This is a genomic window from Hymenobacter mellowenesis, assembly GCF_030581005.1.
Taxonomy (GTDB): domain Bacteria; phylum Bacteroidota; class Bacteroidia; order Cytophagales; family Hymenobacteraceae; genus Hymenobacter; species Hymenobacter mellowenesis.
This window is the reverse complement of record NZ_JAUQSX010000007.1, coordinates 1-57,671: the sequence shown is the minus strand read 5'-3', so window position 1 is coordinate 57,671 and position 57,671 is coordinate 1. Positions and strand designations below refer to the sequence as shown.

The window sequence follows — 57,671 nt, the reverse complement described above, 5'->3', positions numbered from 1 at the left end:
AAAACCGGCTATGGACAAAAGGGGAAAGCAGCGGCAACTTCCTGCAAGTTGTAAGCCACCACGTTGATTGCGACGCTGATACCGTATTAATTCGTGTCATTCCAGAGGGCCCTACGTGCCACCGGGGCACCGTTAGCTGCTTCGTGCAGGCCCAACAGAACTTTGCGCCAGCAGCGCCGGTTGGATTCCTGGCCAGTCTTGAACGCCTCATTAATGAACGCAAGCAATTTCCCGAGCGTGCGCCAACATCCTATACCGTTTCCCTTTTCAAAAAGGGGATGCCTAAAATTGCCCAAAAAGTAGGAGAGGAGGCCGTTGAAACAGTGATAGATGCGGTTGCTGGTCATCACGCAACCTTGCCGGGAGAAGTCGCCGATTTGTTGTACCACCTACTGGTGCTCTTGGCCGCTTCGGGACTATCGTTGTCGGAGGTTATCTCTGTGTTGCAAGAGCGTCATCGGTTGCCAAATACCCGCCATCTCAGCCAAGAGTAAATGAAATACTGGGCCAGAATTTCAATTGTTTTGGCCCAGTGTTTTCACAACCTTTCTATATTGATTTAGCTTTTAACTGTCTTCTTATTTTTTCAAGCAAAGCTTGAGCTATAACAATGTCCTCTTCTTCAAGTATCGTCAGCACTGAATTCAGTCCAGGGCCACTGATTTTTAGCTCGAACACGGATGTTTGATTTGCCGTAGCAGGCAGCTGCCTGTTTGTTAGTTCTAGTGGTATGTGTTCCGTTGTGTGGGCGCTAAGCATTTCGCTCTGGCTTTGTACAGGTTCAATGGATTCTAAAGTCTGACTAGCATTGTTATGTCTGTCTTCTACTTGCTCTTCTCTGAATAAACCAAAAAGATTAGCAACTGTATCGTTTTCAGGCCTTTTCCGTCCCGTCTGTGGGGTTGAGTAATTCATTGACTGAACCGGGCCCCCAGCTTGTGGTGAGACAACAGGCGTTTCATCAGTTTCTGATGCAACAGGTGTCGCCGCTGGTGTGGGCAGAGTCGGCGTAAAGGCGTTTTGAGCCAATACTGGAGCTGATAGCTCCCGCCGTGGCTGATGTGAGGATGACGCGTCAATGTCAGCCATCGTGTTGTGCTCGTCAAGGAGATTAACCATGCGGCATCCCTCCACAAAAGCCTTTGCAACACCCTGCGCATTGATTTCCTCAACCCCGAACTCTCGGATGAGCATTACGTCCAGCATCTGCACAGGAAGTTCTCTCAGCCTGAATTTCCGGCATATCTGCGTGAACAGAGGAGGGGTTAGAAATGCCTCTCTGTGGAACAGGAGTTCTTCCTTTTTGTCATAAGCGTGTTTTATCCGTTTGTAAAGTGTCGTGACACTTAGCAACTCCCTTTTGCTAGTCAATAAACCAAACTTGACCGCTGAGCCTATTATTGCTTTAAAGGACCCGCTGACCTTTCGATTGAGTTTCCGGGCTGCGGTTTCTATTTCGCATTTTCCTCCTGTGTCGTCAACCACTTCAGCTAATTCCCATGCTCCCGCGTATGTTGTTCTTGGGTAGTCTATAAGTTTCGGCATGTCTTTTCAAAATCTTTTTGAGTATAAAAAGGTACTCCGCGAGTGAAATTTTATTACTTTTATGTACTTATTTGTCCATAAGCTATGTGAAATAGTTTTTCATATGCATAATTGTGGGTCTTTTATCTAATACTTTGTGTTTATACCATGCTTACGTTGCCCAAGCCACTATAGTTACTTTTGTAGCACAAGTATAGGCGATATGATACTACATTGCTACATCAAGCATAAAAAAGTATATAATTTGTCCATTTTTTTAACTTTTTTATACTTATATTCACTAGGCTTGAATTAACATGCTTATTAGGAGTCTTAGTAAAAATACTTAAAGGGTAACCACATCAAGATTGAAGAGAAGCAAGTAGGGGAAATAAACGTGAACCCTTAACTCAACCGAGAAGTCATTGCCGAAACCTGCTACTCAACTCTCGGTTGAAGCGGCGAGCAATTAAAAATCCGCCTCTACGCATTGACTCCGGTCCGCTCGGCATAAGCAAAAATACCGTTAACATTAAGCAAGAAAATAGCGACCATTTCTTAATAGAGAAATCATCTACGAGCACCGAGCAACTAAAGCGTAGCAATGTCTTATAATTTATATTATGTTAAATTAAATCGAGATTTTCAGCGTGATTCCACGAAAAAGCCCACTCTCGCAGAAAGCAAGAATGGGCCCCTCCTGTTCATGAATGGTAGACTCTTATTTCTTCAACTGCTCCAGCCGAGCATTGAGACGCTCAGAGTCAGCGGTCCTCCCTAAACGGAAATATACTTTTTGCAACGAGGAAAGCGTGTTCTTGTCCTGAGGCTGCAACTCCAATGCTTTTTCGAAATAAGGAACTGACGCCTGGAAATACTTTTTCCCATCAGCCTCTAGTTTCTTTCCCGAAACATTGTACGTCTTGAGGTCCATTTTGCTGGCTTTGGTGTACGCCTCAGCAGCTTTGTTATAGTTATAGACACCCAGGTTGAACTGAGCATCAAAATTATTAGGGTCCAACTCAACCGATTTTTTGTAGTCGGCTAACGCAAGGTCATTTTTCTTCTGCTGGTCATACATAGACCCACGCACAGCATACAGGTTCGAATTGGAAGGGTCCGCCGCAATGGCTTTGGTAATCTTATCCAATGCATCACCGCCTTTACCAGTAGCCAAGGACAGGTTCAGGTCTTCAAGCATAAAGGCTTTGTTGTTGGGGTATGCAGCCAAAGCCTGTTGCAAAACCTTCGCAGCTTCAGCGTCATCCTTCTGCTGCTTTGCCATTTGGAAAAGCCGGGAATACAGCGTTGTTGACTTGTAGTTCATACCCAGCAGCTGGTTATAGCTGGCCTTAGCACCAGCGTAGTCCTGCTTGGCCTCGTAAGCATACGCCGAATAAAGCACCGCTGTCGTGTCCTGGGGCTTCAACTTTGACGCGAGCTTATAATTCTCGATAGCCTTGTCGTAGTCCTTGGCATTGTAGCTATTAACTGCGTCGTTGAAGGCGTGGCCATATAGGTTGTCCAGACGTGTTACGGCCTGCTTGCCAAACTCCCCGTCTTTGGTATCCAACTCAATGGTCTTCGCAAACGACTCGTATGCCTTCTGCAAACCTTCACCGGGTTGCAACTGCTTGCCGTAAATTGGGCTATCGAGCATGCCTTGGTAGATTTCACCCCGAGTGTACCAGGTTTTGGCTTTCCCACTGGTCTTCTCGTTGACAATGGCCTTGTCAATATCCGTGCGGGCTTTGTCCAGCAGGCCCGAGCGCTGGTTCAAAATGGCGTTCGTGACAGCGGAAGTCTGAGCTGAAACCGTCGCGGGCAGCCCCGCCACTAAGGCTACGCCTACGGCGGCCGTCAAAAAGGTCTTTTTCATAAAATCGGGAATGTGCCCTTTGTGGTCTTTAGGCAGGTTAACTGCTGCAAATGTGCCACCAAAAGCGAAAAGGTTGAACATTAAGGGTGAATGGTGTGCGCCCTCATCCGCGCCTCAAACCCCGAGGTTTCGCGTTGAGTTCGCCAAAAATAAACGGGGCAGCCCAAATGGACCGCCCCGCTCCTATTTCAGCAATTATGCCAGGTCTTCGTCGTCTTCAGTTTCCTGCTCGTCGTCAGCGTCATCGTCGTCCGCCTCTTCTTCCAGGTCATCGTCATCTTCCAGTAATTCGGCATCATCCGAAATACCTAACGCACTGATAACAACCTGACTCCCATCAGCTGCAACGGCACCATCGGCGGACTCCACTAAAGCCGAGGTGACGTTTTCGTCTTCTTTCTCTTCGGCTTCAACTTTTGCCACCGACGAAATTTCATCGTTGCCACTGATTTTAATCAGGCGAACCCCTTGCGTGGCGCGGCCAATGGTGCGCAGGTCGCTCATCCGCAGGCGGATGGTGATGCCGGACTTGTTGATAATCATCAGGTCGTCACCATCGTTCACGTCTTTAATAGCCACCAGATTGCCGGTTTTTTCGGTAATCTTCATGGCCCGCACGCCTTTACCACCACGCTTGGTCACGCGGTATTCTTCAAGCTGGCTGCGCTTGCCAAAACCGTTTTCGCTTACGACAAGTAACTCCTGTGTCGGGTCGGCCACGCAGACCATGCCCACCACACGGTTGCCGGGTACGTCTTCGAGGCGAATGCCCCGGACACCGACGGCGGCGCGGCCCATCGAGCGCGCCTGACTTTCGTTGAAGCGCACGGCGCGGCCGGTGCGGGAGGCCAGAATAACTTCCGCATTCGGCGCGAGCAGCTGTACGTCCAGAATCCGGTCGCCTTCATTGATGGTGATGGCGTTGATGCCGGCCGTACGGGGACGCGAGTAGGCTTCGAGCGGGGTTTTCTTCACCGTGCCCTGCTCGGTGCAGAACATCAGGAACGTGTTTTCGAGGTAGTCGGGGTCTTTCAGACCGCGCACGTTGAGCACGGAGCGCACCTTGTCTTCACGCGGAATCTCGATGAGGTTCTGGATGGGCAGACCTTTGATGGTCTTCCCTCCTTCCGGAACTTCGTACACTTTCAACCAGAATACCCGACCTAACTCGGTGAAGAACAGCAGGTATTCATGCGTGGTGGCTACGAACAGATGCTCCGTGAAGTCGTCCTTCTTGGACACGGCCCCGCGCGAACCTGCTCCTCCCCGACCCTGGGCCCGGTATTCGTCCAGATTCGTGCGCTTGATGTAACCTTCGCGGGAAATGGTAATAACCATGGCCTCGTCGGCAATCATGTCCTCGGTCGAGAAATCGCCGCCCTGGTAGTTGATTTCAGTGCGGCGGGCATCGCCGTAGCGATCCCGAATATCCTCCAGCTCGGTTTTGATGATACCGCGCTGCAGTACGTCCGATTCAAGCACCGACTTCAGGTAGTCGATGAGCTTCATCAGCTCGTTGTACTCAGCCACAATCTTGTCGCGCTCCAGGCCGGTGAGGCGCTGCAGACGCATGTCCAGAATGGCGCGGGCCTGCACCTCGCTCAACGCGAAGCGCTCGATGAGCTGGCCACGGGCCACCTCAGGGTCGCGCGAGCCGCGGATGAGGGCAATGACTTCATCCAAGTGGTCGAGCGCGATGAGCAGACCTTCCAGGATGTGGGCGCGCTTCTGGGCTTCGGCCAGCTCGTACTTGGTGCGGCGAATGATGATTTCGGCGCGGTGCTCGACAAAGTAGTGGATGAGCTGCTGCAGGTTGAGCGTCATCGGGCGGCCCTTTACTAGGCACACGTTGTTGACGCCAAACGAGCTCTGCAGCTGCGTGTACTTGTAGAGGTTGTTGAGCACCACGCTGGGCATGGCGTCACGCTTGAGGTCATAAACGATGCGCATACCGTCGCGGTCCGACTCGTCGCGCATGTCCGAAATGCCCTCAATCTTCTTGTCGTTGATGAGCGCGGCAGTTTTCTCAATCATCGACGCCTTGTTCACCATGTAGGGAATTTCGGTGACGACGATTTGCTCTTTGCCGGTTTTGGTGGTTTCAAAGGTGGCTTTAGCACGCATCACTACGCGGCCACGGCCAGTTTCAAATGCCTGCTTCACGCCCTCGTAGCCGTAGATGATGCCGCCGGTGGGGAAGTCAGGCGCCGTGACGTACTGCATGAGCTCGGCCACGGTGATATCGGGGTTGTCGAGGTAGGCAATGATGCCGTTCACGACTTCCGTCATGTTGTGCGGGGCCATGTTGGTGGCCATGCCCACGGCAATGCCCGACGTGCCATTTACCAGCAGGTTGGGGAATTTGGCAGGCATCACGCTGGGCTCTTCCAGCGAGTCGTCGAAGTTGGGCTGGAAGTCGACCGTGTCCTTGTCCAGGTCGCTCAGCATTTCATCCGAGAGGCGCTTGAGACGGGCTTCGGTGTAACGCATGGCGGCAGGCGAGTCGCCGTCGACGGAGCCGAAGTTGCCCTGGCCGTCTACCAGCGGGTAGCGCAGGCTCCAGTCCTGGGCCATGCGCACCATGGTATCGTACACCGAGCTGTCGCCGTGCGGGTGATACTTACCCAGAACCTCGCCCACGATACGGGCCGACTTTTTGTAGGATTTGTTGTAGCCCACGCCCAGCTCGCTCATGCCGTAGAGCACGCGCCGGTGCACGGGCTTCAGGCCGTCACGAACGTCGGGCAGGGCCCGGGAGATGATAACCGACATCGAGTAGTCGATGTAGGCGCCCCGCATCTCGTCTTCGATGTTAATCGGAATGATTTTTTCGCCTTCCGCCATTGAGGGGGTTAATAGGCAGCTTCGGAAATACCCCTAAAAGGGACGTAAAAGCCGCAGGGTGAATGGTTCTTTGTATGCGTGCGAAGATACGACAAAAAGGCCACAACGGCAAGCGCTGTGGCCTTTTTTGAGGGTTTGAGTAGGACTATTTCAACGTCTTGCTCTTGTCCAGCGGATTCTTCCCACCCTTGGGATTGTGGGTCTTGATTTTCTGGCCGATGGCGGGGTTTTGCATCTTCCAGAACGGCTGGCCATGGTACTTCTGTCCGCTGTGCATGTGCACCTTCCGGGTGTGGCACGACTCGATGGGGCAGGTGCGGCAGCTCACGGCCCCCAACAGCAGCAGGCAAATACTTAAGCGCAAAGACAGCTTCATGGGCACAAAGGTAAGACAGACGATATGGGGAAGCCGAACTTTGGGCCGCCCCTCCCCATCAGGCCCGGCCGTCCCACTCGGCCAAAAAGCGCGCCACAAATGCCTCCATGAAGGCGTGGCGCTCCTCGGCAACGGCGCGGGCGGCGGGCGTTTGCAGGCGGTCTTTGAGGTGGAAGAGCTTTTCGTAGAAATGGTTGATGGTAGGCGCGGTGCTTTTCTGGTAGCTGGCGAAGCTCTCGTGCCTGACGGGCGGCACAGCGGGGTCGTGCATGGGGCGGCCCTTGTGTTCGCCGTAGGCAAAGGCACGGGCAATGCCGATGGCTCCGATGGCATCGAGCCGGTCGGCATCCTGCACAAGGGCGGCTTCCAATGAAGTGACAGGGGTTTCGACGCCCTGCCCCTTGAAGGAGACTTCGCGGATGATGGCCTCAACACGGCCAATCAACTCCTCTGACGCGTGCTGGCTCTCGAGCCAAGCCCGCGCGGCCCGGGGGCCGGCTTCGTAGTCGCCGCCGTGGAATTTCCAGTCGGCAATGTCGTGGAGCAATGCCCCCAGCTCGGTAATTTCCACGTTGGCATCCGGCGAATTAGCCGCCAACTGGCGGGCCATGAGCCAGACCCGGCGGATGTGGGCCCAGTCGTGGCCACTGCCCTCATCGGCAAATTTTTGTTCTATGAACCGGGCAGTTGCGGTTGTTAAATCCATAACATCAGGGGGAGCTGAAACCAGAAAAAACCCGGAATCCGGCCGCAAGTTAGCACCGGCATTAGCCCCCGGATGCCCTGCGCAGGCCACCAAATGCTAACCGATTGGGCTGGTGGGTCGTTTCTTCGCAACTTATTGCTTATCCCTTTTCCGATGATGCTCCGCTCCATTCTATCCGTCTCCCTGCTCGCGCAACTAGCCTTATTGCCGCAGCTGGCAGCTGCTCAAACACCAACGACGGCCGATACCACACACAAGTACCAGAACCCGACGGGTGTGTCAGCAGCCGGCAAAAAGTCGTTTTTCAAAAGCAAGGGGTTTCGGGCTTCCATTGTGCCGGCGGTGCTGATTGGCTACGGCGCCAGCACCATTTACGGCAGCGGCCTCTACAGTTCATACGACGCCAAACGCGACATCCGTCGCACCTTCGGTACCTACCGCAACCACATCGACGACTACCTGCAATGGGCGCCGTACTTGGAGATTCCAGGGGTACTGCTGGCTGGCGTCGACTCGCGCAACGACCGCCTGAACCTCGCCCTGGTGGTGGCCAAGAGCGAGCTAATCATGCTGGGCTCGGTGTACATCGTCAAGACGCTTTCGCAAATTCAGCGTCCTGACTCTTCCAACCACCTCTCCTTCCCGTCGGGACACACGGCGCAGGCGTTTCTGGCGGCCAGCATCGTGCACGCTGAATTCCGCGACAAAAGCCAGTGGTACGGAGTGGGCGCTTACGCCCTGGCCACCAGCGTGGCGGCGTTTCGGATGATAAACAACAAGCACTGGGAATCGGACGTGGTGGCCGGGGCCGGGTTCGGCATCCTGTCGGCGCACGTGGCCTACCTCTCCCATCGTAACCGCTGGGGCCGCAAACCCGGCGGCCGCGGCATCGGCGATACCAGCTTCGTGCCCATGTGGAGCCCGGCGGGCGGCACGGGCCTGTGCTTCACCTGGCGGCCGAAGTAAAGCACAAGCCGCAGCAGGCTATTTTGACGCAAAAGCAAAGCCCCGGCTACTTGGTAGCCGGGGCTTTGCTTTTGCGTGGCGTTGACTTTCGCTATTCGACCGAAATGCGCCGCACCACGGTACCACCTTGCAGGTAGTGGACCTGCAGAAAATACACCCCGGCGGGCAGTTGAGCTACCGGCAGGCTTATGTCCTGTTCATTGGCGGCTACGGGCTGGGTGAGCACCGTCCGGCCCAACGCATCGCGCAGGTCAAGGCGGGCGGGGCGCGCGGCTCGGTCGAGGCGCAAGTGGAGCTGGTCGTGCGCGGGCACGGGCCAGGTTTCGGTACGGGCCAGCAGGCCGGCAGCCGGTACGGACAGCACATTGGCATCGAGCAAGCGCACCAATCCCAGGTGTTGCGCCCCGGACCCGACCGTGGTGAACTGCCCGCCTACCAGCAGGCCGCCGTTGGGTTGTACGGCCAGAGCCAGCACAGCTTGATTGGGGTTGAGAGTAATATCGAGGGAGGCGTCGGGGGAGCCGTCGGGCAGCAGGCGAACCAGGGTTTGAAGAGGATAACCGGACGTGGAAAAGGTACCGCCCACGAGCACGCGGCCATTGGGCTGCAGCTCTGCCGACTGCACGCTATAATTGGTACCGGGCAAAACCGCCACAAACGACGCATCAACGGCGCCGCTGCTGGAAAGGCGAGCCACCCCGACCGTAGGGACTCCTCCCAGGGCCGTGAACCGACCAAATGTCAGCAAGCGACAATCGGGGTACCGACGCAGTCCGCTAATGGAAAAATAGGACTGGCCCTGACCCGTTGGGCCGACGAAAACGGGGTCGGGCGCCCCGGAGGGCAACAAGCGCTGCAAAACCCCGCCGCTGCCCACCACGATGGCACCCGAAGGCTCTACCAGCATTGCCGCTGGCCACAGGGAAGCCGGTGGCTGGAAACCAGTATCTAACCCACCTCCGGGCAGCAACCGCAAGAACCGTATAAAGGGCGACCCACTTCCCAACTGCATGTTACCCGCCAGCAGAATCTTCCCATCGGCCTGTAGCTCAATGTTAGCTGGGGAATTGAGATTAAGGGCACTCGACGCGAAAAGTACCGGGGCAAAAGCCGGGTCAGGGGCACCCGTGCTCAACACCCGGCCCAGCGATGGCACCGACACGCCGCCCAGCGCATTGAAACTACCGATGACGAGTACTTTGCCGTCAGGCTGCAATTTCACTTTGGTCGGATAGCCCCCTGTGACGGCTGCAGCTGTCGTGAAAGCCACGTCTACCGCCCCGGTGGCCTGCAAGCGCGCCAGCCCTTGGGCAGCAGCGCCGTTGATTTCGGTGAAAGCGCCGGCCACCAGCACCTTGCCATCGGTCTGCAGCGCCAAATCGAACACCACGCCCGGGACCTGGAGGGTCGGCACCGGCATCGACGCATCGGCCGCACCGCTCGACGTGAGTTGACCCACGCCCGCGGGCACTGCAAGGGCGCCGCCCAAAGGCTGTGGCACCCCTCCAAATACTACCTGACCACCCGGCAGCAACTGCAACGAACCCACCGAGCGGCTAAGGCTGGGGCTGATGGGCACGTTCCAGGTAGCATCGGTAGCGCCAGTACTGGTGAGGCGGACAATATAGCCTGGGGGCACATACCCATCTTGAGACGCAAAAAGGATGCGGCCGTTAGGCTGCACCAGCAGCGTTGTAGCAGCATTGAATGAGGGTGCAACCCCCAGTGAAGGGCTGGTGAACGTGTTGTCATACGCTCCCGTAGCCATCAATCGAACCAGTTTTTGGGTTCCATTGGGTACCAGGGCGCCGCCGTTGAAATCACTCACCAAGATGCGCCCATCCGGCTGCACGGCCACGGCCCCTACCAATGCCGTTGGCGCGGTAGCGGGCACGAAGCCCGAGTCCAAACTGCCATCGTCATTGAAACGGGCCAGCCCATTCCGGGCCAGGCCCCCCGCCGTGTTAAACGTGCCTCCCACCAAAATTTTGCCATCGGCCTGCAAATTCAGGTTCGGCGGAAATGTTTGGGGGCCTAAGCCACCGCCGTTGTTAAACGTATAAGCAAAATCGTGCGTGCCGTCGGCGTTCAGGCGTAGCAAGCCGCCAACCGGTTGGGAATTATGCTCGGTAAAAAGCCCGGCTACTACCACCTTGCCATCGGCCTGAACCACCAACGAGGACACGTCTAACGAAGCGGGCTGCGCAGCAAAAGAGGCATCGACAGCCCCAGAAGGCAGCAGGCGCACCATGCCATTAAAAACCTGCCCATTCAAAGTGGAACTCCTTAAAAGCGTAACCAGGACCCGACCATTGCCCCCATCGGCCAAGCCACTCGGCGACCAGTTGTAGTGCGCCAACGCCCGCACAAAAGCAGTATCGAGCAAGCCCGTAGCTGAATATCGGACCAAAGGTTGCGACATGTCCACGCCATCGGCCCGCATAAGGCTAGAAGCCGACAATATAAGCCGTTGGCCATTGCCCAGCACAAGTACCTGCGAGACGCCAGCGGCGTTGTAGGCCCGCATAGGCCCAAATGCCGGGTCCACTTGCGTTTGCGCCCGCAAGGCCGGCGCCCACAGCATCAGGCACAGCAATGCCAGCGGCCATTTTCTGGTTAACAACAGATGTTTGCCCATACTGCAAATCCATAAAGTGAAAGGAGGATACTGTAAAGATGCATTTCAGCAGATGGAGGAACAGGCCCAAACGAATTCAAAAGCAAAAAAGGCCTCTTTCCAATGGAAAGAGGCCTTTTGATGAGCCGCCTGTCGGACTCGAACCAACGACCCTCTGATTACAAGTCAGAAGCTCTACCAACTGAGCTAAGGCGGCGGGTTGGTGTTGCAAAAGTAGCCTACCCAGGCGTTTTTGCCAACGCTGCGAGCCCTTTTATTAAAAAAAAGCGCCCCGATGAACTGCTCATCGGGGCGCTTTGCGTGTAAGCCAAGTGGTTACCGGGCTTAGCTGCGAATCATTTTCAACTGCTTCTTCAGCGCATCAATGCGTTTCTGGCCTTCGGCAATGCGGCCCTGATACTCCTCGCGCAGCTGGCTGGCATTCTTGGAGCGGGCGAAAAAGTCGAGGTTGGTTTGCAGGGTAGAAGCGTCGTTTTCCAGCTCGTTGATTTCCTTGCGGAGCGCCATTTCCTTACGGGCCAACTGCTGCTGGGCCTGCGGACGGGCCTTGAGGCGCGCCACTTCGGTCTGGAACAACAGGGCAGCGCGGTCGTCGTAGCTCAGGCCGGGCACCTGGTCGAGGTATTTGCCGAGGAGCTTGAGCAACTGCTCTTCGCTGGCGTCGCCGGTGCCACGGTTGGGCTGCTCATCGTTAGCATCAAAAGCTGTTGACCACTCGCCCAGAATGGCGCGGAAGCCTTCCAGCGTGCCGGGGTTATCGGCATTCAGGGCGCTCACCTGCTCGGTCACGGTTTCGAGGTGAGCGGTTTGCTCGGCCGAAGCCTGCTGCACTTTCTCCTCGCGCTGACGGAACTCCTGCTTGGGGCGCTCAAACACCGCGTCGCAGGCGGCGCGGAAACGGTGCCAGAGTTTGTCGGCCAGCTTGTCGGGCACGCGGCCCACATCTTTCCATTCCTTCTGCACCCGGATGATGACCTGGCGAGCGGCGTCGTGGTCGGGGTTGTTCTGGGCTTCCTCAGCCTGGTCGATGAGGGCCTGCTTGGCCTTCACGTTGGCCGATTTCTCGTTGTCGAGCGACTTGAAGAAATCGTTCTTGCGGTTGAAGAACGCCTTGTAGGCGGCCCAGTACTGCTTGTTCAGCGCATCGGCTTGGGCGCGGGGCACGAGGCCGGCAGCTTCCCATTCGGCCTTGATTTCCTGCAGCTCGTCGGTTTTCGAGCGCCACAGGTTCACGCGGTCCGTATCGAAGGTGGCGAAGGGCAGCACCCGCTCCAGCAGGGCCTGTTTCACCACGAGGTTGGCTTTCTCCACGGTGGAGCGCTGGTCAGAAAACTCCTTGCGGCGCTGGTGCAGCACGTCGGAAGCGGCGATGAAACGCTGCCACAAGGGCTCGCGCTGGTCGTTCGGCACAGGGCCGATATTTTTCCAGTCGTCGTGCAGCTTGGTCAGCTCATCCAAGGCTTTATTGATGCCGGGGGCATCGGCTAACGCCTCAGCGCGCTTGATGAGGCCTTCCTTGGCCTCCAGGTTACGCCGGCGGTCGAGGTCTTTCATTTGCAGAAACTGGCCCTGCTTGCTGTAGTAAATATCGAGCAGGCCGTGGTAGGTATCCCAAATCGACTGGCTGTCGGTTTGCGGCACAGCGCCGGTGGCTTTCCACTCGGCCTGCAGGGCTTTAAGCTTGGCCGAGCTGTCTTTGGTTTCGGCACCTTCCACGAGGCCGCGCAGCTGGTCGAGCAGGGCTCGCTTCTTGGTGAGGTTGTCGCCACGGCTGGCGTCCTCGGCTTTGGCGTCCTTGGCGCGGTTCTCGCGGAATTCCTGCAGGGCTTTGTTCAGCTCCTGCTGCCCTTCCGGCTGTTGGAATGCGAAGGCTTCGGCGCCCTCGCCGCCAGCGGCAAATTTGTCGCGGGCGGCCGTGCGGGCCAAGCCCACATTGGTTTCGTACTGGCGGGTCAGGTCCTGAATCTGCTTGCGGTTGCGACGCGCGTCGGGGCGGCGAATAAGCTCTACCAAATAGGAAGCCTGGGCCGGCAAGTCGAGGGCCGTGAAATCGGGGGCCGGCGTTTCGGATACGTAGGTTTCCTCGCTTTCCGAAGCTTCCGTTTTGCCGGTCGACTCCTCGCCGGCCTCAATGGCGGCTGCATCGGCCGGGGCAGCATTCAGCGGAGTTTCTTCCGACGTGCTCAGGTGGGCCACACCTTCGGGGGCATTTTCCAGGTCATCGGCCGAACCGACGGACACCGTGGGCACGGTCGGGGCGGCTTCTTCCACCGTGGTGGGCTCGCCTGTGCCGCTGAGGCTGGTTTCGGGGTCGGCGATGGGGGCCGGCGTGGCGCTGGCAATCTGTTCTTCGGCGGGCAGGGCTTCGGGCATGGGGGTTTCGACCACGCTGCTTGCCATATCGGCCCCGTAGTGCGCCACGGCCCGCGCCTGGGGCGCCGACATATCGCGGCCATCCACGGTTACCTCGTCGGGCACGTGCTGGGCGGTTTCTTCAGCCGCTTTGGCTTCGGGCGTGCCGGGCGCGGGGGCGCTGGCGGGGGCCGGAGCGGCGGGGGCTTCGGCCGGCGCCTCGGCGGTGCCGGCACCCTCGGGCTGATTGGCCGGGAGGGCGGGCGTGCCCTGGGCGGGCAGCTCCTGCTGTCCTTCGGCCGGAGCGGGAGCACCGGGGGCGGCAGCCCCGCCCGAACGGCTCTGAATTTCGGCCAGGCGGCGTTGCAAAATGGTCATCCGGTCTTCGGCAGACTCGTTGGCGCCGCCGGCTTGCGGGGCAGTGGGGTTTTCTTCAGCAGCCATAAATCTTCGTAAAAGCCAGCCCAGAGCAGGGCCAGAGGAGCGCGCAAAAAAAGTGGGAATAAAACAACAAAGAAGCCTCGCGGCGCAATCAATTCAAACGGGGGTCGACGGGATAGTTGGCCAATACCTTGAACCGGCCGCCTTTCTCCCGCAAAATGTCGCGCCAGAAAGCATCCGATGCCAAAGTAAACACTTTCCCGGCGCTTGCGGAGTGCCGTATCCAACTCTGGCCCTGCATTTCGCCGGCCAACTGGCCCGCCGACCAGCCCGAATAGCCGGCAAAGAGCCGCACATCATCGCCGGAAACGGCCCCGGTGCTGAGCAATCCAAGGAGCACATCAAAGTCGCCGCCCCAGTACACGTCCTGCCCCAAATCCTGCGCGCCGGGCAAATCGGGCCGGCGGTGCAGGTAGTGCAGGGTGTTGGGCTCGACGGGGCCGCCCACGTAAATGGGCAGCTCGCCGGCCGCGGCGGTGAGCTCCGGCGGCAGGTCGAGCACGTCGCCGAGGGTAAGGTTGGTGGCGCGGTTCAGTACCAAGCCGAAAGTTCCGTCTTCGGGCTCGTCGCGGCACAGCAGCACCACGCTGCGCTCGAAATTGGGGTCGCCCAGAAAGGGCTGGGAAATAAGCAGGGTTCCGGGACGCATGAGCAGATGAATAGCAGTTGAGAAATGGCAGACGCGGGCCGTAGCAGTGGCGGACCACCGCTCCGTGTGCCTTGGCCGGCGGTTGTAACTTGCGCCGCCGGGGCCACCCAGCAGCGGCCCGGCGGGATATAGTTAGACTGTGAGCCGGCCAAATTTGTTCCGCCTGGCCCCAACGACCGGGCGGTTTCCCGCCTTCAAAATTGCTTGATTCATGAACGACTCGCAACTCGCCGATTTACGCAAAACATACTCGCAGCGCACCCTATCGGAAGCCGATGTGCTGCCCGATGCCGTCCGGCAGTTCCGCCAGTGGCTCGACGAAGCGTTGGCCGCCAAGCTGGAGGAACCAACGGCCCTCACGCTCAGCACCGTGAACGAAGCCGGCCAGCCCTCCTCGCGGGTGGTGCTGCTGAAAGGCCTGCCCGACGACGCTGGCTTTTTGTTTTACACCAACTACGACTCGCGCAAGGGGCAGGAACTGGCCGGGCAGCCGCTGGCGGCAATGAACTTTTTCTGGTCCGGGCTGGAACGCCAGGTGCGCGTGGAAGGTCGGGTGGAAAAAGCCCCGGCCGGGATGTCGACCGAGTATTTCCAGAGCCGGCCGCGCGGCAGCCAGCTCGGGGCCTGGGCCTCGCCGCAAAGCCAGGTAATCGGGAGCCGCGAGGAACTGGAGGCCCGCGAACAGGAATTTGCCGAAAAGTTAGCAGCTCAAGACCCGTTGCCGCGGCCCGAAAACTGGGGCGGCTACATCCTGCGCCCGCACCGGGTCGAGTTCTGGCAGGGCCGCCCCAGCCGCCTGCACGACCGCATTGTGTACGAGCGGGATGGCGACAACTGGAAACGCAGCCGCCTGGCACCTTAAGTCATTTCATTTAACAATTAACATTTATCATTTAACAGCTCGACTAGCGGTATTTAGCCGAATTTAGAAGTTGAGGATTTGATATGTGTTAGCTGTTAGTGTGTTAAATGGTAATTGTTAATTGTTAAATGAAACGTTTTGGCTGAAATTCAACCCGTGCGCGGCTGGCGCTACAATCCGACGCTGAGCACTACTATTGATGCGTATGTATCGCCGCTGTTTGATGTAGTATCGGCCAAGCAACGGGAGGCGCTGTATCAGAATCCACTGAATTCGATTCACCTCACCGTGCCGCGCACCGATGCGCCGGCTGCGGCCGGGCTGCTGGCCGAATGGAAAACCACCGGCGTTCTCCGGCAGGATGCCTTGCCCGGCATTTATGCCTATTACCAGTATTTCCGGCTGCCCGGCAGCACGCGCGAGTACTGCCGCAAAGGCTTTATGTGCCACATCCGGGCCTACGACTGGGACGAAAACGTGGTGCTGCGCCATGAAAACACCCTGCCCGCCTCGGTAAATGACCGGGCTGAGCTGCTGGCCCGCACCCAGTTTCAGACCAGCGCCACCCACGGCCTGTACCGCGACGACGATTTTGAGCTGGAAACCTACCTGGACGAGGCCATGCTTTCGCCCCTCTACGAAACCGTGGAGGACTATCAGGGCGCGCGCGACGTGCTGGCCGTGATTCAGGACGCGGCTATTATCCAACGGTTTCAAGCAGTGCTGGCTGGGCGCGAGGTGATTCTGGCCGATGGCCACCACCGCTACGAGGGCTCGCTGGCCTACCGCCAGGCCCGCGAGCTCGCCGCCGACGGTACCGCCACCGGCCGCGAGCCCTGGAACTACCACCTCATGTACCTCACCAACGCCGCTGCCGACGACCTGCGAATTCTGCCCACTCATCGCCTGCTGCTGGAAATGCCCAACGGCGGTACCGTGGCTGATTTGGTGCGGGAGTTGGAACCCTATTTCGTGGTGCAGCCCAAGGAAGACGCCAACGACTTGCCCGACATCATTGCCGGCAAACAATGGGCCTTCGGGCTATACGCCGCTGGCCAGGCCTACAAGCTGCGGCTGCGCCCCGAAGCCCACGCGCTGCTTAACTGGCCCACCACGGATGAGGTGAAGGCGCTGGATTTGACGGTGCTGCATTTTTTTGTTTTCCAGCAGGTGTTGGGCGTGATGGGAGCCGATGCCCAACGGGCCTGGCTGGGCGTGGCCTACGTCCGCAGCCTGCTCGACTGCCTGCAGCGGGTGGACCGCGGCGAGGCGGTGGCCGCATTCATTGTGAACGAGGTGACCATGGCCGAAGTGGAAGCCGTGTGCCACTCCGGCGCCGTGATGCCACCGAAATCGACGTTTTTCTATCCCAAAACCATTGGCGGCTTTCTCTTCACGAGCATTGCCGACGACGAAACGGGCAACCCGTTTGTCGAATTTTTCCAAGCCCCTGCCCTATCCGCGTGAAACTTATTTTAGCTTCCAACTCGCCCCGCCGGCGCCAGCTGCTCACCGATTTGGGCCTGCACTACGAAACCCGTCTGGTGGAAGTGGACGAGGACTTCCCGCCTCACCTCCGCCGCGCCGAAGTAGCAGAATACCTGGCCGCCCACAAGGCCGCCGCCTACATCCCTACCCTCGCCCCTGACGAAGTGGTGCTCACCGCCGACACCATTGTGTGCCTCGACGATGACGTGCTGAACAAGCCCGCCGACGTGGACGAGGCCACCGCCATGCTCACCCGCCTGCAAGGCCGGGCGCACGAGGTATTCACGGGCGTGTGCCTGCGCTGCGGCGACGGGCGCGAAGTGGTGTTTTCGGACCAGACCACGGTGCATTTCCGGGCCCTGTCGGCAGCCGAAATCAGCCATTATATTGAAACCGCTAAGCCGTTTGACAAAGCCGGCGCCTATGGGGCGCAGGACTGGATTGGCATGGTGGGCGTGACGCGCCTGGAAGGCTCTTACTTCAACGTGATGGGCCTGCCGGTGCATCGGGTTTGGGCAGAGCTGGAAAAACTCATCGGCCCACCGTTTGCCTGGAACGGCGCGGCTGGCACCAGAGCCCGCCTGACTTGAGCGACGGAATGACACCTGTTCGGCTTCCTTTTTGGCTGCTGCTGGGGCTGGCGCTCCTGGCGGGCTGCGCCGGCCACGCGGCCCTAGTGCTCGGGACTGTTAGCTGGGCCGAGGCCCGGTCGCTGGACGCTATTTTTCCTTTTTATGGCTGGCGCACCCGGCCATTTTCGGAAGCCGACTTCAGCCACCTGCGCCAGGGATTGGCCCTGGCAGCCGGCCTTTGCGCGGTGGGCACCGCAGCAGTGGTAGCCACCAACCCGGCACGCCAGGAGCTGAGCAGGCTCCGCGCGGAAACCGGCGCGAGCTGGCGCCGGCTGCGGCAGGGCTTGCAAATGACCATTTCTGAGCGCAGATGGGCAATTGGGCTCTTCGCAGCTCTCACGCTGCTGCGGCTGTATTTCAGCCTGACTAATCCTGAATACGACGACGCCGTTTCCTACGAGGTGTTTGTTAACAAGGGCCTCTTTGCCACCAGTGCCTATTACCCGATTCCGAACAACCACGTTTTTTCTAATACTATCAGCTGGCTGTTTTACCAGGTAAGCCCCAATTTTTGGTGGTGCATGCGCCTGCCGGTGCTGCTCATCAGCACGGCGGCCACCGTGGGCTGGTTTGCGGCCCTGAAACCGCGGCTTGGGTTTCGGGCTGCCACCGTTGCCACGGCGGCCTTCGCCTGGCTGCAGCTCAGCCTGTACCACGCCGGCGTGGGCCGCGGGTACTGGCTGATTATTGGGTTGGCCGGGCTAGTTTTTTTCAGCACGCTCCGGCTGGTGGAGGCCACCACCCGGCCCCGTGCCGCCTGGCTGGCGCTGGCTGTGGCGGGCATCGTAGGCTGCTACACCGTGCCCACGTTTGCTTACGTGCTGGCCTCCGCTTTTTCGTGGCTGGCGGTTTGTTTTATCCGCACCGGCAGGTGGTCGCAACTGGTTTGCGCCGGGCTGGTTGGCAGCATAGTTGGCATGGGAGCAGCCTTGCTATATACTCCACTGCTGTTGGTTTCGGGGTTCGATAAGTTTGTTGGCAACGGTTACGTTGCGTCGTTGGCGACAGGCGTATTCTGGCGGGGATTTCCGGCTTACATCTGGCACAATGAGGGGTTTCTGGCGGGGCAGCGCACACTGGGCGCCCTGGTCACGCTTCCCGTGCTGGGGTTGGTTGGGCTGATGTTCTACCAAGTGCGAAGAGACCAATTGCCCGCCGAGCCAGCCAGCCGCCTGCGCCGGGTGGGCGTGCCGGCATTGTGGTTCATGGCCCTGCCTTATGCCGTCATCAGTTTTCAGCACGTTTTTCCGCCCGAACGGGTGATGCTATACAAAGCCTGCTTTTTCTTCATTCTACTCGGCATAGCCGTGGACTGGCTGCTACTGCGCTGGCCGGCTTCGCGGCCTTTGCGCCGGGTGCTGGCCGTGCTGGCCATCGGCTTCGTCGGCTACGAAACTTACTCCGTTATCCGGGTGAACCCTGCGGCGCGCCGCACCAACGGTACCTACTATGCCGCTCTGCGCTGGCTGACCACCCAACCGGCCAGCACTGTGCTCATTCCCGAGCCCACCCATAACCTGTTCTTTCGCTTCTACGCCCATTCGCAGGAGCGGCAGCGCCCGTGGCACTTCGACAATATCCAGCAGGCCAATACGCGCTACCGCTACGTGGTGGCCTTCCCGAATGACCGGGGATTCTTCAAGCCCCGCTTTCCGTTTGCGCCGGCTTATCACAACGATGAGGTCGACATCTACGTGGTTCCGCCCGATTTCCCTCTGCAGGCCAACGCCTGGCGGCACGACTAGCGCCTAGCCCCGCGCCACCAGCGCGATGCCGGCCACAATCAGCACCAGCCCGCCCAATTGCGCTAGCGTGAGCGTTTCGCGCAGCAGCCCCAGCCCCAGCAGAGCCGTGAGCAGCACCGAGCCGCCCACAATGACCGGCGTGCCCACCGACGAGTTCACACCCCGCTGAAACACCACAAACGTCAGAATCTCGGCCAGCCCGACACCCACCCCGGCCAGCGCCGCCAGGGCCAGCCCCCGCGAACTCAGCGGCAACGGCGCCCCCTGCAGCTTCAGGCGCACCAGCCACGCGGCGCCCAGCGCGGCGGCCATCAGCTGCAGCACTACTGCGCCCACCGCCGGCGGCAGGTGGTTGGATGCCAGCTTTATAAATAAGTTGTAAAGCGCCAGACAAAACGCCGTGAGCAGGGCAAGTGGGAGCCAGTTCATGCGCGGCAGGGCTAAACCAGTTGGTAGTTGCGGTACTCGCCCAGGCGGTAGCCGGTGGCTTGCTCCAACCAGTGCTTGAGCCGGTCTTTGAAGCGGTAGCGGTTACGGGCCATGTCGTGGTCGTACTGCCAGTTTTGCTGGCGGATGCGGGCCGTCATCACCGCCGGATGGGTGCCGGCGAAGCGTTGCAGTGAGTCAACCTGACTGTAGTCGAACTCGGCGGCGGGCACCACGTTCTGGGCCACCCAGTCGTCGGAATGCCAGAGCTTGTTGAAGGTTTCCTGCTTGCGCTGCATAGCCGCGGGTGCTTTCACCCAACCATAATGGTGCACGGTGGCGTCGAGGAGTTTCACGCGCAACTTCTGGTTGTCGGCCTTGCGGAAACCCTGCGCGTCGCGATATGAATACACCCCAATGCCGGGCCGCACAATGCGGATTTCGCGCCGGTACCAACGGTAGGAGTCGCCCACATAGTCGTAAGACCCATAGAAATGGCGGTAGTTCAACAGCAGGCCATCCACGGTTTTGTCATCTTTCCACCGCTCCATGCCGGCCTGGATGGCCGGGTAATCGGCCTCGTGCAGCACCTCATCGGCCTGCAGGTAGATGGCCCAGTCGGCATCGGCGGGCACGGCAGCCAGGGCTTTGTCGGTTTCCACGGCCAGCACCCGGCCGCCTTCGCGCAGCGAGTCGTCCCAGGTGGTTTCGATGATGCGGATTTTGGGGGAGTTCAGGCTTTGAACCAAGCCAAGCGTTTCGTCCTCGGAGTTGCCCACGGCCACAACTACTTCATCGCACAGCGGCAACAACGAATTGATGCTTTCAACCGCCGGGTAGTCGTATTTGACTGCGTTGCGGATGAAGGTGAAGCCAACGACTTTCATAATGGAATGTATGGTTAGGCACCAGTTTACTTAGCCGTGTCCCAGGAGTAATAGCGACGCGGGTAACCTTCCGTTTTGTAGCGCTTTTTAGCCAGGTACTGCAGGCCGTAGCCGTACACCAGAAACGTGAGAAGCAGAAAGAAACCCGGCAACAGCACCCGCCACCACGTATGCCCAACCAGCGCAGACCGCAGGCAGACAATGGCCAGAAACAACCACACAGCCAACGCGGCAAAGGCCATGGCCGGCCACAAACCGGTTATCAGACTAACGTAGGTTCCGAGTACCGCCAGCACCAAAGCCAGCGTCACCATTGCTCCGGCAAATAACTTTCTCACCGCAGCTTCTCCTTCAGAATCTCCAGCTCCACGGCCGGCGAAATCCGCTCATACAGAATATTAAAAGCAGCTTCTGTGATAGGCATATTCACTTTCAACTTCTTATTGAGCTCGTGAATGGACTTCACGGCGTAGTAGCCCTCGGCCACCATGTTCATTTCCAGCTGGGCCGATTTCACCGAGTAGCCGCGGCCCACCATGCTGCCGAAGGTTCGGTTGCGCGAGAACTGTGAGTAGGCCGTCACTAGCAAATCGCCGAGGTAGGCCGAGGCCGACAAGTCGCGCGGCTGCGGGTTGATGGCCTGCAGGAAGCGGCGGATTTCCTGCACCGCGTTGCTCACCAGCACGGCCAGAAAGTTGTCGCCGTAGCCCAGGCCGTGGGCGATGCCGCCAGTAAGGGCAATGATGTTTTTCATCACCGCGCAGTACTCAATGCCGTCGAGGTCGGCGGCCGGGTGGGCGCTCACGAAGCGGTTGCGCAGCAGCTCGCAAAACTCCAGTGCCAGCCCCGCATCGGGCGAGCCGATGGTGAGGTAGCTCTGCTTTTCCAGAGCCACCTCCTCGGCGTGGCACGGCCCGGCGATGACGCCGAGCTGGTGGCGGCCCAGCCGGAACCGCTCCGCCACGTAGTCGGTCACGAGCTGGTTTTTGCCCGGAATCATGCCTTTGATGGCCGACACCACGCGCTTGTGCTTGAGCGCGTCGCGGTCGAGCTTGTCGAGTACGGGCTGTACGAAGGCGGCGGGCACGGCCAGCACCAGCCAGTCGGCTTCCTCAATGGCGTCCTCCAAGTCGGTGGTGGGGTACACGCGGTTGAGGTCGAACTGCACGGCCGAGAGGTAGCGCGGGTTGTGGCGGGTGCGCAACAGGTGCTGCACATCGTCCTTCGAGCGCAGCCACCAGTCGACGCGCGCGCCATTTTCGCTGAGAATCTTCGTTAGCGCGGTGGCCCAGGAGCCGCCGCCGAGCATGGCAATTTTTTCCAAGAGAACAGGAATTGGGGTGGGAAGTCAATTGCAAAGAAAGCACGAACGTCCTGCCACGCGGTGCGCAGCAGGACGTTCGGGACATTGCGGCCCGGTGCGACGGGCTTACTTATCGCCGTCGGCGCCTTCTTTCAGCGCCTCCTTGTTCAGGCTTTTTTCGTCCTTGATGTCGACCACTGCTTTGTCCTTAAGCGTCTTGGATACGGCCCGGAACGGTCCGCTCACCACCTGGTCGCCGGCCTGCACACCGCTCAAGATTTCAATGCTCTGAAAGTCACTGATGCCGGTTTTCACGGGCGTCAGCACCGCTTTGCCGTCGCGCACAAGAAACACCACTTCCTGAATTTCGGCCTTAGTTGTGGGCTTTTCCACCACCCGCCCTTTGGTGCGGCCCGCCTCTTCGGCCGTCTTTTCGGCCTTCAGGGCCGACGAATCGGAGCGGGTAGTCACGGCGGCCAGCGGCACGCTCAGCACCCCGTTTTTGCGGTCGGTGATGATGTCCACGGAGGCCGTCATGCCCGGGCGAAACGGCACGATGGTCTGGCCACGCACGGTGCGCACCAGGTGCTTGTAGCTCTCGGGCAGCAGGCGAATGCGGACCTCAAACTCGGTCACGGCTTCGGTGGTGAGAGCGTCTTTGGCGGTGTTGGCTATGTTGGTGACGAGGCCGCGGAACTTCTCATCCTTGCTGCTGTAGGCGTCCACTTCCACTTCCACCGAATCACCGAGGTTCACGTTGTTCACGTCGTTCTCGTTCACGTTCACGCGCACCTCCATGTTGTTGAGGTTGGCAATGCGCATGATTTCGGTGCCGGCCATCTGGGTGGTGCCCACCACACGCTCGCCCTTCTTCACGTTCAGCTTACTCACCGTGCCGCTCACCGGAGCATAAATGGTGGTTTTGTTGAGGTTTTTGCGGGCTTCTTCCAGCGAGGCCGAGGCGGCGCTCACGGTGCTTTGCGAGGCCCGGATTTGCTGGCGGGCGCTATTGATTTCTTCCTGCGAGGCATTGTAAGCAGCTTGGCTGGCCTCGTAGTCGGCCTGCGAAATCACCTTCTGCTTATAGAGGGAGGCGTTCCGGCGGTACGTCAGCTCGGTTTGCTTGGCCGAGGCCAGCAGCTGCTGCAGGCGCGCCTGGGCTTGGCCCACGTTGGCGCGCTGGGTGCCCACCTGGGCGCTCTGCATGTTCACCTGCGCCTGGTAGTTGTCGGGCCGGATGCGGAGCAGCAACTGGCCTTTGCGCACCGAGTCGCCTTCCTGCACATACAGCTCCGTGATTTCGCCGGATACGTCCGGCGAGATTTTCACCTCAGTTTCGGGCTGCACCTTGCCCGAGGCACTCACTTTTTCCACAATGTTGGCCGGGCCGGCTTTCGACACCAGCACTTCCACGCCGGCGGCTTTGCCCACCCAGCCTTTTTTCTTGGCCACGGTGTAGCCCACAATGAGCACCAGCACCAGGGCAATCAGAATATAGAGTAAACGGTTGTTTTTCATGAGTTTCATTTAACATTTATCAATTAACATTTAACAGCCGCTCTGCATGCTTAGACGCTGACTACTGGCCTGTTAAATGATAAATGTTAATTGTTAAATGATTAAAGAGAAAGAGGTTTACCCTGGTAAAAGTCGAGCACCTTGCGCCGGAAGATGTAGCTGTACTTGGCCTGAATGCGGTTCGATTCGGCGAACGTCAGGTTATTCTTCGTGATGTTGAACTCGGTGCCGTTCAGCAGGCCGTTGTTGAAACGGATTTCCGAGTTGCGCTGCGTGAGGGTGAGGGCCGTGACCTGGCGCTTGGCGGCGGCGTACTGCAGCTGGGCGGCGCGGGCATCGGCATAGGCCTGCTCGATGCTCTGGCGCAGCGTGAGGCGGGCCTGCTCGGCGCGCACGCTCTGGGCCTGCTCGTTGATGATGGCGCGCTGCACCCCGGTGCGGACCTGCAAGCCGTTGAACACCGGAATATTGAGCTGGAACTGAATCTGCTGGCCCAGGTTCTGGTTCAGCTGGTCCCAGAAGCCCTGCGGCAGGCTGATGATGTTGCGCTGGTAGGTGAGCACGCTGAGCGGCGTGAGGGTGCCGGCATTGTTCACGAAGAATGTGGTGCGCCGCGCCGTCGAGTCGTTGCCCACCTGCGTCACGGTCCGCACCGACGAGTAGCCCGAAAACACCTGCCCCGACAGGGCGAGGCGCGGGTAGTAGCCGCCGCGAGCCAGGTCGGTGCCCCGGCGCGCGCTTTGCACCCGCAGCTCGGCCGCCTTGATTTCGGGCAGGCGGCCGGCGGCCGACTGGTAGGTTTGGTCCAGGTCGAGGGCCAAGGGCGCGTCTTCGTCCGGGTCGGGAAACTGCGGCACCTCAATCTCGAAAGTTTTAGCAGCCGACGCGTCGAGGTTGAGCAGCTGCATCAGCGAGAGCCGGGCCAGGGTGGCCTGGTTCTGGGCCGTCACCACGTTCAGCTCATCGGTGGCCAGCTGCGACTGGCTGTCGAGCAAGGTACTTTCGGGAATGCTACCGGCTTTGAGCAAAATCCGGGTGCGGGCAATCTGGGCGTTGTCGCTTTCCACGCGCGTCTGGTTGGCGCGCACCAGCTCCTGGGCCAGTACCAGCTGTAGAAAGGCCGAGGCCACGTTCAGGCTCAGGTCGTTGCGCGCCTTCTCAATGTCGGCCAGGCTGGCCTGGTAGTCCAGGTCGTTGCGCCGGATGGTGTTGCGCAGCTGAAACCCTTGAAACAGCGTGACTTGCGCCACACCCGCCAGGTTGTTGGCCCGCACAGTGTTGCTCTGAAATTCGTAAGTGAGCGGGTTCACGCTCGTGCCGTATTGCCAGCTCTGGGAGGCGCTTAGGTTGGCCGAGGGCAGCAGCGCGGCCCGGCTCTGGCGGAGCACCTGCTGGTTGTTCTTGGCCTGCAGCTCGCTCAGGCGCACGTTCAGGTTGTGGGCCAGGGCGTAGTCCACGGCGCTTTGCAGCGTCCAGGGGCCGGTGGGGGCCTGAGCGGCGCTGCCCAGGGCGGTGGCCGGCGGGGCGGCCGTGGTTTGGGCCTGGGCGGCGGGGGCCAGCAGCACGGTGCCCGCCAACCCGGCCAGCACCCGGCGCCGGAGCGCCGAGGAAGTAGTCCGTCGTTTCATCTTGCAGAAAAGTGGGGTATTCGGAGAAAGGATAATCGGCAAATTTCGGTTTTTATTACGCCAGCCGCGCTAGTCCAGCGTCGGAATGTAGGTGATGCGCTGCACCCAGTGCAGCTGCCGCAGGTAGGCCAGCGTAATTTCCTTGATAGGGCTGTCCATCTCGATAAACTGCCGGGCAGCGTCGTTGCGGCCCTTGCGGCTCACAAACATGGTGGCAATGTTGCATTCATCGTGCGCAATAACCGACGCAATGAAGGCAATGGAACCCGGCACGTCGTGGGCATCAATGATGAGCGTGTGCAGCGCGCCCGAAAAGTCGGCCGGGAAACCGTCCACTTCCACAATGCGAATCACGCCGCCGCCGCGGCTCTGGCCCACCACTTCCACGCGGTGCCCGGTGGCGCCATCCAGCAGGTTGAGCTTGATGGTGTTGGGGTGCATGGTTGAAGCATTGCCCACGCTCTGGAAGGTGAATTTTAGGCCTGTTTCGGCGGCGTGGTCGAAGGCCGTGCGGATGCGGGTGTCGTCGGGCGCGTAGCCCAGCAGGCCGGCCACGATGGCCCGGTCGGAGCCGTGGCCTTCGTAGGTGCGCGCAAACGAATTGTAGAAGGTGATGACCGCCTCGGTGGGCAACGCGCCCAGAATGCGAATGGCCGCGCGGGCAATGCGCACCACGCCCGCCGTGTGCGACGAGCTCGGCCCAATCATCACCGGGCCAATCATATCAAAAATACTGGATTTCTCGGCCATGCACGGGGGCTACCCTAATAGGATTGCGGGGTTAAAAGTAGCTGATGAAGGCGGAATCTGACTTAAACGCGCCGAAGTGCGCGGGCCGGTGGTTGCGGCTGGGCCATGCTTGGCCCGGTAGCTGAGGGGCAGAGACGCCGCCTAAGCGCGACCGTTGCAATTTGTTCGGCAAGCCGCTTACTACTGGTCATTGGAACCACAGTATTTTGACGATATTTGTCGCGCCTCCACCCAAGGCATTTCCCCACCTCACCCTCTTCTCACCACCATCATGTCCGCCCCTCCCACCCCGGACGAATTTTCTCCGGCCGTACTGGCGCAGTTGCGCCGGCTTCAGGAAAAATACGTCCCCGATGGCCAAGACCTGGCCGCTTACCTCGAAGGTCTCTACCACGCCAAGTACATCAACTACTGGGATTATATTGAGTTAGACACTTTACTCTCCCTGCAACGTCCGCTCACGAACCTGCCCGATGAGCGGATTTTCATCATATACCACCAGATTTCGGAGCTCTATTTCAAGCTCTGCCTCTGCGAGTACGAGCAAATCGGCAACCTCCAAAAGCCCACGCTAGGCGAAGTGGTGCTGCGCCTGGGCCGCATCAACCGCTATTTCGACAACCTCATCGATTCGTTCGATGTGATGGTCGACGGCATGGACAAGCAGCAGTTTCTCGATTTCCGCATGGCCCTGATGCCGGCCTCGGGCTTTCAGTCGGTGCAGTACCGCATGATTGAGATTGCCAGCACTGCCCTCGAAAACCTTACCGACCAGGTGAAGCGCCAGACGCTGGGCGAGGCTTCGGCCCACGATTTCGACCAACTGTTGGGCTGCATCTACTGGAAAGCGGGTGCTACCATCGAGTCCAGCGGCGCCAAAGCCCTCACCCTCATCGAGTTTGAGCGCAAGTATACGGCCGACCTCGTGCGCCACGCCGAAGCCTTCCACGACCGCAATGTGTGGGCCGTGGTGCAGCGCCTGCCCCAGGAAGACCAGCGCCACCCCCGCCTCATGCGCGCCATGCGCCAGCTCGACGTGAGCGTGAACGTGAACTGGCCCCTGATGCACTTCAAATCGGCAGTGCGCTACCTGCAGCGCAACCCCACCGACGTGGCCGCCACCGGCGGCACCAATTGGCGCAACTACCTGCCGCCCAAGTTCCAGCGCCGCATTTTCTACCCGCAGCTGTGGAGCCAGCAGGAGCTCGACGACTGGGGCAAGGGCTGGGTGGAAAGCGTGCTGGAAGAAAGCGTGGGCGTGTAAGCCCCATTACTTTTTCATTAGCTGCCGAAGTATGCGTGCCACAGGATGGATAGCAGTGGTGGCCGCGCTGAGCAGCCACCGACCGGCGCAGGCACAGGCGCAGCTGGCGAATGTATATCACGTTGACAATCATCAAGGCGTGGTTTTCCTTTATGCGGAAAACCACGCCTTTGTGCCTTACACCATCACCCTCAAGGCCCGGCTGGTAAACATGCAGTCCACCGACGCGCTGCCCATGCGCCTGGTGGTGTTTCCGGCTAAGCAGCCCCAACTACTGACGACGTTTACTTATACGCCCGGGCTTGCGTATTCGTATCATTACGACTATCCGGCCCAGCTAGGCATCTACACTTCCCGTCCCCCCGACACGACGTACGTGTACCGGTTCCCGAGCGACTCGGTGCAGGTGTTTCGGCCCACCCCGTCTGTTCCAAAGAGCAAGCGCACCAACATCACCCACCACGACTACTTGTTTGACTTGCCGGCACGCATGCCCGTGCTCGCCGCCCGTAATGGCATCGTGGTCAACTACCGGGAAGATTGCCGCAAGAATACCCGGTCTGCCTTCAATTTCATCACGGTGTTTCACGAAGACGGCAGTTACGCCAGCTATTTGAACATTGCCCCGAGCAGCGTAGGCGTGTCCATTGGCCAATACGTGAACAAGGGTCAGCGCATCGCCACCTCGGACGCCCGAGCAAAACCGGCGCCCCTGGTATTTGTGGTAAACTACCCCGGCGAAGCCGCAGCCCTGGAGCTGCCGGTTCGGTTCGCCCGCGGAAACCAGGGACCGGCCCGCCCGTAAACCCTCGCACCACTCGCCTTCTACCCTGCTGGGGTCAGCCGCTGCCATGAACGAATCGGAACAAAAAATCATCAACACGTCCCTCGACCAGGCGCGCACCCTGCACGAGAACATTCGGCAAATGTGGGACGGCGACACGCTGGCGACGTTTTACTACGGCGTGATTTCGGGCGCCATTGCCCGTAGCGGGCCCGAGGTGGCCAAGGCCCTCTCGGTCATGCTAACCGAAGTGTACGCCAATACGGCCAAGTCGCACGTCGACCTGGGCAAGCTGGCCAACGGCTTTGCCAATGGCAAAAACGATTCCTCGCCTGCTTCGGAACCCTTGGGCTGAACCCGCGCTAGTCGTGGCGCATCTGGCCTTTTTCGGCCCGGGTTTCGCCCATGTGCCAGTACACCAGCAGCGAAATCAGGGCGCAGACCGTGACGTACCAGTAGAACCATTCTTCCACGCCCTGGTCTTTGGCGAATAAGGCCACGTATTCCGCCGTGCCGCCAAAAATGGCCACCGTCAGCGCAAACGGCAGCCCGACGCCCAGCGCCCGGATTTCGGTCGGAAATAACTCCGCCTTCACCACGGCGCTGATGGACGTGTAGCCGCTCACCACAAACAGCGCGGCCACCAGCAGGCCCGCCGCCACCCAGGCATCGTGCGTCTGGGCCAGCGTGCGCAGCAGCGGCACCGTGCCCAGCGTGGCGCCAATGCCAAACATGAGGAGCACCGGCCGCCGGCCCACTTTATCGGAAATGGCCCCCAAGAGCGGCTGAAATAAGAGGGCCACCGTCATCACCCCAAACGAAATCAACGTCGCCGATTCTTTAGAAAAACCCGAGGTGTTGACCAGGAATTTTTGGGCGTAGGTGGTGTAAGTGTAAAAAGCCAGCGTACCGCCCAGCGTGAGGCCCACCACTGTAAGCACGGCTTTGGGGTATTGCAACAACACCGTGAGCTGGCTGGGCCGGCTGCGCACGGGCAGGCCTTCGTCGTCCGTTTCTGGCTGCCCGTGTTGCTGCTGCTCGGCAAAGGCAGCCGTTTCGCCCATGTGGGTGCGCAGGTACAGGGCGCCCAGCGCGGCCATGGCGCCAATCACAAACGGAATGCGCCAGCCCCATTCGCCCAGCTGCACCGGCGACATCACCTGCTGCAAGCCCAACAGCACAACCAGGGCCAACAGCTGCCCGCCCATCAGGGTGAGGTACTGAAAGCTGGACCAGAAACCGCGGTGCCGGGCCCCGGCCATTTCGCTTAGGTAAGTGGCCGAGGTACCATATTCACCGCCCACACTAAGGCCCTGCACCAGCCGCGCCAGCAGCAGCAGGGCGGGCGCCAACACCCCGATTCGGGAGTAGCCCGGGGCAATGGCAATCAGCAACGAGCCCCCGGCCATGAGGCGAACCGAGAGCAGCAGCGCGGCCCGCCGCCCGTGCTGGTCGGCGTAGGCTCCCAACAGCCAGGCCCCCAGCGGGCGCATCAGAAATCCTACCGCAAAAATGGCGGCGGTGTTCAGCAGCTTTGCCGTATCGTTTCCGTTGGGAAAGAAGACCGGCGCGAAGTAGAGGGCAAAGCCGGAGTAAGCATACCAGTCGTACCACTCCACCAGATTGCCAATGGAGCCACTGATGATGGAGCGTAAGCGTGAAACGGAGGTGGTGTTGGGAAGAGATTGGGCCATATGGCAAGCTAGTAAAGGAATGGGCCGACTCACCAGAGAGGGAGCGTGATGCTGATTTGCCGGTGCAGTTTTAGAGTTGCCGTAACTTTGTGAGGCTGCTGACTTTCGGCAACCCATCAAAAGGATAACTACCTTTTTAATTACACAAATGTCAAAACAAGAATTAGAAATACTTCTTCCTCCTGAAGTTGCATTCGATGAGTTTGCACAATACGAATCAATACTGAAACAGGCGGGCTTACAAGCAGGCGAGGCTGATTTCGTGCATCTGAAACGCCGTTCCATTGATGCGCGTGGTCGGCAGGCGCTTGTCAGAATACGAGCAGATATTTACATGACCACCCCACCTACTGACTTATTTGGGCCATGGTTTGTTTATCCAAATGTTAAATCAAATTCCCGGTCTATCATCATCGTGGGGGCTGGTCCGGCGGGGCTTTTTGCGGCACTGCGCTGCCTAGAGCTTGGGCTGAAGCCCATTGTGCTGGAGCGTGGCCTCGATGTGCGCGCGCGGCGGCGCGACTTAGCGGCTATTAACAAAGACCAGATAGTGAACCCCGATTCCAACTACTGCTTTGGCGAAGGCGGGGCTGGCACATATTCTGATGGCAAACTTTATACCCGTGCTACCAAGCGCGGCGACGTGGGCCGCGTGCTCCGGCGACTGGTGCAGCACGGCGCCACGCCCGACATCTTGGTGGACGCCCACCCCCACATCGGCACCAATAAACTGCCCGCCGTGGTGCAGGCCCTGCGCGAGGCCATCATTGAAGCTGGCGGCGAAGTTCGGTTCGAATCCCGTATGACCGACCTGCTGCTGGAAAACAACCGGCTGCGCGGCGTGGTCCTGGCGTCGGGGGAAGTGCTGGAAGCGGAGGCTACCATTCTGGCCACCGGCCACTCGGCCCGCGATATTTATGAGCTGCTCGACCGGCGCGGCGTGCTCATCGAAGCCAAGCCCTTTGCCATGGGCGTGCGCGTCGAGCACCCGCAGGCCCTCATCGACCAGGCCCAGTACCGCCGCACCGACCGCGGCCTGCTGCCGGCGGCATCTTACTCGCTGGTACATCAAACCGAAGTGCAGGGCCGGCAGCGCGGTGTTTTTTCGTTTTGCATGTGCCCGGGCGGCTTCATTGTGCCAGCGGCCACGGCGCCCGGCGAAGTGGTGGTGAACGGCATGTCGCCGAGCCGGCGCGACTCACGCTTTGCCAACTCCGGCATTGTGGCCGCCGTGGAGCTCGAAGATTTGGACGTGCGGCAGTACGGCGCCCTGGCGGGCTTGCGCTTCCAGCAGGCGCTGGAGCAGCGGGCGTGCCAGGCCGCGGGCGGCACACAGCAGGCCCCGGCCCAGCTGCTGGGCGATTTTTTGAAGAAAAAAACGTCCGGCCAGTTGCTCGAAACGTCTTACCAGCCCGGCCTGGTATCGTTGCGGATGGACGACGTGCTGGGGCCAGTGCTGGCCGAGCGGCTGCGCCAGGGCTTCCAGGATTTCGGCCGGAAAATTCCGGGTTACGCCACCAACGCAGCCCAGATTGTGGGCGTGGAAAGCCGCACCTCGGCGCCGGTGCGCATTCCGCGCGATAAGGATACGCTGCAGCATCCGGTGGTGCAGGGCCTGTTTCCGTGCGGCGAAGGCGCGGGCTACGCCGGCGGCATCGTGTCGGCGGCCATGGACGGCGAGCGGTGCGCCGAAGCGGTTTTGGCCGTTTTGTCGTAGAAGGAATTTTAGCCGACTGGCCAACCCACGCGACGCACGCAGAAGCTGCCGGAATTGTTGGCTGAAATAAACAAGCTCCATTTGCGGCGCGGCTTGCGCCTGCTCCATCACCGAAATCTCTCCTCATGAAAAAGACCCTCGTTCTCGGCGCTTCTGATAATCCGGCCCGCTATTCGTTCCGGGCGGCGCACATGCTCAAAAACCACGGCCACGAAGTAGTGCCCGTCGGCATTCGCAAGGGCGAAGTGGCCGGCATGGCCATTCACACCGACCGGCCGCAGGAAAAGGACATTGACACGGTGACCCTCTACGTGGGCCCGCAAAACCAGCCCGCCTGGTACGACTACATCCTCGACCTGCAGCCGAAGCGCATCCTATTCAATCCCGGCACCGAAAACCCGGAGCTGGAGCGCCTGGCCCAGCAGCGCGGCATCCAGACGGAAGAAGCCTGCACGCTGGTTCTGCTTTCGATTGGGCAGTACTAGCCCGCATCAACCTGTTGAAAAGGTGCTGGCATCATTGTCAGCGCCTTTTTTTGTTCCTAATTCTTAACAGAATATCGTTAAAATTAAATCGGCCAGCCAGCCCCGGCAGCCAGCGAGAGGTAAACGGTTTGGCCCGCGGCCCAGGCATCCGTAAGCTGCCGCACCCGCACAGTGTTTTCGGGCAAGGCAACTTCAACTTCGTAATGAGTGCCGAAAAAGCGGACTGCCGTTACCACGCCTTTCAAACCTGGTTTGGCGGCTGAAACCAGGAATTCTTCGGGGCGTACCAGCAGGGCCGCGGCGGCCGGGGGGCGGGGCCGCAGCTTGCGGCGGTCGGCGCCCCGCACTAGGTTATAGTCGCCGAATAAGGCAGCGGTGTATTCGGTGGCGGGCTGGCGATAAATCTGGGCGGGCGGGCCTTGTTGCACAATCCGGCCCTGGTGCAGCACCAGAATTTCATCGGCCCAGGGCAGTGTGTCGGCCGCATCGTGCGACACCAGCAGGCAGGTGATGCCCAGGCGCGTGCCCAATTCTTCGATAATGGTTTGCAGGGTGCGCTTGTGTACGCGGTCGAGGTTGGAGAAGGGCTCGTCGAGCAGTAGCAGGCGCGGGGCGGCGAGCAGCAGCCGGGCCAGGGCCACGCGCTGCTGCTCGCCACCGGAGAGCTGGTCGGTGCGGCGCTGGGCGAGGTGGTCGATGCGGCAGAGGGCGTAGAGGGCCTGGGCTTCGGCGGTGGGGCGCTGGTTAGCGTAGCGCAGCACCTGCTCGACGCGCAAGGAGTGCGGCAGGTCGGATTTTTGGGAGAGGTAGGCCACGCCGGGGTGGCCGGGCACGAGGGTTTCCTGGGGGCCGCGCACCCGGTCGCCGTCGATGCGAACTTCGCCAGCGCTGGGCTGAATGAGGCCGGCAATGATTTGGAGCAGCGTGCTTTTGCCCGTACCCGATTCGCCGGCCAGCGCCAACTTCCGGTGCGCCGCCTGGCGGAAGCTGATGTCCTGCAGCACTGAGTGCCCGTGTTCTTCCAGGCTGATGGCCGAAACCGTGAGCAACTCCATGCAGGTCAGGTAAATCGAAAAGCGAATGAGATGGCAGCAAGCCGCTTGCGCCGATGGTGAAGCAGCCGAACGCCGCTGCAAGCTACACAGCTGGCCCGCAAGGCCGGTTTTGAAGCGTCAAATGCGGCTCGGTTTCATTGTTATATCGAACAATAAATCCGACCCGGCGGTAAAATTTCGAATGTTTTAAACCAGATTCCGTACCGGCGGCGGGCGTATTGGCTGGTTGCTTTGTTATACCAAGTGCCACTACTTACTAATATGTCGCCTTCCCCCACCAGCACCACCCTCGACATTGAAGGCATGAGCTGCGCCGCCTGCGCCTCAGCCGTCGAGAAATCCCTGGCCCGCACGCCCGGCGTGCAAAGCGCCGTGGTGAATTACGCCACCGAGAAAGCCACCGTCCACTACCTGCCCGAGTTAGTTAACCAAGCCACGCTCAAAACAGCCGTTGAAAACGCGGGCTATGGCGTGGTGAAGCGCGCCCCCAGCATCGGCGCGGCCGAGCGCAATGCGGAAATCGACCAGCAGAAAGCGGCGGCTTATGCCCATCTCCGGCGGCGCTTCTGGGTGGCCGCCGGCCTGGCGGCGCTCATCATGCCGCTGAGCATGCTCATGCTATGGCCCGTCGTCATGATGCATCTCAACCTGCAATGGCTGAATATGGCCCTGCTCCTACTCACGCTGCCGGTGCTGCTGTACAGCGGCCGCGAGTTCTACAGTTCGGCGTGGAAAAGCTTCCGCCACCGCACCGCCAACATGGATACGCTCATTGCCATCGGCACGGGAGCGGCATTTCTCTACAGCGTGGCCGCTACGCTGGCACCGGGCTTTTTCACCCGGCGCGGACTGGCACCGGAGGTGTACTTCGACACCACGGCCACCATTATTGCTCTCATTCTGCTGGGCAAGGTGCTGGAACTGCGGGCCAAAACCCGCACGTCGGCCGCCATGCGGGCGCTGATGAATCTGCAAGCCAAAACGGCGCGCCTCGTGGGCCCCAACGGCCAGGAGGTCGACGTGCCCATCGAGCAGGTGCAGGTAGGCGACATCCTCCTCGTGCGCCCCGGCGAGAAAGTGGCCACCGACGGCCTTATTACTGAAGGGCAGTCGGCCGTGGATGAAGCCATGCTCACCGGCGAAAGCCTGCCCGTGGCCAAGCAAACCGGCGACGCCGTATTCGGGGCCACCCTCAATAAAAGCGGCGCTTTCCGATTTCGCGTCACCAAAATCGGGGCCGAAACCATGCTGGCCCAAATTGTGAAACTGGTGGAAGACGCCCAAGGCAGCCGCGCGCCTATTCAGCGGCTGGCCGACCGGGTGAGCGCCGTGTTTGTGCCGACGGTAGTCGTCCTTGCCCTGCTCACATTCGCGGTATGGTTTGCCCTTGCGCCGGCCGAAACCCGGTTGTCGCTGGCGCTGGTCAACTTTGTGGCGGTGCTCATCATTGCCTGTCCCTGCGCGCTGGGGCTGGCCACGCCCACGGCCATCATGGTAGGCACCGGCAAAGGGGCCGAGTATGGCGTGCTCATTCGCAACGCCGAAGCGCTGGAGAAAGCCTACCAGGTGAACACCGTGCTGCTTGATAAAACCGGCACCATCACCCGCGGCGAGCCGGCCGTGACGGACTTCTGGGCCGCGCCGGGCCAGTCGGTCCCCGCGTTGCTGGCGCAGGTGGCGGCCGTCGAGCGCCAATCGGAGCACCCACTGGCGGCCGCCGTGGTGCGCTACGCCGAAGCCCAGAGCGCTGAGGCCCCGGTGGCCACCGATTTTCAGGCGCTGGAAGGCCGGGGTGCCGTCGCCACCGTGGCCGGGGCACCCGTGCACATCGGCAGCGCGCGCCTGCTGACCGAAGCTGGAATCTACCTTCCCCCGGAAATCAGCAGCCAGGCGGACAATTTGTTGAAACAAGCTAAAACAGTGCTTTACGTGGCCGTAGCAGGCCAGGCAGTAGCTATTATTGGGGTCGCCGATGCTGTGCGGGACAGCTCGGCGGCGGCCATCAAGCGGCTGCAGGCGCTGGGTCTGGAAGTGGTGATGATGACGGGCGACAACCCCGCCACCGCCGCGCAGGTAGCGGCCGAGGTGGGCATCAGCCGCTATTTCGCCGAAGTGCTGCCGGCCGATAAAGCGGCCCAGGTACGCGCCCTGCAGGCCGAGGGCCGCGTGGTGGCCATGGTGGGCGATGGCATCAACGACGCGCCCGCGCTGGCCCAGGCCGACATTGGCCTGGCCATGGGTACCGGCACCGACGTGGCCATGGAAGCCGCCGGCATCACCCTCATGCGCTCCGATTTGCAGAGTGTGGTCACGGCCATTGAGCTGTCGCGCCAAACCATCCGCGTCATTCGGCAAAACCTGTTTTTTGCCTTCCTATATAATACGCTCGGCATCCCAATAGCCGCTGGCGTGCTATATCCGGTGTTTGGCATTTTGCTGTCACCCATGCTGGCGGCGGGCGCTATGGCGCTGAGCTCCGTGTCGGTGCTCACCAACTCGCTGCGGTTGAAGAGTTTCAAGCCGCAATAGCGGGTGCAAGTGTTATCAGAGTGATATAGAGGCGGGGCTTGCCCCTGCCCGGAGGTTGGCGCCTCCTCAAAGATTCCGTTCAACGACGGGCGGGGGCAAGCCCCGCCCCTACGTCGTTCAGGATATATCTAAAATCAAAGAACCACATCTATCTTTGCCGTACCAACTACGGTGATGGATTTCCACCGCGAACCGCCGGAGCCCGCCCGCTCCGCGCTGATGATTCCTACCGCCCGGACGGCCACTGTGGCCGCGCCGCCTGGCTCATCTTGTTCGCCCACATGTCCACTCGGCTCGAATTTCCTCGCCTTCTTCCCCACCGACTTCGGGCGTTCGGCACTGTGTCAGCTTTGCTGTTTTTGCTACGCTGGTTGCTTATCAGCGGGCTGATTGGCGCGTTGGCCGGCACGGCATCGGCCGTTTTTTTGGTGGCGCTGGATTGGGTGACGCAGTGGCGCGAAGCTCACCCTTGGGTGCTGGCGCTGCTGCCGGTGTCGGGGCTGTTCATTGGCTTGGCTTACCATTATTTTGGTGAGCAAGCGGTGCGAGGCAACAATCTGATTCTCGACGAAATCCATCGGCCCAGCCAGCGCATTCCGCTACGGCTGCTGCCGCTGGTGCTCGGCGGCACGCTGGCTACGCATCTGTTCGGCGGCTCGGCCGGGCGCGAGGGCACGGCCGTGCAGATGGGCGGCACCCTGGCCGACCAGCTCACGCGCTGGCTGGGGCTGCGGCCGCGCGACCGGCGTCTTCTGCTCATTGCGGGCATGAGTGCGGGGTTTGCATCGGTATTTGGCACGCCGCTGGCGGGCGCCGTTTTCGGGCTGGAAGTGTTTCTGCTGGGCTCTATTCGCTACGAGGCCGTGCTACCCAGTTTCCTGGCCGCCGTGCTGGCCGATGCCGTGACGCGGGCCTGGGGCGTGGGCCACACGCCGTATCCCACGCTGGCGGCGCTGCCGCTCACGGCACTTTCGCTGGGCTGCACGCTGCTGATGGGGGTGCTTTGCGGATTGGTGGCGCGCAGCTTTGCCGGGCTCACCCATGCCATCACGCATTTTTTTCGGCGCATTGCCTACGCCCCGTTGCGGCCGGTGGCGGGGGGCGTGCTGGTGGCAGGGCTGCTGTGGGTGGTGGGCGCCAATCGGTTCGGGGGCTTGGGCATCCCGGTTATCGTGGAGGCTTTTCAGCACCCGCTGCCGCCGACGGACTGGGCCCTGAAGCTCGTCCTCACGGCCCTCACGCTGGGCTGCGGCTTCAAGGGCGGCGAGGTGACGCCGCTGTTTTTTATTGGGGCGGCGCTGGGCAGTGCGCTGACGCTGGTGCTGCCGTTGCCGGTGGCCTTGCTGGCGGCGATGGGGTTTGTGGGCGTGTTTTCTGGCGCGGCAAATACGCCGCTGGCTTGCACGCTGATGGGGTTGGAATTATTTGGCATTCAGGCCGGAATCTACCTGGCCCTTACCTGCGTAGTGGCTTATTTGTTTTCCGGGCATCACGGCATTTACAGCTCGCAAGTGGTGGGCCAGGCCAAGCACTTGCGGCTGGGCCGTGAGCAAGGCAAGCGTTTGGGAGATTTATAGCAGTGCGCAGTAAAAAGAACGCCATGCTGAGCGAAGCCGAAGCATCTCGCGTGCAACAGTGAATGAATTACCTGCGCAGTAGAGATGCTTCGACTCCGCTCAGCATGACGTTCCTTTTATCCATTCTTTAACTATTTGCTTTTAGCAGGCAACCCTTCGCTACATTTTTGCATCTGACGCGCTAACTCACCACCCTTTCTGCGTTTTGCCCACTCCTACCGTGACCGAAGTTGAACTCATAGCCGCTTGCGTGCGCGGCGAGCGCCGGGCCCAACGCCAGCTCTACGACCAGCTGGCCGGGCTCATGCTCACCGTTTGCCGCCGCTACCTCAAGCGCCGGGAAGACGCCGAGGAAGCCCTGATTTTAGGTTTTGCCAAAATGTTTCGGGCCCTGCCCAACTACCGGTTTGAAGGCAGTTTTGAGGGCTGGGTTCGGCGCATCATGGTGAACGAGGCGCTGATGCAGCTGCGCCAGCGCGAGATGATGACGGTGTCGTTCGAAGATTTTGCCCAACCCGAAAACCTGGCCACCACCGCCGCCACCGCCGACACCCAGCTGCAGGCCGAAGACCTGATGCACCTGCTGGCTACCCTGCCGGCCGGCTACCGCACCGTCTTCAACCTCTACGCCTTGGAAGGCTACGGCCATCAGGAAATTGCCGAGCTGCTGGGCATCAGCGAAGGCACCAGCAAATCGCAGCTCAGCAAGGCTCGCGCCATGCTGCAGCGCCGCGTCAGCTTCGCCGCCGTGACAACTTGAACGCCACGGCCCGGCCCTTTTCAACCACGACTAAATAGACAACGATAGATATGCCTCCCGAAAATATTGACGATTTATTCCGCGAAAAGCTCGACGGCCACGCCTCGCCGCCCGGCGCCGACCTGTGGGCCCGTCTGCAGGCCCACGTGCCCGCCGACGCGGCGCCTGCGTCCGCAGTAGCGCCGGAACGCCTGGACCAGCTTTTCCAAAAAGGACTGAACCAGCACGCTACCCCGCCCGGCCGCGAGCTGTGGGAGCGTCTCGAAGACGAGCACCTGCGGCCCCGCCAGCGCCGCGCCGCCGCGTGGTGGCCCATGGCCCTGGCGGCCGCCGTGGCGCTGTTGCTGCTGGTAGGCGGTGCCGGGCTGTGGCTGGGTTTGCCCAATGGGAAGATGTCGGCCAGCGACGTGGCGTCGCAGTCGCCGAAGACCCAAAAAACGGGCGCAACTGCTCCGGTAACTTCCGACGCAATCAGTGCTGATAAAGCCCGCCTGGCTCCCGAGCCTCAGCAGCAGCCGGTTGTCGCAGCAGCTACGCCCGAAGCAGCTTCTGAAGAAAATATTTCGGTGCCGGAACAGAAAAATGCAACCATACAGGCAACCCGCTCCCTAGCCGTTGCATCTAACGCACCAAAGGCCAGTAAGGCAGCCCGCGAGCAGTCTTCCCGCCATTTGAAAGGAACTAACCGGCCGCTGGACGCAACGACCGACCAAGCCCAATCGGTGGCCCGCACGACAACCCCGCCCGCCGCCCACCCGGCCACTTCCGCCGCTGACGAGCACCGGAAAACCCTGGAAAACGCACCGGTCGTGGCCCAGGTCACTAAACCCACCCCGACCGTGGAAATCGTCCCGGCCACCTCCAGCGGGCTCATCACCGTGGATGTGCGCAACGGCGATGCCCCGGCCCGAGCCAGCCAAACCATTGCTTCGGCCCTGGCCGAGGCGGCGGCGCCGGCCGAGCGCCGGGGGCTGGGCGGGCGCCTCCTCCAACAGGCCGGCCACCTGGTGCGGGGCGAGCGCCTCAGCCTGGCCGAGGCCACGGGCCTGCCCGAAAATGTGACGCTCCGGGCCACTATTGCCGGCCGGCACGTCAGCAAATCCATTCAACTCTAACCTCTTTCTTTTTAGGAATCATGCAACGCGCTTCTTTCTCCTTCTTTCTGCTGCTGCTGATGCTGGTACTCACCGGCCGGCCCACGGCGGCCCGCGCCACGGCCCTCACGGCCACCACCGCCGCCTTCCAGGACACCATTGTGATACGCCTGCCCAACCGGGCCACCCTAACCCTCACGGTGCGCGACGCGGCCCAGCTGCGCCAGATGAAAAACTACCAGCTCGATTCGCTCACTTCGCGCCTGGCCACCTACATCACGCAGGCCGAGAAAGCCGCCCAGAACGCCAGCACCGACCAAGTAACGCTGCAATTCTACCCCGATAAGGACCAGCCCGGCAAAAACCTGCCCGAGCAAGTTCGCATCACCACCCGCAAAAAACAGGAAAACACCAACCGCGTGGACGTGGTGCTGAACAAAGCGTTTGGCGTGACGGTAAGCACTGACGAGAAGGGCAACAAATCGTACAACACCGTGGACGTGAAAACCAAGGAGCAGCGCCAAGCCCACCGCGACTCGGTGCGGATGAAGGAGTTGGAGAAGCGCAGTTCGAGTTCGAGCCTCATTTTTGACCTCGGGCTGAACGCGCTGGTGAACCAGAAAGCCACCGCCGGCCAGTCGGAGGTCGACCTGCGCACCCTGGGGTCGCGCTACGTCAACATCGGCATGAACTGGGACATCCGCCTCGGCGGCAAACGCAGCCCCATGAGCGTGACCGTGGGCCCCGAATTCGCCTTCAACAACTACATGCTGAACGCCAACCAGCAGTGGGTGAACGAAAATGGCCGCACCAGCATCATCCTGAACCGCGAAGGCCGCCAGTACGAGAAAACCAAGCTCGCCACCTCCACCCTCAACCTGCCCCTGATGCTGCGCCTGCAGCTGCACGACTCGCACTACAAGCCCACCTTCACCATCGGCGCGGGCGGCTTCGTGGGCTACCGCCTCAAGTCCTGGACCAAGGTGAAATACACCACCGAAGGCACTACCTACAAAGACCACGAGGACGGCAGCTACAACCTGGAAAACTTCCAATACGGCCTGCAGGGCACCATCGGTTACCGCGACCTGGAATTTTTCGGCAAGTACAACCTGAACCCCCTCTTCAAAACCAACGCCGGGCCCCAGGCCCAGGTGCTGAGCTTCGGCCTCCGGTTGGTTGGCATCAACTAGACAGTAATCAACGGAAACAGCATTCAGAACGTCATGCTGAGCGAAGTCGAAGCATCTCAACTGCTGAAGTAATCCAATCAAGGAATTTACTTCAGCAGTTGAGATGCTTCGACTTCGCTCAGCATGACGTTCTTATTTTTTCACTGATTCCCGCAGCTTACCTTATTGCCCGCGAAAAAAATTATCGAGCAGAATGGCGGCCGAAATGGCCACGTTCAGGCTTTCGGCCCGGCCGGTGGCGCCGCGCGGAATGTGCAGTTTGCGCGTGAGGGCCGCCGCCACACCCGGCGTGAGGCCGTGCGACTCGGAGCCCATGACGAGCACGCCGCTGGGGCGCAGCTGCACGCGGTGCACGTTGTCGCCCTCCAGGTCGGCGCCGAAGATACCGGTGCCGGCCGGCAGCGTGGGCAGCCAGGCCGTGAGGTCGCGCTCCCAGACGGGCACGCGGGCGAAGGCGCCCATGGTGGCCGACACGGTTTTGGGCGCAAACGCGTCGGCGCAGCCGGGGCTGAGCACCACGCCGGCCAGGCCGTACCAGTCGGCCAAGCGCAGTAGGGTGCCCAGGTTGCCGGGGTCGCGCACTTCGTCGAGGGCCAGCAACAATTGGCTCTGCGGCAGCGTTGGAGGCAGCGGCGCTTCGGTGGGCAGGCGGGCCACGGCCAGGGCGGTGGTGTTGTTGGCCAGCGTGCCCAGCTGGGTGAGCTCGGCTTCCGAAACGAGGGTGAGGGGCAGCCGGGCGGGCAGCGAGGCACGGTTTTGGGAAGCGAATTCGGCCGTAGCCAGCAGGTGTTCGGTTTCCAGGTCGGAACTTAGCAGCTCCAACACGCTTTTTCCGCCTTCGACCAGAAACGCGCCGTGGCGTTGCCGGTACTTCTTTTGGTGCAGCGACTGCACGTATTTGCCAAGTGCTTTTGAAACCATTGTTATCAACCTATTCTACGAAGCTACGGCCCTGGCGCCGGCTGGGGCCGGTGCTGGGCCTGGCATTGCTGGCGGCGTGCTCGCCATTTAAGCTGCTGCGGCCGGGCCAGCGCCTACTCAGCCGCGTCGAAATCAAGGGCGTGGAGCAGGCCGACAAAGAACGCCTCACCGCGCTGGCCCAGCAAAAACCCAACAACCGCTTCCCATTGCCCAAGGTGGCCATTTACCAGCTGGGGCATAATTTTTACGATTCGGCCCGTATCAAAAGCAAGCTGCTCGCCATTCAGGCCAGCTACGCCGAGAAGATGCAAGCCGCCGGCACCGACTCGGCTAAGCTGGGCAAGCTCATTGGGCAGCGTGAGCGCAAGGTGAACCGCAAGCAGCTGGCCCTCGACAAGGGCAACGCCATCATGCGCCTGGGCGAGCGGCCGGTGGTGTACGACACGGCCCTCACCCGCCACTCGGTGGAGCAGATGACGACGTTTTTGCGCTCCCAGGGCTTTTTCCGGGCCCGCGTCACGGCCACCGACACGGTGCGCTACCGGCGCGGCCTGCTCATGCGCGGCGTGCAGGCGGTGGGCTCCATATTCCCCAGCAAGCCCGACTCGCTGGATGCCGTGAAGCAGCGCCGCCGCGTCACGGTCACGTACACCATCCACGAAAACAAGCCGTTTTTGTACCGCCTGCAGGCCCCAAGCATCCCCGATTCGGGGGTGGCGGCGGTGGTGCGGCAGGGCCAGGGCGCCACGCTGCTGAAGGAGAATGACCGGTACAACGAAGACCTAATCGGCCAGGAGCGCACCCGCCTCGAAACGCTGCTGAAAAATGCGGGCTACTTCGATTTCCGCCAGCAGTACATCACCCTCGAAGCCGACACGAGCTACGAGAAATTCACGGTGCGGCTGCGCACCTTCATCGCCAACCCGGGCCCCGGCCAGGGCCACCGCGTGTACACCGTGAAGCAGGTGCGCTTCATCACGGATGCCGGCGTGGGGCGCACCCTGCGCAACGCCGCCGGCGACACCCTGCGCCGCGCCGGCACGCCGGGCGCCCTGCGCCCCCGCCCCAGCCTGGGTCTGCGCACCGACACGACCGTGACCGATTCCATTCGGTTTGCGGCTTATGAGCAGAAATTCAGCACCAGCCTGCTTGCCCGCAAGGTGCTGGTGCGGCCCGGCCAGCACTACAACCTGACCAACACGCTGCAAACCCAGCGCCTGCTGGCCGACCTGGACATGTTCCGGTTCAATACTGTGAACTACCGCAAGGTGCCCGACCCACCCGCCGCTGACAGCTCCGGCCTGCACCCCAGCACGGGCGAGCTGGTGGCGGTTATCAACGCCTCGCCCGCGCCGAAATTTGCCATTACCGATGAATTAGGCGGCACCTACGTGGCCACCCTGCCCGGCCCCTTCCTCAATTTCCGGCTGAAAACCCGCAACCCGTTTGGGGGCGCCGAGGTGCTGGAACTGGGGGTACGGGTCGGCTTTGAAGGGCAATACAACCGCATCACCGGCTCGAATGAATACACGCGCCAGTTTGGGGCCACCGCGGCACTGGTGCTGCCGCAGTTTCTGGTGCCTTTCCGCACCAACCATTTCCTGACGCGCTACAATCCGAAAACCCGTTTCTCGCTCTCCGACACCTACGTGCAGCGACCGGAGTACACGCGCACCAACCTGGAATTTTCGTACGACTACGTATGGCAGAAGTCCGTTTTCCACCAGTATGTTATTTCGCCGGTGGTCATCAACTTAGTGAATACCAGTAACAAGGAGCAGTCGTTTATTGACAATCTAAACCGCTTGGCGGCGCAAGGCTCGCCGCTGTTTCGGTCGTTTACGCAGTTGTTCGAACCGAGTATGAGTGCCGCATCGCTCTATAATTCGAATGACTTTAACGAGACGCGCGACGCCAGGTATTTCCGCCTCTTCGGCGAAATTGGCGGGCTTTCGCGCAACTTGTACCGAAACGCCCCCTGGTTCAATTTGCAGGTTTACAACTTTGCCAAGCTCACGGCCGACTACCGTCGCTACCACCACCTCACGCCCCACACCTTTTTTGTGTGGCGCCTCAACGGCGGTATTGCCCAGGCCCTGAGCACTACTAATGTGAAAGTGGAGCCGATTGACCAACCGGCCTATTTCGAAGACCAGCTGATTATTCCCTACGACAAGTACTTGTTTGCCGGAGGCAGCAACAGCGTACGGGCCTGGCAGCCGCGCCGCCTGGGCCCCGGCAGCTACACCACCTACCGCGTCGTCGACGGCAAACCCGTGCGCGACAATACCTCCGAGCAGCCCGGCGAGCTTTTGCTCGAAGGCAGTGTGGAATACCGTTTCCCGCTCTACTCCTTCATCAACGGCGCGCTGTTCACCGACTTCGGCAACGTCTGGACCATTCAGCGCGACCCGCGGCCCGGCGCCCAATTCAACTTCCAGACCTTTGCCAAGCAGTTTGCCGTGGGCAGCGGCGTGGGCATCCGCTTCGATTTCACCTTCTTGATTCTGCGCCTCGACATCGCGGCGAAAGTATACGACCCCACCGCGCCGGATACCAAGTGGGCCATCAGCCGCTTCTATAAGGACAGCGCCTACGGCGCTGCCTTCAACATCGGCATCGGCTATCCATTCTAATTGTTAGCAGTCCAGTCATCCTGAGCGCAGCGAAGGACCTTACCACGTTGGCGAACCAATGCCAACGTGGTAAGGTCCTTCGCTGCGCTCAGGATGACTGGACTTGCAATTCCAAAGTCTAGTACCCCAGCAGCTCGCCGAGCGCCGCCGCTACTTTGGCGGCGCTCGGCAGCATCTGTTTCTCCAGTTCCACGTTCAGGGCGATGGCGGGCAGGTTTGCGGCGCCTAGGGTGAACACCGGCGCATCCAGCGCCTCGAAGCAGTGCCGCTGAATGCGCCCGGCCAGGCTTTCGGCGAAGCTGTTCATCAGGGGCTCTTCGGTGAGCACCAGCACTTTGCCGTGGCGGCGCGTGGCGGCCGTCACCGCGTCGAAATCGAGCGGGTTGAGGGTGCGCAGGTCCAGGATTTCGATTTGGCCGGCGTAGTCGCGGCTGGCGGCTTTGGCCCAGTGCACGCCCATGCCGTAGGTCACGACGAGGGCGGTTTCGCCGCGGCGCAGCTTCTCGGCATCGGCTGCCTGCGCCACCGCGGCCTTTCCCAGCGGGATGACGTAGCCGGCCGCCGGCTCCACGGTTTTGGCGTCCTCGGTGCCGGGCACCTTGCTCCAATACAAGCCTTTGTGCTCCAGAATCACCACGGGGTTGGGGTCGAGGAAGGCGGCGCGCATCAGGCCTTTCATGTCGGCCGCGTTGCTGGGGTACACCACTTTGATGCCCCGAATGGTGAGCAAGGTACTTTCGATGGAGCCCGAATGGTAGGGCCCGCCGCCGCCGTAGGCCCCAATCGGGACGCGGATGAGCGCCGGAATCGGAAACTTGCCCATGGTGAGGTAGCAGGATTTCGACAGCTCCTCAACCAGCTGATTAAGCGCGGGCCAGATGTAGTCGGCAAATTGAATTTCGACGATGGGCCGGACGCCCACCGCCGCCATGCCGGCCGTGCTGCCCACAATGTAGGCCTCCTGAATGGGCGTGTTGAACACGCGGCTGTCGCCGTACTTCTTGGCCAGCAGCGCAGCCTCGCGGAACACGCCGCCCAACTCGCCGCCTACGTCCTGGCCATAGAACAGGGCTTCGGGGAATTCGCGCAGAATGTCATCCACGGCGTGCAGGGCGGCATCCACCATCAGGGCTTTGTCGGCGCCGGCGGGGCTGCGCTCGCCGACTTCGGCCATCACGGCTGGCGGGGCAAACTCATGGTCGGCGAAGGTGGCGGGGTCGGGATTGGGCGCGGCCAGGGCTTCGTTCCAATCGGCCAGCACGGTCGCGCGGGCTTCATCCCGCAATCCATCAAGCTCCGCCGCCGAGAAGCCACCCGCCAGCAGCTGCTGGTGCAGGCGCGGCAATGGGTCCTGGGTCTGGTGGTTTTCAAGGTCGTGGCGGTACCATTCGCGGCGCACGCCGCTGGTGTGGTGGCCCAGCAAAGGGCATTTGGCGTGCACCAGCACTGGCCCGCGCCGGGCGCGCACGTGCGCAAACGCTTCGCCTAACCCGGCGTAAGAAGAGCCAAAATCAGCCCCATCCACCTGCATACGGCGCAGGCCGGGGAAGCCGGCCGCAAACTCGTAGGCATTCATGGCGCGCATCTCGCGCCCGGTAGCCGAAATGCCCCAGTCGTTGTCCTGCACCAGATAAACAATGGGCAACTGGTGCAAAATGGCCATTTGCAACGCCTCGGCCACTTCGCCTTCTGTCATGGCTCCGTCGCCGATGGAACAAAGCGAAAGCGAGGCATTGGTAATCAGCCGCTCGCGCGAGGCTTTGAAGGCGTCGCTGCTATTCGCCAACTGCTCGCCGCCCACCGACTCCAGATACTTGATGGCGTGCGCCATGCCCGTGGCTGGGATGGCCTGCATGCCCGTGGCTGAGCTTTGGTGCGGAATAACCGGGATACCCGCCCGCCGCAGCGAGGGGTGCGAATAATACGTGCGGCCGCCGCTGAAGGGGTCGCCGGCTTTGGCCATGAGCTGCAACATCAGCTCGTAGGGGCGCAGGCCCAGGCCCAGCAGCATGGCATCATCGCGGTAGTAGGGCGCGGCAAAATCGGTTTCGCGCAGGTGAAACGCGGCGGCCAGCTGCACGGCTTCGTGGCCGCGGGCCGTGGCGTGCACGTAGCGGGCCGCAATGGCTTTTTGCTCTTCGTAAAGGTCGGCCATGGCGGCGGCCGTGTGCATCAGGCGGTAGGCGCGGCGCAGCAGCTCGGGGCTGTGCGAGGCCGGGCCGGGCGTGGGCGCGGCCGTGAAGGCGGCGGCGGCAGCAGCGGCCGCACTGGCTACGCGAGGGTTATACTGGTCGGTGGTTTCGGGAGCGGTGGGAGCAGCAAAATCAGACATTAGCGGCGAAGCGGGTGAGACTGCAAAAGTACGCCCATTGCGCGGCCGTATCTTTGCTGGCGCTACGCCGGGCCCTGCATTCGGCGTGGCGCGGCGCCTGTTGCCAAACTTCGCGTGTTTTCTGTGGTAAATTCTTCCGTGCTCCCTGCTTCCTCTCCCACCATCCGGCCCGAAATCGAAGCTTGGTTGGCCGACTTCCAACTGCGCCTGTGCCAGCAGCTGGAAACGGCCGATGCCGGCCCGGCCCATTTCCGCACCGATGCCTGGCAGCGCGAGGGCGGCGGTGGCGGCCGTTCCAAAGTGCTGGAGCACGGCCGTGTGCTGGAAAAAGGCGGCGTGGGTTTTTCGGCCGTGTGGGGCAGCATGAGCGAAGCCGCCGCCCGGCAGCTCCACATGCCCGACCCGCATTTCTATGCCACCGGCGTGAGCGTGGTGCTGCATCCGCGCAGCCCGCGCGTGCCCATCATCCACATGAACGTGCGGTATTTTGAAGCCGGCAACGGCGAAGCGTGGTTCGGCGGCGGCATCGATTTGACGCCCATTTACGTGGATGAAGCCCAGGCGCGGCGCTTCCACGAGCGCCTGCGCGCGGTGTGCGACCGTCATAATCCGGCCTACTACCCCAAGTTCACCCGCTGGGCCGACACCTATTTTTACTTACCCCACCGCCAGGAAACGCGCGGCGTGGGCGGCATTTTCTACGACCGCCTCACCGTGGGCGCCGACGGCACGGCCGAGGAACTGTTCGCCTTCATGCGCGACGTAGCCGAGCTGTTCGGCCCCTTCTACACCGAAATCATGGCCGAAAACGAAGCCCTGCCCTACGGCGAGCGCGAAGAAGCCTGGCAAACGATGCGCCGCGCCCGCTACGCCGAATTCAACCTGGCATTTGACCGCGGCACCCGCTTCGGCCTCGAAACCGGCGGCCGCACCGAATCCATTCTCATGAGCCTGCCCCCGCGCACCGGCTGGGCCTACAACCCCGCCCCGCCCGCGCCCGGCACACCCGAAGCGACCACCCTGACGTGGCTGCGCCAAGGCGTTGATTGGCTGGCTGATGCACCTTCCAATGCTTGAATCAATTAAAGCCCTGGACCGGGCCTTGCTGCTGACCATCAACCGCGCCCATTTCCCGGCGCTGGATACGGTGATGGTCTGGGCGTCTAACCGCCTGGTGTGGTTTCCGGTGTATGCGGTGCTCATTGCCTGGCTCGTTTACCATTTCCGGCGGCGCGCGTGGCTGTTGCTGCCGCTGGTGGTGACGGCCGTGGCGCTGGCCGACAGCATCACGAGCCGGATTTTCAAGCCGTTTTTTGGCCGCCCCCGCCCCTGTCACGACGCCGCTTTGTTTGCCCGGCTGCATTTGCCCGACGGCTGCGGCGGGCAGTTTGGCTTCCTGTCGTCGCACGCCGCCAATTCCATGGCCCTGGCCATATTCCTAGCAGTGGTGCTGCCGGCGGGTCGGTTTCGTCCGATAAAAATCGCATTATTTCTTTGGACTGTTTTACTATCGTACAGCCGGATGTACCTTGGGGCACATTACCCCACTGATGTGCTCGGCGGAGCCGCCATTGGCGCGTTGCTGGGCTGGGGGGCGGCCCTTACCTATCAGCAGCTTGTGCGCCGGTGGTGGCCTTCCCAAGTGTAATTCTCTGCAAATGGACACTGCCGCGCGCCGATTTCTGTTTTTGCTTTCCAGCACTCGTCGCATGGGCAACAGCGAGCAGTTGGCCTACTGCGCCGCTTACAACCTGCCCCCAAACGCCACCCAGCAGTGGCTGCATCTGCAGGATTACCCGCTGCCGTACTTTGTAGATATGCGCCACCACACGCCTTATCCGCAGCCTTGCGGCAATGCCCAGGTGCTGCTCGAAGCCACTCTGGCCGCTACCGACTTGGTGCTGGTAGCGCCCCTTTACTGGTATAGCCTGCCCGTGCACGCCAAGCATTACCTCGATTACTGGAGCGCCTGGTTGCGCACTCCCGGCCTTAATTTTCGGGAGGAGATGCGCGGCAAAACCCTGTGGAGCATTGTAGTGAGCAGCGGCGACCGGTCCGAAACCAAACCGTTGGAAGATTCTCTCGTCCTCACGGCCAAGTACATGCAGATGCCCTGGGGCGGAATGCTCTACGGCACCGGCTCGCGGCCCAACGATATTCAGGACGACAAAGCCGCGTTGGAGCGTGCTAAATCATTTTTTCAGAGCAGCAAAAGCAGCGTCGGGAAAACGCCAGTGCTCCTGCCTTCCATGAAAATAAGCCCGCAGGATTAACCGCGGGCTTATTTCATGAAATACCTTACGTGGTCAGCGGATGTTGCCGATGCCAGGTCAGGCCGTTTTGCCCAGCAGCTTGGCCACGTACTTGCCCACAATGTCAAATTCCAGGTTCACCGTTTCACCGGCTTGTAGCTGCTGGAAGCTGGTGTGCTCATAAGTGTAGGGAATGATGGCAACGGTGAAGCCGTCGTCGGTGCTCTCAAAGCAGGTCAGGCTGGTGCCGTTCACGCAGATAGAGCCCTTCTCAACGGTGAGACGACCGGGCCCGGGCGCGTGCCGGAAGCGAAACAGCCAGGAGCCCTGCTGGTCCGTCACGCTCACGCAAGTAGCGGTGGCGTCGACGTGGCCCTGCACGATATGGCCGTCGAAGCGGCCGTTGGCGGCCAGGCAGCGCTCCAGATTGACGTGACGCCCCGGCGCCCATTGGCTGAGGTTGGTGACGCGCATCGTTTCATCGATGGCCGTGACGACGTGCGTGCCCGCCGCCGCATCCACGGCCACCACGGTGAGGCACACGCCGTCGTGGGCCACACTCTGGTCAATTTTCAACTCGGCGGCAAAGGGCGAGGCCACGGTGAAGTGGCGGTTGCTGCCTTCGTTCTCCACGGCCACGATGGTGCCGAGGGCTTCTATGATTCCGGTAAACATAAGTAACAATTAAAGGGAGGCGGCGGAGCTTACCTGGCGGCATTTCCGGTCCGTCGAACGGGTCGCCGGGCAGTCCAGATAGCTCCTTTTACATACAAAGAACGGCACCCCATATTGGAGTTGCCGTTCCTGGGCAAAAAACAGCCGGAGCAACAAAAGAGTTATTTGTCGGCCTTGTCCATGGCGCGCCAGTCCAGTTCGCCGGTTTCCTTGCGGCGCAAGAAATAGCTTTGGTCGTCGTCCTTGTTTTTGCCAAAGGTGAGGTCGGCGCGGCACGAGAGGCATTTCACCGAGGTGTACTTGTATTTGCCCTGCGCCACGCGGCTGGTCAGGTCAAGGTTGTCGGAGCCGCAGAGGCCGCAGGCAGCCACGTCGGGAAAGCTGAGGCGGTCGTACTCGGCCACGGTTTCGTGAAAATTACTGCCTTCCACGGTGAAGTGAAACTGGCGGCGCCCAATGCGCTTGGTGGTCATCATCTGCAACATTATCCTGCAATCAAACGGGTGAATTGATGCTTTAAAATTACGAATTATACCCCTCAAAAACAAGCGAATATGTCCGGCATTTCACACAAAAAAAGCTCCCGATTGGGAGCTTTTTCAGATGGCTTAGGATGAGGCTATTGCTGGGTGAACTTCACCGTTCGACGAGTAGCTCCGGCACTTACTTCGCAGGTATAAACGCCCTTTGCGAGTCGGGCCATAGGCAAGGGCACTTCGGTGCCGCGCACGGCGGGCAGTTGTTGTTGCAGCACCGCCGCACCGCGCGCATCGAGCACCCGTACCTGCAGGGGCTGGCCCTGCAGCGCGGTAGGCAATACCAGGGTGAGCGGGCCGTCGCCGCTGGGGTTGGGATATATCCCAAGCGCTTCGGCTGCTCCTGCTTCGGCCTTGGTAGCCAGGGGCGCGTTGGGGTGCAGGGCGTTGTAAGCCGTCACGAAATTAGGGATGCCGTAGCCCAGTTCATTATCGGGGTTGTTGGCCTGGGTGGCGGTGCTGCGCAGGGCCATGATGACCTGCTGGGCCGTGAGCGTGGGGTTGGCCTGCCAGAAGCCCGCCACCATGCCCGCCAGAATAGGGCAGGCATACGACGTGCCGCTGCCCCGAAAGGCGTTGCCCGTTTGCCCGAGCACCGCTGCGGCCAGCCCCATAGCCGCCAGCGTGGGTTTGATGCGCCCGTCCGAGGAAGGCCCGTAGGAGCTGAAAAAAGCGCGGTTGCCCATCGAGTCGACCGCCGCCACCGATATGATGGAATCGGCATCGGCCGGGGCCGAGATGTAGTGCCAGGGCTTGTCGCCCTCATTGCCGGCGGCATTCACCACCAGCATGCCCACGCGCGCGGCAAACGTGGCCGCCCGCGTGCTGATGGCCGTGCGCCCGTTCATATCGGCGTAGGTGTAGGACCGCGACGGCGCGTCGAACGTGGTATAGCCCAGCGAAGAACTGATGATGTCGACCCCCGCCGAGTCAGCGTATTCGGCCGCGGCCAGCCAGTTGGCTTCCTCAATGGGATGCTCCGAATAAATGTCCTCAGTGATGCACAGGTGGAACGTGGCCTTGGGTGCCGAGCCGATGTAAAAGCCTGATTGGTTGGCCGCGATGGCCGATACGCAGTTGGTACCGTGGGCGTCGCGGTTGTACACATTGAAGCCGCCATCCACGTAGTTGCGGGTGCCCGCCAGCCGGTTCTCCTGAAAAACGGACTGCAGGGCCGGAATCTGATTGACGCCGGGGAAGCCGGCATCGAACACGGCAATGTGCATGCCATCGCCCCGGAAGCCAGCGTCGTGCATGGCCGTGGCCCCGATTTGCAGATTCTGGCGGTAGGCCGGGCCGTACTGGGCCCGGGTGGCCTGGGTGCGGTTGACCGTGGGCGTGGCCTGCACCGGCGGCGCGGTGGGCGCCGGGGCCAGGTAATTGCGGTTCAGGGTGGTGGCGCTCCGCACAATGGGCAGGGCCTGAATGCGGGCCAGCACGGTCGAATCGCAGGCCACCAGCACGGCATTGAACCACCGCGAGGTGTACATGATTTGGGGGTTGCCGGCCACGTTGCTGATTTGGGCAACGTAGGCTGGATTCACGGGCAGGTCGCGCGGGAGCACCGGAATGCCCTGCCGCGTGCGCCGGGCCACCGAACGCGCCGACAGAAACGCCTGCGGCTGCGATACCGAATACGGCGTGCCGGTTTTGTCGCGCAGGTATATCAGGTGGCGCCGCCGCAGGCCCTGGGCCTGCGCCAGGGGCGCGGCCAATACATCCAAGCCAACCGCCACCAGCGCCAGCAACAGCCATTTCGATACAGAACTCACCATTGTAAACCTTGTACTTTCAAAAAGATACGTCAGCAAATGGCAGCTAGCGGACGTTGGAGCTAATCAGCGTTTCGCGCCGGGTAGTGGCCGCGAAGTAATTGCCGGGGAAGTATTGAACCGTTTGTGAGCTATTGGTGTAAAAATTGGCAAAAAAGAAGCGGCGGCGCAACACCGGTCCCACGCCTTTGGCAAACACCTGCTGGTAGCCCACGCGCTTGAGGGCGCTGTTTTCGGTGGCCGTGCCCGTATTGTTCACCGTCACGGTCGTTTCATAGGCCTTAGCCGGCAGGCCCGAGGTACCGCCGCCCGTGGTGAACGACTGCCCTACCCGGCTATACTGCCGGGTTTCGGCCGTGATGGTATCGTTGGAACTGTTGTTGAACGCGTTCAGATTCCAGGACCGGCCCTGTCGCACCGGGAAGATAAGCTCCGCCGTTTTAGCATTGTTGCGGTTTAGGGCCACAAAGTTGGCGTTGGCCGTGAGCACAAACACGCTGTCGTCGCGGAAGCTCGTCGTGGTCGGGCCCATTTTGGAGCGCACCAGGCGGTAAGCCGTCTGCCCGCTCGCATCGGTGAATACCTCCGTGATGGTTTCCTTGAACTGGTAATTGCTGACCGTGACCACGCTGGGCGTGCCCAGGGCCGTGCCCGAAGCCAGGGCCTGGCTCCAGGTGCTGTCGGCCACGGCATAGGTCCAGGAATTGCCCACGGCAATGGGGTAATAGCCGGTGCCGGTGTCGGGCACAGCCATCGAATCGTTTTTGCAGCCGCTCACGCCAGCGGACAGCGCGAGGGCAGCAACGGCCAAGACCCGGCGCCCGGCGGCCAGTTGAGAAAGCGAGCGGAGAAGCGGTGACGCCATAGCGAAGAGTAGAAAAAGAGGTATAACGCGGCTTATTGCGCGGCCGTTGCGGCGGCAAAAGGTAAGGGGATTTCGCCAATTACGTGGCGCTCAATCCAACCGCCGCCCAGCACGTCCTGCCCGTCGTAGAACACGGCGGCCTGCCCAGGCGTGATGGCGTGCACGGCCTCCTCGAAATAAACGCGGATTTTGCCGTCCACTTCTTCCAGAAATGCGGGCGCGCCGTCGTGGTTGTAGCGCACTTTCACCACGGCCGGCACCAGGCCGCGGCCGGCCAGACTGGCCTCCTTGCCCATGTTTAGCTTGCCCACTACGGTGGCGGTGCTGGCCAGCTCGTCGTAATTACCGAGCACCACTTCGTTGGTATCGGGGCGGATTTCGAGCACGAACGCGGGGTAGCCCAGCGCCACGCCCAGCCCCTTGCGCTGCCCGATGGTGTAGAACGGGTAGCCCTCGTGCTTGCCGATGACGCGGCCGTTTTTGGCCACGAAGTTGCCGCCGGCCACGCGCGCCTCCAAGCCCGGCACACGGCGACGCAGGAAGCCGCGGTAGTCGTTGTCGGGGATGAAGCAGATTTCGTAGCTCTCGGGCTTGTTCACCAGTTCGGTAAAGCCGCGCCGACGGGCCTCGTCGTAAATCTCGGTTTTGCGCATGCCGCCCAACGGGAACAGCGTGCGGCTCAGGCTCTCCTGGCTCACGCCCCAGAGGGCATAGCTTTGGTCTTTGTTCTCATCCAGGCCTTTGCTAACCACAAAGCGGCCGGTTTCGGGGTCTTTGCGGATGTTGGCGTAGTGGCCGGTGGCAATGAACTCGCACCCCAATTGGTCGGCGCGGCGCAGCAGGGCGTCCCACTTGATGTGGGTATTGCAGAGCACGCAGGGATTAGGCGTGCGGCCGGCCAGGTACTCGTCGGTGAAGTTATCAATCACAAAATCACCGAATTCGTCGCGAATGTCGATGATGTAGTGCGGGAAGCCGAGAGTCACGGCAATGTCGCGGGCGTCGTTGATGCTGTCGAGCGAGCAGCAGCCGGTTTCTTTCTTGGAACCGCCGGCGCTGGCGTAATCCCAGGTTTTCATGGTCATCCCGACCACTTCGTAGCCTTGCTCGTGCAGCAGCACGGCGGCCACGCTGCTATCAATGCCGCCGCTCATTGCGACGAGTACTCTTCCTTTTGTTTCGGTATTCATGGTGTGGTGCAATTCACCCGGAGCTTGAAAGGTTCCGGCCGGCAATTGCAAAGGTACGCTTGGCATTGCGAGGAGGCACCGCCTGTCATTTACGAGGGCGCCGGCCGTGGTCATCCGTCCTCTCAGCATCAGACCTGTTCTTTTACCAGAAAGCCCCGGCACTGCGCAGTTCCGGGGCTTTTAAATTCGGATTTAGCTTCGCTGACCTTCGGTTGTCACAAAGTGGGCTGGTTGCCGAGAAAAGAATGGATTGCTTCGGCCGGCGGCCTCGCAATGACAGCTGGCACCCTACTTCCCCCGTCCCTCTACAATAATCTTCAACGTGTAGAGCAACACCCGGAAGTCCATAGCCAAGCTCATGTTCTCGATGTAGAGAATGTCGAATTTCAGGCGTTCCACCATCTGGGCCACGGTTTCGGCGTAGCCGTATTTCACCTGGCCTAGCGAGGTGAGGCCGGGGCGTACGCGGTGCAGGTGGCGGTAGTGGGGCGCAATTTTCACAATCTGGTCGATGAAAAACTGGCGCTCGGGGCGCGGGCCCACGATGCTCATATCGCCTTTGAGCACGTTCCAGAACTGGGGCAGCTCGTCGAGGCGCACCTTGCGCATGAAGCGGCCCCACTTGGTGATGCGCGGGTCGTGGTCGGAACTCAGGGCCGGCCCCATTTTCTCGGCATCGATGAACATAGAGCGGAACTTGATGATGCGGAACGGCTGGCCGTTGCGCCCAATACGCTCCTGCCGGTAGAATACCGGCCCGGGCGACGACAACTTTACCATAACAGCCGTGAAGGCATACACCCAGCTGGCCAGCACCAGAAACAAGGCCGAGCCCACCACATCAATCACCCGCTTGAGGATGACCTGCCACACGGGCAGCAGGTCCTGCTTGATTTCGATGAGCGGCGTGCCGAATAAGTGGTTGACTTTCACCGAGCCCAGCAGCATCTGGTACAAGTCGGGCAGGATGCTGACGCGGGCCGAGGTGCCGTCGAGCAAGGTCAGGATATCCTGAATAAGCAGGTGTTCGCTGGGTTCGATGGCGATGACAATCTGCTCGATTTTGAGGGCCCGCACCAGGGCCGGCAGGCGCTGATAGGAACCGCGGGCGGGCAGCTCGGTGGCCAGTTCGGGGTCGACGGTATCGCCGACGGGCGCGAAGCCCACCATCCGCAGGCCCAGGTGCTTGCTGGTGCGCACCAGCTCATGAAAAGTATTCAGGGCCAGCGTATTGGAACCCACCAGTAGCGTAGGAAACGAAATATAGCCTTTGCGAATGGTGCGCTGCACGCTGCTTACGGCCAAGGTGCGCAGGAAGCCCGTGATGAAAAAATGCAGCAGATAGTAGGCCGAAAACGTTTTGTAGTAGGCCTTGTAGTTCACCACGCCTTGGTCGTCGAGCAGCAGCGTGAAGAAGATAACGACGGCGCCAAGCAGCGACACCCGGGCCAGGCGCAGCAGCTCGCCGAGGCGCGACTTGCGGTAAATGTCGCGGTACTCGCCCACCAGCGTGTAGAGGAACGTCCAGAAAACGGCGATGAAAATGGCCGAGCCGGTGAGGTCGAACAGGGCACCTTCGGTGAAACGGTAGCCGGTCAGCTCGTTGAGCAAGTACTTGCGCACGAGGTAGAAACACATCCATGCCAGCAGCGCCGCCCCAAAGTCGGCGGCCACAAGCTTAACGTACTGAAAGCGGCGAATGAGCTGCAAAACGGGATAGAAAGGTGTATTTTCGCGGCCAGTGGACAAAAACCGCGCCGGGCAAAGGTAGGACGCGCACCGGGTTGCCAGCGTCAGCCGGCGAGCTGGGGCGCCGTGTTGAGGCCCGGGGGCTTATTTTCGGCTTTCATTTTTTCGATTTCGCCATTTCACCGCTTCAGGATTCTTACCGCCACCAAGGCCAGCGGCGCGCGTTGGCCCGGGAGCTGCGCCAGCGCGGCATTCACGACGAGCGGGTGCTTGCGGCCCTGCAGGCCGTGCCGCGCCACCTGTTTTTCGAGGCCGCCTTCCAGGCCCACGCCTACCAGGACAAAGCGTTTCCCATCGGCGAGGGCCAGACCATTTCGCAGCCTTACACGGTGGCCTTCCAGACCCAGCTGCTGAACGCGCAGCCCACCGACCGAGTGCTGGAAGTGGGCACCGGCTCGGGCTACCAGTGCGCGGTGCTGCTCCAGCTCACGCCCCACGTCGAAAGCATCGAGTTCAACGAGGTGCTGTTTGCGCGCACCCGGCAGCGGCTGGCGGCGCTGGGCGCCGGCGGCGCCCACCTGCATTGCGGCGACGGCTCGGTGGGCCTGCCCGCCCGGGCGCCTTTCGATGGCATCTTGGTGACGGCTGGAGCGCCCGGCTTGCCGCCGGCCCTGCTGCGGCAGCTGCGCGTGGGCGGCCGGCTGGTGATTCCGGTGGGCGACAGCCAGACCCAGCGCATGGTGCGCGTGACGCGCGAAGGCCCCGAGGCGTTTGTGCGCGAGGAGTTCGAGGAATTTCGCTTTGTGCCCCTGCTCGGGGCCAGTGGTTGGCGCTCCTGAGGGCTGGCTTCATCATTTCGCCATTTGCGGGGTGTAACTTGCTCACCGATTGCAACTGCGGCGGACTACTGCTCACCCCCCGGCACCGCGGCGTTGCGTTCGGCCCTTTTCCGTTTTCTCCCACTTCACCCACGCATGCTGAGACGCTTACGCATGGCCCCGGCATTGGCTCTTGGCCATTAACCGAAGCAGCGCGCCCTGCTTCGGCTGTTCACTTGGTTGAACTGACCACGGCCGGCGCACGTTGGACCACAAAAGTTGTTATTCCGTGATTTTGGACACTTGACGCCAACCGTGCGGCTGGTTATTCAGTGGAATTAAACCGTCATTTTAGTAGTGCTGCCGCCCAATTGCAGCTTTTTTCTCCCCACTTCGCCTTTTACACTTCTTCCCAAATAACCCCTTATGCTGAAAAGATTTTTACCCTCGGTGATGGCTGCGGTCCTTGCCTTCGCCGGCCTGGGCGCCCAGGCCCAGACAACAGGCGGCAAAAACCCTAACTGGTGCGGCACCGTCGATGAGCAGGAGCGTTATTTCGCTGCTCACCCCGGCGCCCGCGAAGCCCAGAAAGCGTTCGACCTGCGCATGGCCGCCATGGCCCAGACGCAGGCGCAGCAGCGCACCACCTACGTGACCGATGTGACCATCCCGGTGGTGGTGCACATCATTCATACCGGTGGCACCGACAACATCAGCGACCGGCAGATTAACAGCGCCATTGAGCTGCTGAACCAGGATTATCAGAAGCTCAACGCCGATACTTCGCAGATTATCCCGCTGTTTCAGCCCATTGCGGCTTCGGTGGGCTTCCGCTTCCGCCTGGCCAAGAAAGACCCCAACGGCAACTGCACCACCGGCATCACCCGCCACTACCTGCCGAGCCTCTACAACGACAACCAGAGCGGCGCCATTCAGGCCGTGGGCGTGTGGGACCAGAGCAAGTACCTCAACATCTGGGTAGTAAACACCATCGGGGTGGCTACGGCGGGTGGGTTTGTGGTGGGCTATGTATCGCCTCCGAACAACCCCAGCAACCCGCGCGATGGCTACGTCATTCGCCACGACTACTTCGGCAACCAAGGCACCAGCACTCCCCGCAATGCGCTGCTGCGCGGCGCCACCCACGAAATCGGCCACTACTTCGGCCTATCGCACCCCTGGGGCCAGACCAACAACCCCGGCACCGGCGACTGCACCGGCACCGATAACGTGGCCGATACGCCTCAGACCGATGGCACCTTCAGCTGCAACCTGAACTACGCGCCCTGCGGCCCCATTGCCAACGTGCAGAACTTCATGGACTATGCTTCGTGCGCAGTGATGTTCACCCAGGGCCAGCGCGCCCTGATGCGCACCGTATTGGCCGCCAACCGCCCCAACCTGATTTCGCAGGCCAATCTGGTGGCCACGGGCACCAACGACGGCTACGTAACCGTGGACTGCGCCCCCACTGCCGCTTTTGGCATTGCCCCGGGCACGAGCGCCAGCGTGTGCATCAACACCCCGGTGACGCTGCGTGACTATTCCTCCAACTTCTCGGCCACGGGCGGCACGCTGTCCTACTCCTGGTCCTTCCCCGGCGGCACGCCCGCCACGGCCACGGGCCAGCAGGTGAGCGTGAGCTACGCCAACGCCGGCTTCTACTCCGTGACCGAGACCGTGACCAACTCCATTGGCAGCACCACCAGCACCCAGACCAACATCATTCGCGTCGAAGGCCCGTCCGGCGGCGAAACCGCTCCGCTGAACCAGTCCTTTGAGGACGCCAACTTCCCCGCCCTCTTCACTGCCCCCACCCTGCGCAACTACGAGTTGTCGGGCACTACGGCTGCCGGCGTGGCCAGCAGCTCGTTTGTGTGGCGCCGCCAGACGGTCGTGCCCGCCGCCGACGGCTCGGCCTACTTGGCCGTGACTAACCGCACCTACCCGGCCGGGGCCACCAGCACGCTCATCACCCCCAACATCAACCTGGCCGGCATCACCAACGCCACGCTGCGCTTTGCCCGCGCCTACGCCCTGCGCTCCAGCACCGACGACGTGCAGCTGCGCGTGGCCTTCAGCTCGGACTGCGGCCAGACTTGGTTGACGGCGGCTACTTTCAATGCAGCGGCCCTCACTACCCAAGGGCTGACGCCGATTGACGGCTACGCGCCGGCCAGCAGCGCCGAGTGGCAGACGCTGAGCGTGGCCATCCCCGC

Annotated in this window: 48 protein-coding genes, 1 tRNA gene and 1 riboswitch (1 of these 50 running past the window's edge); of the genes, 22 read left to right on the top strand and 27 right to left on the bottom strand. The window is 61.0% G+C overall.

The genetic code is table 11. The annotated features are described in order from the left end of the window. Positions 1-494 carry the 3' portion of a bifunctional phosphoribosyl-AMP cyclohydrolase/phosphoribosyl-ATP diphosphatase HisIE gene (hisIE, locus tag Q5H92_RS14155; RefSeq protein ID WP_305012189.1) on the top strand. It extends 172 nt beyond the left edge of the window, so 494 of the gene's 666 nt are visible here — the last part of the coding sequence; its start codon lies off the left edge, out of view; the stop codon is at positions 492-494. 55 nt (positions 495-549) lie between these two features. Here the strand turns inward: hisIE and Q5H92_RS14150 are convergent, their stop codons facing one another. The 5 genes from Q5H92_RS14150 to Q5H92_RS14130 all read right to left on the bottom strand — a co-directional run bounded on the left by Q5H92_RS14150 (position 550) and on the right by Q5H92_RS14130 (position 7,329). Further along, positions 550-1,545 (bottom strand): hypothetical protein, encoded by a 996-nt coding sequence (locus tag Q5H92_RS14150; protein WP_305012188.1) that lies wholly within the window; start codon positions 1,543-1,545, stop codon positions 550-552. Positions 1,546-2,245: 700 nt separating this feature from the next. Next, a complete protein-coding gene (locus tag Q5H92_RS14145; RefSeq protein WP_305012187.1) occupies positions 2,246-3,484 on the bottom strand; it encodes a tetratricopeptide repeat protein in 1,239 nt (412 codons plus the stop codon). A 114-nt stretch (positions 3,485-3,598) separates the two neighbouring features. Next, the gene (gene gyrA / locus Q5H92_RS14140) at positions 3,599-6,247 is read right to left on the bottom strand and encodes a DNA gyrase subunit A (protein ID WP_305012186.1); all 2,649 of its coding nucleotides are present in this window, start codon (positions 6,245-6,247) and stop codon (positions 3,599-3,601) included. A 145-nt stretch (positions 6,248-6,392) separates the two neighbouring features. After that, positions 6,393-6,623, bottom strand: a complete 231-nt coding sequence (locus Q5H92_RS14135) for a hypothetical protein (protein ID WP_305012185.1) — start codon at positions 6,621-6,623, stop codon at positions 6,393-6,395. A gap of 58 nt (positions 6,624-6,681) precedes the next feature. Further along, entirely contained in the window at positions 6,682-7,329 is a 648-nt protein-coding gene (locus Q5H92_RS14130; RefSeq protein ID WP_305012184.1) for an HD domain-containing protein, read from the bottom strand. Between the two features lie 153 nt (positions 7,330-7,482). Between Q5H92_RS14130 and Q5H92_RS14125 the strand changes: the two genes are divergently transcribed. Further along, a complete protein-coding gene (locus Q5H92_RS14125) occupies positions 7,483-8,295 on the top strand; it encodes a phosphatase PAP2 family protein (RefSeq protein ID WP_305012183.1) in 813 nt (270 codons plus the stop codon). 91 nt (positions 8,296-8,386) lie between these two features. On the opposite strand, the gene Q5H92_RS14120 is transcribed toward Q5H92_RS14125, so the two are convergent. The 5 genes from Q5H92_RS14120 to Q5H92_RS14100 form a co-directional block, all read right to left on the bottom strand. Then, positions 8,387-10,717 carry a T9SS type A sorting domain-containing protein gene (locus Q5H92_RS14120; protein WP_369811153.1) on the bottom strand — a complete coding sequence of 777 codons (2,331 nt, stop codon included), beginning with the start codon at positions 10,715-10,717 and terminating at the stop codon, positions 8,387-8,389. Positions 10,718-10,742: 25 nt separating this feature from the next. Next, positions 10,743-11,003 carry a hypothetical protein gene (locus tag Q5H92_RS14115; protein WP_305012181.1) on the bottom strand — a complete coding sequence of 87 codons (261 nt, stop codon included), beginning with the start codon at positions 11,001-11,003 and terminating at the stop codon, positions 10,743-10,745. Between the two features lie 53 nt (positions 11,004-11,056). Continuing rightward, a tRNA-Thr gene (locus tag Q5H92_RS14110) sits at positions 11,057-11,129 on the bottom strand. A gap of 128 nt (positions 11,130-11,257) precedes the next feature. Further along, entirely contained in the window at positions 11,258-13,729 is a 2,472-nt protein-coding gene (locus Q5H92_RS14105; protein WP_305012180.1) for a DUF349 domain-containing protein, read from the bottom strand. Positions 13,730-13,817: 88 nt separating this feature from the next. Next, a complete protein-coding gene (locus Q5H92_RS14100) occupies positions 13,818-14,375 on the bottom strand; it encodes a YqgE/AlgH family protein (RefSeq protein ID WP_305012179.1) in 558 nt (185 codons plus the stop codon). Between the two features lie 211 nt (positions 14,376-14,586). Between Q5H92_RS14100 and pdxH the strand changes: the two genes are divergently transcribed. The 4 genes from pdxH (at position 14,587) to Q5H92_RS14080 (ending at position 19,102) form a co-directional block, all read left to right on the top strand. Beyond that, on the top strand, positions 14,587-15,237 hold the full coding sequence (gene pdxH / locus Q5H92_RS14095) for a pyridoxamine 5'-phosphate oxidase (RefSeq protein ID WP_305012178.1): 651 nt from the start codon (positions 14,587-14,589) through the stop codon (positions 15,235-15,237). 138 nt (positions 15,238-15,375) lie between these two features. Beyond that, positions 15,376-16,704 (top strand): DUF1015 domain-containing protein, encoded by a 1,329-nt coding sequence (locus Q5H92_RS14090; protein WP_305012177.1) that lies wholly within the window; start codon positions 15,376-15,378, stop codon positions 16,702-16,704. Beyond that, positions 16,701-17,315 (top strand): Maf family protein, encoded by a 615-nt coding sequence (locus Q5H92_RS14085; protein WP_305012176.1) that lies wholly within the window; start codon positions 16,701-16,703, stop codon positions 17,313-17,315. Before Q5H92_RS14090 ends, Q5H92_RS14085 begins: the two co-directional genes overlap by 4 nt. Positions 17,316-17,323: 8 nt before the next feature. Further along, the gene (locus Q5H92_RS14080; protein ID WP_305012175.1) at positions 17,324-19,102 is read left to right on the top strand and encodes a hypothetical protein; all 1,779 of its coding nucleotides are present in this window, start codon (positions 17,324-17,326) and stop codon (positions 19,100-19,102) included. Positions 19,103-19,105: 3 nt separating this feature from the next. On the opposite strand, the gene Q5H92_RS14075 is transcribed toward Q5H92_RS14080, so the two are convergent. The 7 genes from Q5H92_RS14075 to sdaAB form a co-directional block, all read right to left on the bottom strand. Continuing rightward, on the bottom strand, positions 19,106-19,531 hold the full coding sequence (locus tag Q5H92_RS14075) for an EamA family transporter (RefSeq protein ID WP_305012174.1): 426 nt from the start codon (positions 19,529-19,531) through the stop codon (positions 19,106-19,108). Between the two features lie 11 nt (positions 19,532-19,542). Further along, entirely contained in the window at positions 19,543-20,415 is an 873-nt protein-coding gene (locus tag Q5H92_RS14070; RefSeq protein ID WP_305012173.1) for a glycosyltransferase family protein, read from the bottom strand. Between the two features lie 26 nt (positions 20,416-20,441). Then, positions 20,442-20,729, bottom strand: coding sequence for a hypothetical protein (locus Q5H92_RS14065; protein ID WP_305012172.1), 288 nt, complete (start codon positions 20,727-20,729; stop codon positions 20,442-20,444). Between the two features lie 20 nt (positions 20,730-20,749). Continuing rightward, entirely contained in the window at positions 20,750-21,739 is a 990-nt protein-coding gene (locus Q5H92_RS14060; RefSeq protein WP_305012171.1) for an NAD(P)H-dependent glycerol-3-phosphate dehydrogenase, read from the bottom strand. Between the two features lie 105 nt (positions 21,740-21,844). Next, positions 21,845-23,236: an efflux RND transporter periplasmic adaptor subunit gene (locus tag Q5H92_RS14055; RefSeq protein WP_369811146.1), complete on the bottom strand. Its 1,392-nt coding sequence runs from the start codon at positions 23,234-23,236 to the stop codon at positions 21,845-21,847. A 101-nt stretch (positions 23,237-23,337) separates the two neighbouring features. Then, a complete protein-coding gene (locus tag Q5H92_RS14050; protein WP_305012169.1) occupies positions 23,338-24,864 on the bottom strand; it encodes a TolC family protein in 1,527 nt (508 codons plus the stop codon). 69 nt (positions 24,865-24,933) lie between these two features. After that, positions 24,934-25,614 carry an L-serine ammonia-lyase, iron-sulfur-dependent subunit beta gene (gene sdaAB, locus Q5H92_RS14045; RefSeq protein ID WP_305012168.1) on the bottom strand — a complete coding sequence of 227 codons (681 nt, stop codon included), beginning with the start codon at positions 25,612-25,614 and terminating at the stop codon, positions 24,934-24,936. A 271-nt stretch (positions 25,615-25,885) separates the two neighbouring features. On the opposite strand from sdaAB, the gene Q5H92_RS14040 reads away from it, so the two are divergent. The 3 genes from Q5H92_RS14040 to Q5H92_RS14030 are packed head-to-tail and all read left to right on the top strand — an operon-like array spanning position 25,886 to position 28,017. Continuing rightward, positions 25,886-26,878, top strand: a complete 993-nt coding sequence (locus Q5H92_RS14040; RefSeq protein WP_305012167.1) for a tryptophan 2,3-dioxygenase family protein — start codon at positions 25,886-25,888, stop codon at positions 26,876-26,878. Between the two features lie 31 nt (positions 26,879-26,909). Then, entirely contained in the window at positions 26,910-27,683 is a 774-nt protein-coding gene (locus tag Q5H92_RS14035; protein WP_305012166.1) for a M23 family metallopeptidase, read from the top strand. Between the two features lie 46 nt (positions 27,684-27,729). After that, positions 27,730-28,017 carry a hypothetical protein gene (locus Q5H92_RS14030; protein ID WP_305012165.1) on the top strand — a complete coding sequence of 96 codons (288 nt, stop codon included), beginning with the start codon at positions 27,730-27,732 and terminating at the stop codon, positions 28,015-28,017. 7 nt (positions 28,018-28,024) lie between these two features. Here the strand turns inward: Q5H92_RS14030 and Q5H92_RS14025 are convergent, their stop codons facing one another. Beyond that, positions 28,025-29,356: an MFS transporter gene (locus tag Q5H92_RS14025; protein ID WP_305012164.1), complete on the bottom strand. Its 1,332-nt coding sequence runs from the start codon at positions 29,354-29,356 to the stop codon at positions 28,025-28,027. A 148-nt stretch (positions 29,357-29,504) separates the two neighbouring features. On the opposite strand from Q5H92_RS14025, the gene Q5H92_RS14020 reads away from it, so the two are divergent. After that, complete coding sequence (locus Q5H92_RS14020; protein ID WP_305012163.1) at positions 29,505-31,073, top strand: NAD(P)/FAD-dependent oxidoreductase; 1,569 nt, start codon at positions 29,505-29,507, stop codon at positions 31,071-31,073. 125 nt (positions 31,074-31,198) lie between these two features. Then, positions 31,199-31,558: a CoA-binding protein gene (locus Q5H92_RS14015; RefSeq protein ID WP_305012162.1), complete on the top strand. Its 360-nt coding sequence runs from the start codon at positions 31,199-31,201 to the stop codon at positions 31,556-31,558. Between the two features lie 83 nt (positions 31,559-31,641). Here Q5H92_RS14015 and Q5H92_RS14010 read toward each other — a convergent pair whose 3' ends face one another. Beyond that, positions 31,642-32,613, bottom strand: a complete 972-nt coding sequence (locus Q5H92_RS14010; RefSeq protein WP_305012161.1) for an ABC transporter ATP-binding protein — start codon at positions 32,611-32,613, stop codon at positions 31,642-31,644. Between the two features lie 261 nt (positions 32,614-32,874). Between Q5H92_RS14010 and Q5H92_RS14005 the strand changes: the two genes are divergently transcribed. The 5 genes from Q5H92_RS14005 (at position 32,875) to Q5H92_RS13985 (ending at position 39,766) form a co-directional block, all read left to right on the top strand. Beyond that, positions 32,875-35,142, top strand: coding sequence for a heavy metal translocating P-type ATPase (locus Q5H92_RS14005; RefSeq protein WP_305012160.1), 2,268 nt, complete (start codon positions 32,875-32,877; stop codon positions 35,140-35,142). 161 nt (positions 35,143-35,303) lie between these two features. After that, positions 35,304-35,378: riboswitch (Fluoride riboswitch) on the top strand. Between the two features lie 105 nt (positions 35,379-35,483). Next, positions 35,484-36,719, top strand: a complete 1,236-nt coding sequence (locus Q5H92_RS14000) for a chloride channel protein (RefSeq protein WP_305012159.1) — start codon at positions 35,484-35,486, stop codon at positions 36,717-36,719. A 205-nt stretch (positions 36,720-36,924) separates the two neighbouring features. Then, positions 36,925-37,479 carry an RNA polymerase sigma factor gene (locus Q5H92_RS13995; RefSeq protein WP_305012158.1) on the top strand — a complete coding sequence of 185 codons (555 nt, stop codon included), beginning with the start codon at positions 36,925-36,927 and terminating at the stop codon, positions 37,477-37,479. Positions 37,480-37,529: 50 nt separating this feature from the next. Then, complete coding sequence (locus Q5H92_RS13990) at positions 37,530-38,594, top strand: hypothetical protein (RefSeq protein WP_305012157.1); 1,065 nt, start codon at positions 37,530-37,532, stop codon at positions 38,592-38,594. 20 nt (positions 38,595-38,614) lie between these two features. Beyond that, positions 38,615-39,766: a porin family protein gene (locus Q5H92_RS13985; RefSeq protein ID WP_305012156.1), complete on the top strand. Its 1,152-nt coding sequence runs from the start codon at positions 38,615-38,617 to the stop codon at positions 39,764-39,766. A 162-nt stretch (positions 39,767-39,928) separates the two neighbouring features. Here Q5H92_RS13985 and Q5H92_RS13980 read toward each other — a convergent pair whose 3' ends face one another. Beyond that, positions 39,929-40,687, bottom strand: coding sequence for a TrmH family RNA methyltransferase (locus tag Q5H92_RS13980; protein ID WP_305012155.1), 759 nt, complete (start codon positions 40,685-40,687; stop codon positions 39,929-39,931). On the opposite strand from Q5H92_RS13980, the gene tamL reads away from it, so the two are divergent. Further along, positions 40,678-43,323: a translocation and assembly module lipoprotein TamL gene (gene tamL / locus Q5H92_RS13975; protein ID WP_305012154.1), complete on the top strand. Its 2,646-nt coding sequence runs from the start codon at positions 40,678-40,680 to the stop codon at positions 43,321-43,323. The genes Q5H92_RS13980 and tamL overlap by 10 nt on opposite strands. 118 nt (positions 43,324-43,441) lie before the next feature. On the opposite strand, the gene Q5H92_RS13970 is transcribed toward tamL, so the two are convergent. Next, positions 43,442-45,655 (bottom strand): alpha-ketoacid dehydrogenase subunit alpha/beta, encoded by a 2,214-nt coding sequence (locus Q5H92_RS13970; RefSeq protein WP_305012153.1) that lies wholly within the window; start codon positions 45,653-45,655, stop codon positions 43,442-43,444. Positions 45,656-45,778: 123 nt separating this feature from the next. On the opposite strand from Q5H92_RS13970, the gene hemF reads away from it, so the two are divergent. The 3 genes from hemF to Q5H92_RS13955 are packed head-to-tail and all read left to right on the top strand — an operon-like array spanning position 45,779 to position 47,928. Then, positions 45,779-46,732 carry an oxygen-dependent coproporphyrinogen oxidase gene (gene hemF / locus Q5H92_RS13965; protein WP_305012152.1) on the top strand — a complete coding sequence of 318 codons (954 nt, stop codon included), beginning with the start codon at positions 45,779-45,781 and terminating at the stop codon, positions 46,730-46,732. Beyond that, on the top strand, positions 46,725-47,303 hold the full coding sequence (locus Q5H92_RS13960; protein ID WP_305012151.1) for a phosphatase PAP2 family protein: 579 nt from the start codon (positions 46,725-46,727) through the stop codon (positions 47,301-47,303). Before hemF ends, Q5H92_RS13960 begins: the two co-directional genes overlap by 8 nt. 10 nt (positions 47,304-47,313) lie before the next feature. Next, positions 47,314-47,928 (top strand): flavodoxin family protein, encoded by a 615-nt coding sequence (locus tag Q5H92_RS13955; RefSeq protein ID WP_305012150.1) that lies wholly within the window; start codon positions 47,314-47,316, stop codon positions 47,926-47,928. A 57-nt stretch (positions 47,929-47,985) separates the two neighbouring features. Here the strand turns inward: Q5H92_RS13955 and Q5H92_RS13950 are convergent, their stop codons facing one another. From Q5H92_RS13950 to Q5H92_RS13925, 6 genes are all read right to left on the bottom strand, one after another. Continuing rightward, on the bottom strand, positions 47,986-48,582 hold the full coding sequence (locus tag Q5H92_RS13950; RefSeq protein WP_305012149.1) for a riboflavin synthase: 597 nt from the start codon (positions 48,580-48,582) through the stop codon (positions 47,986-47,988). Positions 48,583-48,743: 161 nt separating this feature from the next. Beyond that, positions 48,744-49,058, bottom strand: coding sequence for a hypothetical protein (locus Q5H92_RS13945; protein WP_305012148.1), 315 nt, complete (start codon positions 49,056-49,058; stop codon positions 48,744-48,746). 143 nt (positions 49,059-49,201) lie between these two features. Continuing rightward, a complete protein-coding gene (locus Q5H92_RS13940; RefSeq protein WP_305012147.1) occupies positions 49,202-50,893 on the bottom strand; it encodes a S8 family serine peptidase in 1,692 nt (563 codons plus the stop codon). A 43-nt stretch (positions 50,894-50,936) separates the two neighbouring features. Then, complete coding sequence (locus Q5H92_RS13935; protein WP_305012146.1) at positions 50,937-51,755, bottom strand: hypothetical protein; 819 nt, start codon at positions 51,753-51,755, stop codon at positions 50,937-50,939. Positions 51,756-51,787: 32 nt separating this feature from the next. Further along, positions 51,788-52,945, bottom strand: coding sequence for a tRNA 2-thiouridine(34) synthase MnmA (mnmA, locus tag Q5H92_RS13930; RefSeq protein WP_305012145.1), 1,158 nt, complete (start codon positions 52,943-52,945; stop codon positions 51,788-51,790). Positions 52,946-53,233: 288 nt separating this feature from the next. Beyond that, positions 53,234-54,655, bottom strand: coding sequence for a sugar transferase (locus Q5H92_RS13925; protein WP_305012144.1), 1,422 nt, complete (start codon positions 54,653-54,655; stop codon positions 53,234-53,236). A 155-nt stretch (positions 54,656-54,810) separates the two neighbouring features. Here Q5H92_RS13925 and Q5H92_RS13920 point away from each other — a divergent pair, with 155 nt between their 5' ends. Next, complete coding sequence (locus Q5H92_RS13920) at positions 54,811-55,473, top strand: protein-L-isoaspartate(D-aspartate) O-methyltransferase (protein WP_305012453.1); 663 nt, start codon at positions 54,811-54,813, stop codon at positions 55,471-55,473. A 432-nt stretch (positions 55,474-55,905) separates the two neighbouring features. After that, positions 55,906-57,671 (top strand): M43 family zinc metalloprotease (locus Q5H92_RS13915; RefSeq protein WP_305012143.1); only part of this gene is annotated, 1,766 nt, incomplete at its 3' end.

Excerpts from the sequence above, each read along its gene's own strand:
- Q5H92_RS14150 (WP_305012188.1), bottom strand. The coding sequence starts at position 1,545 with ATGCCGAAACTTATAGACTACCCAAGAACAACATACGCGGGAGCATGG.
- Q5H92_RS14145 (WP_305012187.1), bottom strand. The coding sequence starts at position 3,484 with ATGTTCAACCTTTTCGCTTTTGGTGGCACATTTGCAGCAGTTAACCTG.
- gyrA (WP_305012186.1), bottom strand. The coding sequence starts at position 6,247 with ATGGCGGAAGGCGAAAAAATCATTCCGATTAACATCGAAGACGAGATG.
- Q5H92_RS14135 (WP_305012185.1), bottom strand. The coding sequence starts at position 6,623 with ATGAAGCTGTCTTTGCGCTTAAGTATTTGCCTGCTGCTGTTGGGGGCC.
- Q5H92_RS14130 (WP_305012184.1), bottom strand. The coding sequence starts at position 7,329 with ATGGATTTAACAACCGCAACTGCCCGGTTCATAGAACAAAAATTTGCC.
- Q5H92_RS14125 (WP_305012183.1), top strand. The coding sequence starts at position 7,483 with ATGATGCTCCGCTCCATTCTATCCGTCTCCCTGCTCGCGCAACTAGCC.
- Q5H92_RS14120 (WP_369811153.1), bottom strand. The coding sequence starts at position 10,717 with ATGTCGCAACCTTTGGTCCGATATTCAGCTACGGGCTTGCTCGATACT.
- Q5H92_RS14105 (WP_305012180.1), bottom strand. The coding sequence starts at position 13,729 with ATGGCTGCTGAAGAAAACCCCACTGCCCCGCAAGCCGGCGGCGCCAAC.
- Q5H92_RS14100 (WP_305012179.1), bottom strand. The coding sequence starts at position 14,375 with ATGCGTCCCGGAACCCTGCTTATTTCCCAGCCCTTTCTGGGCGACCCC.
- pdxH (WP_305012178.1), top strand. The coding sequence starts at position 14,587 with ATGAACGACTCGCAACTCGCCGATTTACGCAAAACATACTCGCAGCGC.
- Q5H92_RS14080 (WP_305012175.1), top strand. The coding sequence starts at position 17,324 with ATGACACCTGTTCGGCTTCCTTTTTGGCTGCTGCTGGGGCTGGCGCTC.
- Q5H92_RS14075 (WP_305012174.1), bottom strand. The coding sequence starts at position 19,531 with ATGAACTGGCTCCCACTTGCCCTGCTCACGGCGTTTTGTCTGGCGCTT.
- Q5H92_RS14070 (WP_305012173.1), bottom strand. The coding sequence starts at position 20,415 with ATGAAAGTCGTTGGCTTCACCTTCATCCGCAACGCAGTCAAATACGAC.
- Q5H92_RS14065 (WP_305012172.1), bottom strand. The coding sequence starts at position 20,729 with ATGGTGACGCTGGCTTTGGTGCTGGCGGTACTCGGAACCTACGTTAGT.
- Q5H92_RS14055 (WP_369811146.1), bottom strand. The coding sequence starts at position 23,236 with ATGAAAAACAACCGTTTACTCTATATTCTGATTGCCCTGGTGCTGGTG.
- Q5H92_RS14050 (WP_305012169.1), bottom strand. The coding sequence starts at position 24,864 with ATGAAACGACGGACTACTTCCTCGGCGCTCCGGCGCCGGGTGCTGGCC.
- sdaAB (WP_305012168.1), bottom strand. The coding sequence starts at position 25,614 with ATGGCCGAGAAATCCAGTATTTTTGATATGATTGGCCCGGTGATGATT.
- Q5H92_RS14040 (WP_305012167.1), top strand. The coding sequence starts at position 25,886 with ATGTCCGCCCCTCCCACCCCGGACGAATTTTCTCCGGCCGTACTGGCG.
- Q5H92_RS14035 (WP_305012166.1), top strand. The coding sequence starts at position 26,910 with ATGCGTGCCACAGGATGGATAGCAGTGGTGGCCGCGCTGAGCAGCCAC.
- Q5H92_RS14030 (WP_305012165.1), top strand. The coding sequence starts at position 27,730 with ATGAACGAATCGGAACAAAAAATCATCAACACGTCCCTCGACCAGGCG.
- Q5H92_RS14025 (WP_305012164.1), bottom strand. The coding sequence starts at position 29,356 with ATGGCCCAATCTCTTCCCAACACCACCTCCGTTTCACGCTTACGCTCC.
- Q5H92_RS14020 (WP_305012163.1), top strand. The coding sequence starts at position 29,505 with ATGTCAAAACAAGAATTAGAAATACTTCTTCCTCCTGAAGTTGCATTC.
- Q5H92_RS14015 (WP_305012162.1), top strand. The coding sequence starts at position 31,199 with ATGAAAAAGACCCTCGTTCTCGGCGCTTCTGATAATCCGGCCCGCTAT.
- Q5H92_RS14010 (WP_305012161.1), bottom strand. The coding sequence starts at position 32,613 with ATGGAGTTGCTCACGGTTTCGGCCATCAGCCTGGAAGAACACGGGCAC.
- Q5H92_RS14005 (WP_305012160.1), top strand. The coding sequence starts at position 32,875 with ATGTCGCCTTCCCCCACCAGCACCACCCTCGACATTGAAGGCATGAGC.
- Q5H92_RS13990 (WP_305012157.1), top strand. The coding sequence starts at position 37,530 with ATGCCTCCCGAAAATATTGACGATTTATTCCGCGAAAAGCTCGACGGC.
- Q5H92_RS13985 (WP_305012156.1), top strand. The coding sequence starts at position 38,615 with ATGCAACGCGCTTCTTTCTCCTTCTTTCTGCTGCTGCTGATGCTGGTA.
- Q5H92_RS13980 (WP_305012155.1), bottom strand. The coding sequence starts at position 40,687 with ATGGTTTCAAAAGCACTTGGCAAATACGTGCAGTCGCTGCACCAAAAG.
- Q5H92_RS13970 (WP_305012153.1), bottom strand. The coding sequence starts at position 45,655 with ATGTCTGATTTTGCTGCTCCCACCGCTCCCGAAACCACCGACCAGTAT.
- Q5H92_RS13960 (WP_305012151.1), top strand. The coding sequence starts at position 46,725 with ATGCTTGAATCAATTAAAGCCCTGGACCGGGCCTTGCTGCTGACCATC.
- Q5H92_RS13955 (WP_305012150.1), top strand. The coding sequence starts at position 47,314 with ATGGACACTGCCGCGCGCCGATTTCTGTTTTTGCTTTCCAGCACTCGT.
- Q5H92_RS13950 (WP_305012149.1), bottom strand. The coding sequence starts at position 48,582 with ATGTTTACCGGAATCATAGAAGCCCTCGGCACCATCGTGGCCGTGGAG.
- Q5H92_RS13945 (WP_305012148.1), bottom strand. The coding sequence starts at position 49,058 with ATGATGACCACCAAGCGCATTGGGCGCCGCCAGTTTCACTTCACCGTG.
- Q5H92_RS13940 (WP_305012147.1), bottom strand. The coding sequence starts at position 50,893 with ATGGTGAGTTCTGTATCGAAATGGCTGTTGCTGGCGCTGGTGGCGGTT.
- Q5H92_RS13935 (WP_305012146.1), bottom strand. The coding sequence starts at position 51,755 with ATGGCGTCACCGCTTCTCCGCTCGCTTTCTCAACTGGCCGCCGGGCGC.
- mnmA (WP_305012145.1), bottom strand. The coding sequence starts at position 52,945 with ATGAATACCGAAACAAAAGGAAGAGTACTCGTCGCAATGAGCGGCGGC.